General features: G+C 39.5%; 33 protein-coding genes (1 of these 33 running past the window's edge). 12 read left to right on the top strand and 21 right to left on the bottom strand.

Annotation, left to right across the window (positions count from 1 at the left end):
* The 3 genes from F565_RS0119445 to F565_RS22045 form a co-directional block, all read left to right on the top strand.
* Window positions 1-103, top strand: partial view of a DUF4290 domain-containing protein gene (locus tag F565_RS0119445; RefSeq protein WP_020214920.1) — the 3' portion only. It extends 599 nt beyond the left edge of the window; only the last 103 of its 702 coding nucleotides appear in the window; the start codon falls outside the window, past its left edge; its stop codon occupies window positions 101-103.
* Window positions 104-121: 18 nt separating this feature from the next.
* The gene (gene murA, locus F565_RS0119440) at window positions 122-1,432 is read left to right on the top strand and encodes a UDP-N-acetylglucosamine 1-carboxyvinyltransferase (protein ID WP_020214919.1); all 1,311 of its coding nucleotides are present in this window, start codon (window positions 122-124) and stop codon (window positions 1,430-1,432) included.
* Between the two features lie 113 nt (window positions 1,433-1,545).
* Window positions 1,546-1,944, top strand: a complete 399-nt coding sequence (locus F565_RS22045; RefSeq protein ID WP_020214918.1) for a cytochrome c oxidase assembly factor Coa1 family protein — start codon at window positions 1,546-1,548, stop codon at window positions 1,942-1,944.
* Between the two features lie 37 nt (window positions 1,945-1,981).
* Here the strand turns inward: F565_RS22045 and F565_RS0119430 are convergent, their stop codons facing one another.
* The 8 genes from F565_RS0119430 to F565_RS0119390 all read right to left on the bottom strand — a co-directional run bounded on the left by F565_RS0119430 (window position 1,982) and on the right by F565_RS0119390 (window position 35,159).
* Complete coding sequence (locus tag F565_RS0119430) at window positions 1,982-3,811, bottom strand: glycoside hydrolase family 2 (RefSeq protein WP_020214917.1); 1,830 nt, start codon at window positions 3,809-3,811, stop codon at window positions 1,982-1,984.
* Between the two features lie 127 nt (window positions 3,812-3,938).
* Window positions 3,939-8,096 carry a T9SS sorting signal type C domain-containing protein gene (locus F565_RS0119425; RefSeq protein ID WP_154652680.1) on the bottom strand — a complete coding sequence of 1,386 codons (4,158 nt, stop codon included), beginning with the start codon at window positions 8,094-8,096 and terminating at the stop codon, window positions 3,939-3,941.
* Window positions 8,097-8,468: 372 nt separating this feature from the next.
* A complete protein-coding gene (locus F565_RS0119420) occupies window positions 8,469-10,235 on the bottom strand; it encodes a T9SS sorting signal type C domain-containing protein (protein WP_020214915.1) in 1,767 nt (588 codons plus the stop codon).
* Between the two features lie 385 nt (window positions 10,236-10,620).
* Window positions 10,621-13,929 (bottom strand): T9SS sorting signal type C domain-containing protein, encoded by a 3,309-nt coding sequence (locus F565_RS0119415; RefSeq protein ID WP_154652679.1) that lies wholly within the window; start codon window positions 13,927-13,929, stop codon window positions 10,621-10,623.
* A gap of 174 nt (window positions 13,930-14,103) precedes the next feature.
* A complete protein-coding gene (locus F565_RS0119410) occupies window positions 14,104-20,253 on the bottom strand; it encodes a YDG domain-containing protein (protein WP_081621369.1) in 6,150 nt (2,049 codons plus the stop codon).
* Window positions 20,254-20,654: 401 nt separating this feature from the next.
* Window positions 20,655-26,672, bottom strand: a complete 6,018-nt coding sequence (locus F565_RS0119400) for a GEVED domain-containing protein (RefSeq protein WP_020214911.1) — start codon at window positions 26,670-26,672, stop codon at window positions 20,655-20,657.
* A gap of 381 nt (window positions 26,673-27,053) precedes the next feature.
* Entirely contained in the window at window positions 27,054-32,300 is a 5,247-nt protein-coding gene (locus tag F565_RS0119395) for a GEVED domain-containing protein (protein ID WP_020214910.1), read from the bottom strand.
* Between the two features lie 513 nt (window positions 32,301-32,813).
* On the bottom strand, window positions 32,814-35,159 hold the full coding sequence (locus tag F565_RS0119390; protein ID WP_020214909.1) for a glycoside hydrolase family 127 protein: 2,346 nt from the start codon (window positions 35,157-35,159) through the stop codon (window positions 32,814-32,816).
* A gap of 170 nt (window positions 35,160-35,329) precedes the next feature.
* Between F565_RS0119390 and F565_RS0119385 the strand changes: the two genes are divergently transcribed.
* Window positions 35,330-36,484, top strand: a complete 1,155-nt coding sequence (locus tag F565_RS0119385; RefSeq protein WP_020214908.1) for a peptidoglycan DD-metalloendopeptidase family protein — start codon at window positions 35,330-35,332, stop codon at window positions 36,482-36,484.
* Window positions 36,485-36,489: 5 nt separating this feature from the next.
* Here F565_RS0119385 and F565_RS0119380 read toward each other — a convergent pair whose 3' ends face one another.
* The 3 genes from F565_RS0119380 to F565_RS0119370 are packed head-to-tail and all read right to left on the bottom strand — an operon-like array spanning window position 36,490 to window position 37,640.
* Entirely contained in the window at window positions 36,490-37,029 is a 540-nt protein-coding gene (locus F565_RS0119380; RefSeq protein WP_020214907.1) for a DUF1877 family protein, read from the bottom strand.
* A 58-nt stretch (window positions 37,030-37,087) separates the two neighbouring features.
* Window positions 37,088-37,384, bottom strand: a complete 297-nt coding sequence (locus F565_RS0119375; RefSeq protein WP_020214906.1) for a type II toxin-antitoxin system RelE/ParE family toxin — start codon at window positions 37,382-37,384, stop codon at window positions 37,088-37,090.
* Window positions 37,377-37,640 (bottom strand): hypothetical protein, encoded by a 264-nt coding sequence (locus tag F565_RS0119370; protein WP_020214905.1) that lies wholly within the window; start codon window positions 37,638-37,640, stop codon window positions 37,377-37,379. The genes F565_RS0119375 and F565_RS0119370 overlap by 8 nt, the downstream gene beginning before the upstream one ends.
* Window positions 37,641-37,791: 151 nt before the next feature.
* On the opposite strand from F565_RS0119370, the gene F565_RS0119365 reads away from it, so the two are divergent.
* Genes F565_RS0119365 through F565_RS0119345 form a run of 5 tightly spaced genes read left to right on the top strand, consistent with a single transcriptional unit; the run spans window position 37,792 to window position 40,838 of the window.
* Window positions 37,792-38,415: a hypothetical protein gene (locus tag F565_RS0119365; protein ID WP_020214904.1), complete on the top strand. Its 624-nt coding sequence runs from the start codon at window positions 37,792-37,794 to the stop codon at window positions 38,413-38,415.
* A gap of 37 nt (window positions 38,416-38,452) precedes the next feature.
* Entirely contained in the window at window positions 38,453-39,796 is a 1,344-nt protein-coding gene (locus F565_RS0119360) for a 2TM domain-containing protein (RefSeq protein ID WP_020214903.1), read from the top strand.
* Between the two features lie 59 nt (window positions 39,797-39,855).
* Complete coding sequence (locus F565_RS0119355; RefSeq protein ID WP_020214902.1) at window positions 39,856-40,155, top strand: 2TM domain-containing protein; 300 nt, start codon at window positions 39,856-39,858, stop codon at window positions 40,153-40,155.
* Between the two features lie 55 nt (window positions 40,156-40,210).
* Window positions 40,211-40,507, top strand: coding sequence for a 2TM domain-containing protein (locus F565_RS0119350; RefSeq protein WP_020214901.1), 297 nt, complete (start codon window positions 40,211-40,213; stop codon window positions 40,505-40,507).
* A gap of 13 nt (window positions 40,508-40,520) precedes the next feature.
* Complete coding sequence (locus F565_RS0119345; protein WP_020214900.1) at window positions 40,521-40,838, top strand: 2TM domain-containing protein; 318 nt, start codon at window positions 40,521-40,523, stop codon at window positions 40,836-40,838.
* Between the two features lie 24 nt (window positions 40,839-40,862).
* Here the strand turns inward: F565_RS0119345 and F565_RS0119340 are convergent, their stop codons facing one another.
* Window positions 40,863-42,386, bottom strand: coding sequence for a tetratricopeptide repeat protein (locus tag F565_RS0119340; protein ID WP_020214899.1), 1,524 nt, complete (start codon window positions 42,384-42,386; stop codon window positions 40,863-40,865).
* A 410-nt stretch (window positions 42,387-42,796) separates the two neighbouring features.
* On the opposite strand from F565_RS0119340, the gene F565_RS0119330 reads away from it, so the two are divergent.
* On the top strand, window positions 42,797-43,867 hold the full coding sequence (locus tag F565_RS0119330) for a T9SS type A sorting domain-containing protein (protein WP_020214897.1): 1,071 nt from the start codon (window positions 42,797-42,799) through the stop codon (window positions 43,865-43,867).
* 139 nt (window positions 43,868-44,006) lie between these two features.
* Here F565_RS0119330 and lysA read toward each other — a convergent pair whose 3' ends face one another.
* Complete coding sequence (gene lysA, locus F565_RS0119325) at window positions 44,007-45,236, bottom strand: diaminopimelate decarboxylase (RefSeq protein WP_020214896.1); 1,230 nt, start codon at window positions 45,234-45,236, stop codon at window positions 44,007-44,009.
* Between the two features lie 586 nt (window positions 45,237-45,822).
* Between lysA and sucC the strand changes: the two genes are divergently transcribed.
* Window positions 45,823-47,016 (top strand): ADP-forming succinate--CoA ligase subunit beta, encoded by a 1,194-nt coding sequence (gene sucC / locus F565_RS0119315; RefSeq protein ID WP_020214894.1) that lies wholly within the window; start codon window positions 45,823-45,825, stop codon window positions 47,014-47,016.
* 630 nt (window positions 47,017-47,646) lie between these two features.
* Here sucC and F565_RS0119310 read toward each other — a convergent pair.
* The 8 genes from F565_RS0119310 to F565_RS22540 all read right to left on the bottom strand — a co-directional run bounded on the left by F565_RS0119310 (window position 47,647) and on the right by F565_RS22540 (window position 57,292).
* Window positions 47,647-48,468: an alpha/beta hydrolase gene (locus F565_RS0119310; protein ID WP_020214893.1), complete on the bottom strand. Its 822-nt coding sequence runs from the start codon at window positions 48,466-48,468 to the stop codon at window positions 47,647-47,649.
* Between the two features lie 120 nt (window positions 48,469-48,588).
* A complete protein-coding gene (locus F565_RS0119305) occupies window positions 48,589-50,775 on the bottom strand; it encodes a bifunctional alpha,alpha-trehalose-phosphate synthase (UDP-forming)/trehalose-phosphatase (protein WP_035643142.1) in 2,187 nt (728 codons plus the stop codon).
* 276 nt (window positions 50,776-51,051) lie between these two features.
* On the bottom strand, window positions 51,052-52,299 hold the full coding sequence (locus tag F565_RS0119300) for a T9SS type A sorting domain-containing protein (protein ID WP_020214891.1): 1,248 nt from the start codon (window positions 52,297-52,299) through the stop codon (window positions 51,052-51,054).
* Between the two features lie 322 nt (window positions 52,300-52,621).
* The gene (locus tag F565_RS0119295) at window positions 52,622-53,140 is read right to left on the bottom strand and encodes a DUF4269 domain-containing protein (protein WP_020214890.1); all 519 of its coding nucleotides are present in this window, start codon (window positions 53,138-53,140) and stop codon (window positions 52,622-52,624) included.
* Window position 53,141: 1 nt separating this feature from the next.
* Window positions 53,142-53,867, bottom strand: coding sequence for a phytanoyl-CoA dioxygenase family protein (locus F565_RS0119290; RefSeq protein ID WP_020214889.1), 726 nt, complete (start codon window positions 53,865-53,867; stop codon window positions 53,142-53,144).
* A 1-nt stretch (window position 53,868) separates the two neighbouring features.
* On the bottom strand, window positions 53,869-54,414 hold the full coding sequence (locus tag F565_RS22980; RefSeq protein ID WP_154652678.1) for a hypothetical protein: 546 nt from the start codon (window positions 54,412-54,414) through the stop codon (window positions 53,869-53,871).
* A gap of 100 nt (window positions 54,415-54,514) precedes the next feature.
* Entirely contained in the window at window positions 54,515-54,952 is a 438-nt protein-coding gene (locus F565_RS0119280; protein ID WP_020214887.1) for a DUF1456 family protein, read from the bottom strand.
* Between the two features lie 99 nt (window positions 54,953-55,051).
* On the bottom strand, window positions 55,052-57,292 hold the full coding sequence (locus F565_RS22540) for a carboxypeptidase-like regulatory domain-containing protein (protein WP_154652677.1): 2,241 nt from the start codon (window positions 57,290-57,292) through the stop codon (window positions 55,052-55,054).
* Window positions 57,293-57,489: 197 nt separating this feature from the next.
* Between F565_RS22540 and F565_RS23135 the strand changes: the two genes are divergently transcribed.
* Window positions 57,490-57,671: transposase (locus F565_RS23135; protein WP_020214885.1), on the top strand; the 182-nt coding region annotated here is incomplete at its 3' end.

Genomic DNA, 57,671 nt, shown 5'->3' with positions numbered 1-57,671 from the left:
ACTGAGCAATAAAACACAGTTTACAATTAACCCAAGGCAAAAAATGCAACGTATGGGCAATAACATACGATCTAATAATCAAAATAATAACAACCGCAAATAATAACATTTTTACCGCTGCATGGGAACATTTAAAATTGAAGGAGGTGCCCCTCTTAAGGGCGAAATAAAGCCGCAAGGCGCTAAAAACGAAGCTTTACAGGTGCTTAACACTGTATTGCTTACCCCCGAAAAAGTAACCATTACAAACATACCCGATATTATTGATGTTAACAAGCTTATTGCCTTACTGGGCAACCTGGGAGTTAAAATTCAAAAACTGGAGCACGGGTCGTACACTTTTCAGGCAGATGAGGTAAACCTGTCTTATCTTGAAAGTGAAGCGTTTAAAAAAGAAGGTTCGTCGCTAAGGGGTTCTATAATGATCGTAGGCCCACTTTTAGCCCGTTTTGGCAAAGGTTATATCCCTAAGCCGGGTGGCGACAAAATAGGCAGAAGAAGGTTAGATACCCACTTTGAAGGCTTTATAAACCTTGGTGCTAAATTTCGCTATAACGAAGAAGACCATTTTTATGGTGTAGAGGCAGAGAGGCTTCAGGGTACTTACATGCTGCTTGATGAAGCATCTGTAACCGGCACAGCAAATATTGTTATGGCTGCCGTATTAGCACAGGGCAAAACCACTATATACAATGCCGCCTGCGAACCTTACCTGCAACAGCTTTGCAAAATGCTAAACAGCATGGGTGCAAAAATTACAGGTATAGGGTCTAACCTTTTAGAAATAGAAGGTGTAGATACTTTAGGTGGATGCGAACACCGCATATTGCCCGATATGATAGAGATAGGCAGTTGGATAGGCCTTGCTGCAATGACACAGAGCGAAATTACCATTAAAGATGTTAGCTGGGATAACCTGGGTGTAATACCTAACGTTTTCCGTAAGCTGGGCATAACCTTAGAGCGCAGGGGAGACGATATTTATATTCCTGCTCATACTGATGGTTATGAAATTCAGAACTATATAGACGGCTCTATCCTTACCGTGTCAGACGCGCCATGGCCGGGCTTTACGCCGGATCTTTTAAGTATTGTATTAACCGTTGCCACGCAGGCAAGGGGAGAGGTGCTTATACACCAAAAAATGTTTGAAAGCCGCTTGTTCTTTGTAGACAGGCTTATAGATATGGGTGCTAAGATCATTCTTTGCGACCCGCACAGGGCTACCGTTATAGGGCTTGATTTTAAATCGAAACTAAAAGGTATCCTTATGTCATCGCCAGATATCAGAGCGGGTATATCATTACTTATCGCTGCATTGTCTGCTAAGGGTGTAAGTACTATACAAAACAGCGACCAGATAGACCGCGGTTATGAGCGTATAGACGAAAGGCTAATAGCTCTTGGTGCAAAAATTACAAGGATAGATTAAGTTTTTAATCCTACTGCATATTGAAAGAGCCACGTTTTGCGTGGCTCTTTTTGTAATAATAACAAGCTATTGTTTAGTTTACTCATCTAATATTTATAACAAACACCAACAAAATGAACAATGTCCCAGACTTTAAAAATGATCCTGCTGCTTACTTTAAAGCACAGAAAGAGCAGCAAAAGAAAAAATCACGTAAAATAATAGCCATTGTTATTCCTTCAATTATAGTAATTGGAGCAGCATTAATGTTTCTTGGAGGCAGCCTGATGAAAAAAAGCGATGCTTATAAAACGGCTGTCGAGTCTATAAAGCAGGATGCCAACGTACAAAAACAAACCGGGGGTATAAAAGACTTTGGTTATTTTGTTACAGGTCAGATAAAAACAGTTAACGATGCAGGAGAAGCTAACTTATCTATTAAAGTTGAGGGGCAAAAAAAAGACATTACTGTATTTGTATACCTTATAAAAGACAACGCAGGATGGCATACGCAGGAAATGAATATTGAATAAAAACAAATTGGCAGGCATCAAAGCCTGCCAATTTGTTTTACTGTTTTGCCTTAGCATCATAAAAAGCTTTAAGTATATAAAAAGCCTTTTTCTTTTCGCCTTTATCACTGTATAATCCTTTTCGGTTCCAGCCGTCCTGTAATCCGGGCAACTGCCTGCGCGGCGAACGGAAATCTTTTAATATCCACGGCGACAAGCCCTGTAACTGTTCAATTTTGCTCAGCATTTTAAGGGTTTGCACATACAGGTCTTCCTGATATTCTTCGCTAAAGCGGGTAAGTTTATCAGCATGGTAACCGGCTTTTGCATCGGCACCAAACTCAGATATTACTACCGGTTTATCCTGTGTTATTTTCCACGTTACCTCGTTGCATTTTTCTGGCAGGCCATCATACCAGCCTATGTATTGGTTAAAGCTAAGTACATCTACCACATCAGCAAAAGGATCGTCGATAGTTTTTACAAGTGGGTTGCCTTCATAATTGCTTTGTTCCATGGCGGCACTTATAAGCCGGGTAGGGTCCATACTACGGGAATGCTTAGCTAATTTTCCTAAAAAAGTATTACGTTCGGGTAGCGATGGTGTTTCATTTGCCATAGACCATATAATAACCGATGCCCTGTTCCTGTCGCGTGTTATAACCTCTGTTAACTGATTTTCGGCATTGGCATACGTGTCTGCATTTTTCCAGTCTATAGTCCAGTACACAGGGATCTCTTCCCAAACAAGAATACCCATTTCATCGGCCAGGCGTAACATGTGTTCATTATGCGGGTAATGAGCAAGCCTTACATAGTTACAGCCAAGATCTTTAGCCCATGTAAGCAACGTGCGTGCATCCTCTATAGTGCTTACCCTCTTGCCATTATTGGGGCTTTCTTCATGAATACAAATTCCCCTTAAAAATACATTTTTGCCGTTAAGCACAATGTTATGCCCTTTTGTTGTAATAGTCCTGAAACCAATTTTATCACTCAAAACATCATCTCCGGCAGTAATCAATACATTATAAAGATGTGGATTTTCGGGCGACCAGTATTTTACATTTTTAACGTCAATAGTTACCTGGGCGGTACCATCGCCATCGGTGGTAATTTGTTTTTTTATTTTAAGTTCAGGAATAGTTACCGTAATTTTTTTATTGGCGGCAGCCTGCCCATCAAGTTTAATAAACCCGGTAAGTTGCTTATTATTTTTAGGGTTTAGCTGAATTTCATACTCTCGTATAAACGTGGCGGCAACCTCTACCAACTGCACATCGCGGGTAATGCCACCATAGTTAAACCAGTCGGTATTAAGTGTAGGTACACATTCTTTACAGCGTTTATTATCTACCTTAACGACAACAAAATTATCTTTGTCTTTAAGTTTGCCGGTAACCTCAAAATTAAAAGGGGTAAAGCCACCGGTATGTGTGCCCAGTTTTTTGCCATTAAGATACACATCGGCATGGTAATTTACGGCACCAAAATATAAAAATGCCCTGTTGCCTTCCTTTTTGCTTACGTAATCAAAAGACTTTTTATACCATAAAGTGCCCTCATAAAAAAAGAGGCTGTCGGTTTGGGTATTCCAGTCGCCCGGTACATTTAGCGTAGGCGATTTGTCAAAATTGTATTCTAAAAGTTCTGTTTTGTCTTCCTGTTTGGCATTCATAAAAAAAGCACTTTTAGATGGTTTTTCCTGTTTGTCAAACGGCTCGTAGCGGTAGTTATAATAGCCGTTTTCATAAGGGTCTACAATATAATTCCATTTGCCGTTAAGGCTTTGTACTGGCCGGCTGTATACATTAACCAGCAAATTTTGCTGGGCAAATAATGCAATGGACTGCAACAGCAGGTAAGTGAGGATAAATTTTTTGTACATAATTTTAGATTGGATTTTTTTGGAAATGGAAATAAAAGTAGCAATAAATTTTTAAATGAATTTGGCAGTAAACAAAAATCCCCGCTGTAGTGGTACAGCGGGGATAAATAATAATAACTATCAAAAATTAAAAAACGATCTTTTTACTTACTTTTCCTTTTACGGTATTAATTTCTACAATTAAAACTTCCTGTGCAGCCTGCAAACCACTAATTACAGTTTGTGCAGCTTTTACGTTGTCTTTGTTAAGCAGTTTCCTGCCCCTTACATCATATATTGTTACATCTGTAATTTCTGTAGTACCTGCAGATATATTAATAACAGATCCTTCTTTATAAACAATAACCTCTTTGCTTGTAATTACAGGTGTATTAACCCCTAAAGCATCGTTTGTATATAGTAATTCGAACCTGCTGTTAAACGTACCTGCTTCAGATGTAAATGCATACGCTCCGTCGGTAATATTTTGTACAGTATTAGTAGTGTTATCCTTAAGGTAAATTTCCTGTCCTGTAGTAAATACACCTTCCGTATGGTCAAGGCTCAGGGCATATTCTCCGGTTACATTTGCTATATAACCTACAGTTACTACATCATTTGGAGTAAATACCGGCCTTGCCTGTATAGCAAGATTACTGTCATCTGCAATTGTATACAATGCTATTTCATCGTCTCCTGCAAGCTGTTCGCCATCATAACCATAGTCAAGGCCTGTTGTTGCGCCATCCATGTAAGCTATGGCAGCCTGGCTAAAAGCGGTTTCGCTACCGGTAAGGTTTAGCCAAAGGCGTGATGTTGTAGATTGACCTTCCCTGAAAAAAGCCTGCCTTCCTGTTGTAGGTACAGCTCTTCTCATGCTATTGTTAAAGGTAATGTTTGTTACAGATGGATTTCTTTGTGCTTTTACAATAAAGCCCTGTCCCTGTGCTATTAACCAGTCACTGTTATCTCCTGTGTAAAAAGAAGCCTGTTCTGTACCGCCAGATCCTGCCCTGTTAGCCGTATAAGAAGCCATTGTTATAGTTACATAAGACGACATCCTGTAATTGTTCCTTTTTCTCCAGAAGTATAATGCAGAGTTACCATCTATTACGCCTGAGTTTTGTGTGTAAAAATCTACAAGGCTAATAGGTGAAGGGTAAGGGTTACCTACTGCTGTAAAACGTTTGCCGTTTAAAGAGGCTGCCCTGTTTACAGTTCCATTATTAGGTATACCTGTAAAAGTACCCGGTAGTATTATAGATGCTGCTCCGTTATTATATCCTGTTGCATCGTCAATATCCGGCATACGTATAAGATATCCTTTTCCTGTTTCAAAAGATGTATTTGCAGGGTCTACAGTAGTGTAATATTCGTTATACCTTTGTAAAGAAGTATCAAAAATACATTTGTATTCGTAAAAACGTGTAGATACAGTTTGTGGTGAAAAATTTTGCAGGTTTTGTTCCCTTACCGGCGAAGACCACATAGTATAGTCAAGCCTGTATAATGGATTGCTGTTTTTAAGAACATCAATTTTGCCGCTATTTGCTATATCATTAACCTGTATAAGGGCTCCATTATCTTCAACTATCATGTTAGCTCCATTAGCAACGGTAACAGCGTTTGCAACTTTTAACGATCCGCCTGTAAGAACGGTCAGGTTTGCACCATTTTCTATTGTAAGGCTTTTTGCAAGGCCTACTATGCCCGAAACGGTAGGCTGGCGTGTAGCATTAGCCGGTATAGATACAGCATCGTTTAAGGTAGGCAGTACACCACAAGCCCAGTTTTCTGCCGTGTTCCAGGCGGTGCTTACATATCCTGTCCAGATTAAAATGTTGTTTACCGTAATGGTTATAGTAGCAGATGTTGCACTACTGCAAGTGCCACTGGTTGCTAAAGCCCTGTAGTACGTTGTAGCAGTAAGGGCAGGTGTAGTGTATACTGCACTTGTAGCGCCATTGCCACCACTTACGTTAACCCATATAGTAGCATCTGCAGATTGTTGCCACTGTATGCTTCCTGTATATTGTGCAATGTTTATGCTTGTTGCTGTGTTAGGGCAAAGAGCCTGGTTAGCAGATGTTCTGCCGGCTACAGATAGCGGAGATATGTTTACAGTTATAGTACCCGATGTTGCACTGCTGCATGTACCGCTTGTAACCACTGCTTTATAGTATGTAGTAGCTGTAATTGCATTAGATGTATAGCTTGCAGATGTTGCCCCATCAATGTTAGTCCATGTACTGTTGTTAGCAGATTGCTGCCATTGTATAGTACCGGTATAACCTGTAATGCTTACTGTAGCGGTTGTGCCACTGCATATTGTTTGGTTTGCCGATGGTGTGCCTGCAACAGAAACCGGTGTAATGCTAATTGTTGATGTGCCCGATGTTGTACTGCTGCAAGTTCCGCTTGTTACTACAGCCCTGTAATATCGTATTGCTGTAAGTGCAGCTGTAGTATAAGTTGCTGTAGTACCACCTGTACCTGTTGTTACGGCAGCCCAGTTACTATTGTCTGATGATTCCTGCCATTGTATAGAGCCTGTGTAACCTGTAAGGCTTACTGTTGCTGTTGTACCGCTGCATATTGCCTGGTTGCCGGATATTGTTCCTGCTGCTGATGTTGCCGATACGGTTACCGAAACGATATTTGACGTAACCCTTGCACATGCTGTGTTATTGTTGTTAACAATACAGTAATAGTAGGTAATACCTGATGCATTTACGGCAGGAGTATAGCTCGATGTTGTAGCATTCGCAATTAGTGTGCTGCCTGTAGTAGTGTTAGCAGTGTTAGAGTACCACTGGTAGGTTAAGCTTGCTCCGTTTACTGCTATGCTAAGTGTAGTAGGCGATGCCTGGCATGTTGTTGCAGATGCAGGCTGCGCTGAAATAAGAGTGTTAAGGTAAGCTATCTGGCTTGCTACCGATCCTGATTCGTTGCTAACAACAACACTGTAAGCCGCTACGTTTGCTGCTGTACTTTCTACAGTATAAGATGATGACGTTGCGTTGGCAATATCAACACCATTTTTTTTCCATTGGTAAGAAAGGCCTGTGCCTGTGGCTGTAAGGCTAAATGTAGCACTGCCTGTACCCGTACATACTACCTGAGATGTTGGCTGTACAGTAATAACCGGCGCAGGGATTATAAAAGAGGCAGCGTTATATGCTGTAAAGGCTGTATCGCTATCGCCACCCGGTATGCATTTAAATTGTGTTATGCCGGTAGCTGTGGCAGAGGTAATACCAAAATCTGTTAGTTTAAAGGCAATCATCCTGATTTCCCTGGTGCCGTTATTTTCAAACGAGGCAGATGGTGTAACAGTAGAGTAAGCAGAGTTTGTTGCAAGTGTAAAAAGATCCAGCCTGTAAGTACCTACTGCACCAATGCTGCTTAAGTTTGCAGATATTGGGTTACCTACAATATTTCCGGCTGCATCTGTAAAATAATAAAGGTCGGCATTGCTGCTTGGCGAAGCTATCTGGGTAATAAGGATATCCGGTTCGGCATCAATTATTTTTTCAGGAACTATACTGTTTACGTTAAAAGACAGTACTGCGCTGGCACTTAAGTTTGTTACACCTGTACCTAAATCAAGGCCTTTAATACCATCAATTAAAACATCTTTAACACGCAGTCCGGCAACACCGGGTGCTGTATATGTAGCTGTGCTAACGCTTCCGTCTATAAGGCTTCCCATAGCAAGGTAGCTTGATGGGCCTGTGCTGCCACTAATGCTGTTTACAGGTAACGCCCTAAAATCAGAGTGTGCATACATGTTACTACCGCCCAGCCTTGTAGTAAGTGTGGCATCATCTACCCCGGTAGAGTAGGTTGTACCATTATTAACGGTAAAACCGGTAAGGTTATGGTGGGTATTAGGCTGTCTTGCTGTTTCAGACGATGTTGTAGTAGATGACCAATAGCCTCCCCAGTCTGTCATAACGCGCGTTACCGCATTAGTGGCTGCTGTAGCTGCAGGAGCTACATAAGTTATACTGGCAGTTGATGATGCAGTACCTGTTGGGTTAGTAACACTAACAACACCAGATGTACCCGATGCTACAATTGCAGTAATGCTTGTAGCAGTTGCAGTAAAAGATGTGGCGGCAGTACCGCCAAATTTTACGGCTGTAACGTTACCAAGGTTTGTACCGGTAATGGTAACAACCGATTTTTGTGTAACTACCGTAGGCGAAAAAGATGTTACTGTAGGCGCCTGTGCATACATGCCGGCTGTTACAAAAAACATCAATAGCATAGCAAGTTTAGTAATCTTGTAATGACATTCCATGGTTATTTATTTTTTAGATAATTTTAGTAATTAATTATTGGGTGATATTCGGGTAAATAAATGCTTTAATCTTAATGACACTACAAAGGAAGTGCGCCATTTGGATTAACTTTTAACTATTCGACGAGTTGTATAATTTTTCGATAAAGCATGTTGTTTTCTTCGACGAATATATTTATTTGTCGACGAGTGGTAGTTTAATCCTCAATGTTTATTGGTGTAGATGATTAAGCAAAGTATTTAACACATCTTTAAGATTTACTTTCGAGTATCTGTAATTAATTAAATAATAAATATTTAATCAAAAAAAATCCCCACTGCTACTACTACAGTGGGGAGAAAGTCAATATATAAAAATTGACTTGGAGGAAATTAGAATAGTATTTTTTTACTTACTTTACCTTTAACAGTATTTATTTCAACGATCAGCATTTCCTGGGCAACCTGCAATCCGTTGATTACGGTTTGAGAAGCATTAACGCTACTGCTGCCATACAGTTTTCTGCCACTTATATCGTATACCGCCACATCTGTAATCTGGTTAGTACCTGCAGATATGTTAATTGCAGCATTTTGTTTGTAAACAATAACATCATTATTTGTAATTGCGGGAGTGTTGTTCCCTAAAACTTCTGTAGTATATACTACAGTAAACCTGTCGTTAAATGTACCTGCCGCAGTAGTAAAAGAGTAATCGTCGTTATTAAGATTGTGTATAGCTCCTGTTACGTTATCTTTTATGTATATATTTTGTCCTTCTGTAAATATACCATCTTTACGGTGCATGCTTACGGTATAGTTACCGGCTGTGTTTGCCATGTAACCCATTACTACAACATCATTGTTTTGAAAAGCCGGGCGTGCCTGGATTGTTAGGTCAGTAGCATCTGCAATAGAGTAAAATGCAACAGTACCGCTTGTTATTAGTTTTCCGTCCCTGCCATAGTCTAAACCTGTAGTGGCCGTATTACTATATACTATTGCAGTCTGGCTAAAAGCATCATTACCGGTTAAATTAAGCCATACACGCGATTTTTGATCATCTTCCGCAGTCCTGAAAAACTGGTTGTTGTGTACATCCCCCCTTCGCATGGCGTTGTTAAATACAAGTTGCGGGTTAGCAACTCCTTCGGCAGTTTTAACTAAAAATCCCTGGCCAGGGTTTATTACCCAGTTTTGAGAAGACGCTTCATTAAATAATTCGTCCCACTGCTCGCCGCCAAATTGCTCCTGACCGTTAGCATGGTTGTAAACATAAGCATCTCTTGTAAGTGTAGCATAGCTGCCTGCATTGGTGTCATTTTTCTTTCTCCAAAAGTATAAACCGGCAGCAGGATCTAAAACTTCGCTGTTTGCAGCAAAAAAATCCTGAACGTTGATTGCAGAGGCATAAGGGTTTCCCACAGCAGTATACCTGTTTCCCAGTGTAGCAAGTGTTTTTGTAACAGTGCCATTTGTTGGTACGCCTGTAAAGCTGCCCTGAAATGTTAATGCTGTTGTACCATTATTATAGCCTGATGCATTATCTGCATTTGGCATACGTATAAGATAAGATTTTCCTGTTTCAAAATTAGCAGCAGCATTAACACTACTATACATTTCAGATACGTTACCGCTATTGTCTGTGCTGTAAGTGTAATTGTAAAAACGATTTGATGAGGTAGCCGGAGAAAAAGATTGTAGTTGCTGGCCGCTTACAGGAGAAGACCATAGTGTATAATCTAACCTGTAAAGTGAAGAGCTGTTTCTTAAAACAGTAATAGTACCATTGTTAACAGCACTATCGTTTATTTGTACAAGGTTGGCATTGTTTTGTATTACAAGTAAAGAATTACTGTTTACTGATATTTCATTATTTACTGTAAGGGTTGTTCCTGCCGATATGGTAACGTGTGCACCGTTGTTTACTGTTAAGTTACAAGCAAAAATATTTGCTGATGATGTAAAGTTACCTGTTATAACTGCTCTTACTCCTGTATTAGGTTCTCCATTACTCCATGCAGTACCGTTCCATGTAGTAGTAACGCTACATCCGCCGGTTGTATTGTTTTGTGCATTTGCGGCTAAAGTGCCACAAAGCATAAATACCATTGCTAAGCAAAGAAACTTAAGGTTAAGAGGTGTAGTAAAAATTTTCATCAGTAGTAATTTTGTTGGGGTGCTATTACCAGGTTGCCTTGGTAATTCTTATACAAATAAACAACGATGTCCCACATTATTCCTTCATATTTCGACGAATGGCTTTTTTGTGCAGGCGGGCAGCGTTATTTGCTTGTTTGGTGCAAGTTATGCAAAATTTAACTATAGACGAACTGTATTATGAATAAATTAAATATTATTAGTTATATAAGAAATATCCTGTTAGATTTTTAATAATTTAAATTTGATAAACACAGTAGTGAACTGTCTTTATAGTATCCGTTTTTTTTCAAAATGCTTTTATAACAGGTGCTGCATTAAAAGACGAAATCCCCGCTACAATAAATGCAACGGGGACTTCAAACATGGAGGGGTTCGAATATTTTTAGTAAACTACTTTTTTGCTTACTGTTCCTTTGTCTGTATTAATTTCTACAATAAGTACTTCCTGTGCAGCCTGCAGGCCTGTAACAGTAGCGGTAGTTGCATTTGTGCCGTTTTGGCTGTAAAGCTTCCTGCCTCTTATGTCATAAACAGTTACATTACTTATTTGTGCAGTACCTGCATTAATGTTTAAAGAAGATCCTTCTTTAAATACAATTACTGTATTAGCGTTAAGCGCAGGGGTTTCTGTACCCAGTGCATCAGTTGTATATAAAAGTTCAAACCTGTCGTTAAACCTTCCGGCATCGGTGGTAAATACATAGTTACCATTAGTAATGTTAGTAATAGTGCCAAGCAGGTTATCCCTTAAAAATATATCCTGTCCGTCTGCAAAAACACCATCTTTGCTATCAAGGCTAAATGTAAATTCTCCTGCCTCTATAGCGTTATAGCCTAAGCCAACAATATCAGTATCAGTAAATGCCGGCCTTGCTTCAATTGTTAGCCTGTTGTCATCTACCATAGTATATAATGATATGTTACCACCGTTGTTAAACAGCATACCATCGCTGCCATAATCAAGGCCAAGAGTTGCATCGCTTGTGTATGCAATAGATATCTGGCTGTAAGCATCAATATTTGTACCGGCAAGGTTTATCCACATACGTGACATCTGGTCAGGTTCTACGGTCCTGAAAAACTGCGTGTTATGTATATTTCCTCTCCTCATAGCATTATTAAACGTAACTACAGGGCTGGTTAAATTTGCAGCTGTTTTTACAAAAAAGCCCTGTCCCGGATTAATTACCCAATCTGCAGTAGCCGTTGTTTGAAAAAAGCTTGTCCATTGAGAACCTCCGTATGCATTCTCTCCCGGTAGGCCTCCGCTTGCCTGGTTAGCCGCATAACTTACTTTTGTTAAAGTAGCATAGCTTGTGGCATTGGTATTGTTTTTCTTTCTCCAAAAATACAATGCTGTTCCTGATTGAAGCACACCAACGTTAGCATCAAAGAAAGCAGTTACACCTATAGGAGACGGATAAGGGTTTCCGATAGCATTCCAACGGTTCACTGATGTTGATAATGGCCTTGTTATAGTGCCATTGTGAGGGTTTCCGGTAAATATACCTGTAAATACGGTAGTAGTTAGAATGTTATAATATGATGGTACTCCAATATCATTTGGCATACGTATTAAATATCCTTTACCGGCTTCAAAATTAGTTTGCGGATTTACCGGTAGGTAATACTCTGCATTATTTGATATTCCGTATTCATAAAAACGCTCATTTAATGTATTTTGAGAAAAGTCATGTAGTTGCTGCCCGTCTACCGGCGATGACCATAACGTATAATCGTACCTGAATAATGTAGAGCTATTTCTTTTTTGCGTAATGTTACCAGTGTTAACTGCATTCGTTTGCTGTATTAGGTGTGCATTGTGCTCAAGAGTGAAGCTACTGCCTGTTGCAACATTTACAAACTTGTTTAATGTTACCGTCTTGTCTGAAGCTATTGTTACTACAGCACCATTGTTTACTGTAAGGCTGCATCCGTCTAAGTTTGTGGTGCCATTATAGTTACCAGATATAATGATCGATGTTGTCATATCCGGCACACCGTTACTCCAGGCTGTACCGTTCCATGTTGTAGATTTTACTGTAAACGTGGCAGTACTACTGTATACATCTGCATAGCCGCTATTTCCAACCACAGCCCTTATATATTTTGTAGCGTTTAAAGCGCCTATCTCTGCACCTGTTAACTGTGCTGTAGTATTGGTGTAATTTTGAATAGTACCTGCGGCAAATGTGGGCGATGTAGATCCTTCCCAACGCACAATAACACCTGTATAGTTTATTAATGTTAGGTTAGGAGCAAGGTCTCCGCTGCATATTCCCTGGCCATTGCCTATAGAACCACCAACCGGAGGAGGCAATACTTTAATAGTAACCTGATTTGTTTTTTTGGTGCCAAATGCATCTGTTACAGTAACAGTATATACTGTATCGCCAGCGGCATTTGTAGGGGCTGGTATTGTAGCAGTAGTAGCTCCTGTAGACCATAAGTAGGTATAAGGGCCTGTGTTAGAACAGCCTGTAGTGCTGGCTGTTAAAGATACCGTTTGATTTAACAATGCAGATGCTCCGCCGGTAATGGCTGTACCACCATTAATAGTTATTGCAGTACCAAAATCTCCCTTTACAACTTCATATAAGTCAAGGTTTTGTGTAAGACCTACACCTGCAAGGCTGGCATATCTTACGGTAATCCTGTCTGCGGCTACTCCCGGGGCTATTTGTATTCCCACAGGCCTTTGAGCTAAAAGATCGGTGCCAATGTACAAATGAAGGAGCGCCTGCTCATCGAGTGTTGTGCTATAAACCTGCGAACCGCCTTTATAAGCAATGATGGTTACCGCCTGGCGTAATAAGTTTATGTTTAAACTTAATAATGATGGGTCTAATTTAAGCTTAATATTATATTTATCTGAAGTTGAAGAAGGACCATCAAAGTATACACTCTGCTCTACATAAGTACCTACTGCAAGAGTACCAAGAGATATCCTTGAAAATGTAGAAGCATCTCCATCAATTGCCCTGCGAATGTTTGTTACACCAGATCCGAGTAAAGATACAAGTCCTGCTGTTGCGTCATAAGATGTATAAGTGCCCGTTTGGCAAGTAGGGGCACCGGTAACATAAAATGCACCGTATACATCCAGATCCTTTTGTGAAAGCAGACCTGCGTTTACTGTATTATGTATTCTTATCCTATCGTATGTAGCACCGGGAGATACCTTTATATAATAGTTTGGTGTTGCAGCATTGTCTGTCACAATTCTTAGCCTTGGCTGTCCAAAGTTACTGCTGGAAGCAAAAGCTACGGTTGCACCATTTTTAGCCTCAACAGTAATTCCCTGCTGGCCTGCAACTACTCCTACAACATTATTCACTAAATTACCTAAATTACCTCCTATTAATCCTGTTAGCAGGGAGTTGTCCGTCATACCAATTTTTATGTAAGTGGTAACATCTGCAGATATAGGTGCAGGATACTGTAATTCAATAAAAGATTCAGTATACGATGCCTGTATTATTGGCGGGATTGCCAAAACCACATTAGATCTTAATTTTGCAGAGGTTGCAAGATCAGTGTCATTTGCTCCGGCTGTAGAGCCTACCACATACGCCGATGTAACATAAGTGGTCGCAAATTGTTTTGTTTGTGCAAAAGACTGGCTCGCAGTCAATAAGAGCACAATTGTTAAAAATGCACTAAGTGCATTCGTGAGTCGATTTGTTGTCATAATTTCTCCATTTTTATAAAACAAAGAAACTGAGACTACAGATGCTCCTTAAAACAATAAAATTTTTTATCGTTGAATATGAGACATTTATCGGCGAAGTGCACTCCTTTAACAAAAACAAAAATCCCCGGTAAAAATTAATTTACCGGGGACTTTTATAATAAAACTACGGGTTTAGTAAACTATCTTTTTGCTTACTTTACCATGATCTGTAGTAACTTCTATAATTAATACCTGCTGTGCAACATCAAGGCCTGTAAGCACTGTTTGTGCAGCATTTACGCCTGTTTTGCTTTGTAGTTGCCTGCCGCGAATATCAAATACCGTAACACCGTTAATAATGCTGTTACCGGCATTAATGTTTAGCGAGTTACCATCTTTGTATATAATTACGCTGTTAGCATTTAGTACAGGGTTAGTAGTACCTAAAGCATCTGCAGTGTACACTACATCAAACCTTTCGTTAAATGTACCGGCCTCTGTAGCAAAAGTATAAGCACCTTCTGTAACATTATGTATCAGGCCTAACACGTTATCTCTTAAATAAACGTCCTGGCCATTGCTAAATACACCATCGGTATGGTCAAGAGCAATAGTAAGCTGTCCTGCAACATCGGCAACATAGCCCATTGGCACAACATCCGAGTTTTCAAATAAAGGCCTTGCCTGTATAGAAAGTTTAGTATCCTCGGCTAAAGAGTATAAAGATATTCCGTTAGCATCAGAGAACTGCCTACCGTCATAACCATAATCAAGGCCTGTTGTAGTACCGTCAATATAAGCAATTGCCGACTGGCTGTACTCGTCATTAGCATTAGTTATGTTTAACCATAAACGCGATGTTGTAGACTGTGCCGTCCTAAAGAAAGCCTGTGTGCCACTTGTAGGCGCAGCCCTTCTCATACCATTGTTAAATGTAATTTGAGGCGTACCCGATAAATTTTCTTTAGTCCTTACAAAGAAGCCCTGGCCCTGAGAAATTAACCAGCCATCCTGATTGCCTGTAAAGAACTGTGCCTGGTCTGCAGAGTTATTTCCTGGTGCAGGATTTGCGTGGTAGCCTGCATTAGTGTAACCCGCAAGAGTAAGTGTAGCATAAGACGATGTGTTGGCACCATTCTTTTTCCTCCAGAAATAGATACCTGAACCTGCATTTATTACCTCGCTGTTTGTAGTAAAGAAATCTACAACACTAATAGGCGATGGGTAAGGGTTACCCACAGCAGTATAGCGGCTTGCAGCAGTGTTAGCGGCAATAGCAATGTTTCCGTTATTTGGTGTTCCTTCAAAATTACCTACAAATGTAAATGGTGTTTCTATGGTATAATATCCAGGAATCTGAGGTTCTACATCGGGCATGCGTATTAAATAACCTTTAGCCCGTGTAAATGTTACATCGCCATTAGGTATGTTTAAGTAGTAACCTGTATTATTAACAACACCATAATCGTAAAAACGTGTTGACACTGTAGAAGGAGAAAACTGATTAAGTTTTTGCGAACCAAATACAGGAGAAGACCATAATGTATAATCATACCTGTATAAATGGTTGCCGTTTTTTAGTACATCAATTTCGCCGCTATTAACCACGTCATTTGTTTGTAATAGTGCACCGTTGTTTTCTATAAGAACAGTATTGCCGTTAGTAACAAACTGGTTTTTAACTTTAAGGGTGTACCCTGTGTTTATAGTAAGGGCTGCAGTAGTACCCTCTAATTTAACATCGTTTCTTGCATATATAAGGTAAGCACCAAGCGTTGTGATACCAGAATTTTTTACAGTTAAGTTACCGTAACCTTCTGTGCCTTCGCCAGTAGTAGTGTTAAAAGCAGTAATAGTTTGTGCAGCAGTACCTGTGTATTCTACCGTACTTGTTTCGCCAAGCGTTATAGCAGGAGTTCCTGTAGTAGTAACAGCAGTAGCAGTACCACCATTAAAACCTGTTGCCTGAGCTACTTTAAATTTAGAACCGTTAGTAACCTCAAACGCGCCACCTGTAGTAAACTTAAGGCCACTTGTAGCTACATCTGTACCTACGTTAGTACCTGTAACAAGTACTTTACCATAAGTAGGCGTAGTGCGGATATCTGTAGCGTCTGATCCTGTAAATTCTACAGTAGATGCAGCACTTAAAGAATATACTCCTTCGGCATCCGGTTTAGTACCTGTACCGGCAGTTACATATTTACCATTAGCAGGTATTGTAAGAGTTGTAGTTGTACCGCCTAATTTAAAAGCACCTGCGCTTAATACACCTGTGTTAACATGTAGTTCTGCTATCGAACCAACGTTTTGAGAAGCACTAACAACATCGGTAGCGTTAGATTTCTCGATGTAGATATTTCTTGCAGAAGAGAAACCGTTACCAAATACTTGTGGTAAAGTAGTACTGCCTACAAAGTAGTAATTAGTATTAGCATGATAAGTAGTGGTAGCTACCTGCACGTTACCTGTTGAAGCAGCATTACCATTTACACCATTCTCAGATGTTACTTTTAATGTACTGTTTGTAGCAGTTTGAAATGCTGTATTAGTTGCACCTGTCACTGCTTTAACTACAAGAGGTGTTGTTAGGTTGAAACCAAAATCAATAGTACTTCCATTTTCAACTGTAACTTTAGAACCTGTTCCAAGTTCAAAATCACGGTTTAAAAGTTTAACATAAGAACCGCTTTTAGCGAAAAAGTTAATATTTTGATTTCTGTTAGTAGCAGTACTTGCAACATCTATAGTTTGTGTAGTAGCATCAGTTAACCCATTACCTGTACCATTAAGGTTTAGAGTTGCGGTTGCAGCAGTCGCATATATAACAGCACTTGCAGTTGCCGAAACATCGCCTTTTACATTAAGTGTTGATGTGCCCACAGAGTTTAAATCAAGCTTACCTTCGTCATTTAAAGTAATGTTTCCATCCACGTTAACTGCAACTGTACCGCTGCCGCTCGAAAGTCTAAATGTGTTTTTTGAATTATTAATTATATCGCCCTTAATGTTTAAGGTTACTGCACCAGAATTGTTTCCAGCTGTTAGATTTATAGTTCTTGCAGTAGTAGTTCCAGTAGATTGATTAATAAGTAAGTTGCCACCTACAGTCCAAACAACGCTTCCGTAAATAAAAGTACTATTTACGCTTGGTTTTATTTCAAGATTACCATGAGTCAAAGTTTTGTTATTGAAGTTATTTAAGGTTAACCTCACTTCAGATTCTATAATTAGATTTCCAAAATATGAAGTTACCCCATTATATAATTGTCCCGTGATTCTTGTATCTGCTATAGGTAGAAAATATTGATCCGCTCCAGTTTTGTGGCTTCTAATAATAAAATTTGAATTAGGACGAAAGTTTTCGACACCATTCCATATATTCAATCCTGCTCCTGGGTTTGCATCATAATCAAATATAAAATTTCCACCATCTTCAATATCAAAATTCGTTGATATTGTTAAAGCATTGTCCTGGAACGTAAATGTTCCGCCGGTATAGATATATACAGATTTAGCAGTAGAGTTATGTCTACTTATAAATGAACCTCCATTTAAAACTTTAATATTTACAGAATTTGCGAAAGAAGCAGATGTAGTTAATATATTGCCATTTGCTACGTAAATATTTGCAGCAGTATTAAATGGTGGAGAATTTGAAACAACCCATGAACTACCATTGTAACGTTCCCAAATGGCTGGCGTAGCATTACTTGCAACCCAGTTACCAGTACCTGTTGTTCTGTAATCGCCATCAACATAAGTTATTGTTGATACATTCACAGGAACAGTTATAGTTTTTCCAAGATAGTTAGCCGTTTCTGCCTGAGTAATAGTTAATGTGGCAGAGCCCACAGTTGTAGCACTTGTAGTTAAAGTGTTTTGGCTAAGAGTTACTGCGGATGAAGCGGTTAAACTATAGGTGTAAGCTGCATCTGAAATTGAAGTTATAGTTGTACCTGGTAAGTTATATGATACATTTAAACCTAAGTTTATTGCAGCACTTGCAAGATTGTTTATGCCTTTAGTAATATTAGCAACAACTGTAGGCTGTTGTGTAAGGATATAGTTACCTGCCTGTGCACCGGTTAAAGTAAAGCCGTTTACAGTAATATTATCGCCTACCGAAGCCTGTGTAAACTGTCCTGTAGTGCTTACAGTAACATCGTCTTGGCTAATGGCACCATTTACAGTACCGCTTACTACTGCAGTTTGTAATGCATCATAAGGTTTATTTTGAGCAGCAGCATTATCTATAGTTACCGGTTTAGCTGTAACACTACTTGTAAGGCCTGTAGGTTGTGTAAGGCTATAGTTAGCAGCATTAGTACCGCTAAGTGTAAAGCCTGAAGCGGTTACTGGTTTAGCGGTTCCTACATTAGCATTGTTACCAGTAAACACATATACTGGTGTACCACCTAAAGTAATAGCATCGCCATTTGCAGTCGCCGATAATACAGGAGTTCCTGTAACTACAGCAGTAGCTGTGCCGTCATACACTTTTGTGCCAATACTTGTTAAGCCAGAAATCGTAAGTGCTTTTTGGGCAACTGTACTATTCGTAATTGCTTTTGTTATTGTTGTACTACCGCTTGTTAATGTTACAACGTTACCGGTGCCACTGTATGTAGCAGCAGGTGCAGTAGCAGCAAGGCGAATATAAACAATTGTATTAGTCGTGTTTTGCGGTACTGTTACCGATGGAGTATAAGTACCCGCACCTCCTGCACTTAATGAAAATTCGTAACCTGCAGGTGCAGTAACTGCAATATCGTTTGTTAAGTTTAAGCTGCTTACTGTAAACTGTCCCGGTGTAGCCGTAGCTGTACCATAAGTTGTGCTTAAAGCAGCAATTGTACCACCTGTTGTTATAGTAGGAGAGGTGTTAGCTAATGTAGTACCATCTGTAGTTGTGCTGTAAGCAGTATCTGTACCTGCACCATTTTTAGCTTTTACGCTAAATGTATATGTTGTAGCATTGGCAAGGCCTGTTACGTTTACAGATGTTGATGTACTTGGTGTTGCAGGTTCAGACGCTCCTAAAGTACCATTTGATTGCACGTATTGAGTGGTGCCGCCATTAACTACTCTTATTACATAAGTAGTGTTTGCCGGGTTGCTATTTGGTGCAATTGTAACATTTAAAGATGTAAGTGTAGCATTACCTATCGTAGGCGCACCTGGTGCGTTTGCAAGTGTATAGAAATTTTGTTCACCACCGTTAGTAGTAGTAACCGGAGTTCCCTGTGTACCTACCGCCCTAAAAAAGTACTGGGTATTTACAGCAAGACTTGTGATTGGTAAAGATATTGAAGTAGCGGTTGTGCCATTAGCAATCGTTGGGGTAGTGGCATCTACTGCTGTACCATAAACACCTGTAGCTGTACCGTACTGAAATTTAGCATTTACAGCACCTGTATTATTAGGGTTTATAGTACCATTTAAAGTTGCACTTGTGGCAGTAAGGGCAGTTGCAGCAGTTGTTGTAACTGATGAGCCTAATATGTTTGAATATTCTATATCATCAATATATATAGTTCCGGGAGTAGAAGAGCTGTCCTGATGAAAATACATAAATGAATCAATGTTGCTATTAGCAGATTGAGAGCCTTTTGATAAGCCAGCTCCAACTCTTGTACCATTTACCCATAGATCCCATGTTGCATTCGCTAAAGTGAAAGATTCACTACCTCTTGCATATGTTGTTGTGGTAGAACTATTGGAGTTATTCATGTATATTTCCACATTATAAATCGTGGAAGTGTTCTGAGTAAATAAACTTGTAGCATTAGTAATACCTGTTGTTCCGTATGCTGAACCATTTATAACATTATATGTTATAGCGTTTGAACTTCCTAATGTCCATTTTATACCTGCGAAAATTTGTGTTGAAGAGGGAAATATTTGACTATTATCAGAATATGCACCACCATCACCCAGCACGAGTTGATACACTCCGTTAGTACCGCCAGCAAATGCAATTTTAAATTTCATATATCCAACTTTTGTTGGACTATAATCATAAATCGAAAATTTACTTGCCGAAGTCGAACTAACATTCGAACTGAATTGTAATTCACTGTCAGTACCTAACGAGGTTAGACCTGGATTTGCAAGTACAAAACTACCGGCGTTGCCAGAGTTAGTTCCCATCCTAATTCTCGATGTTCCTCCATTGGTTGGAGCCGCGGGTAAAAATGAAGTAGAAGCCGCAACAGTGGTGTAAGTGCCTTCGCCAGTTCCGAAATCATACCTCCAGACTTGTGCTGAAGAGTTTACTCCAAACAGTAATGCGACCAGCATCAGTAGTTTAGAAAATTGTTTTTGTAAATTTTTCTGCATAATTAAATTTGAGTTTTATAGGGGAATAAAATTGTGTACCGACAAAAGTATATATTTATCCGACAAACTGCATTTCTAAATAGTTAATTTTGAGGATAAATGTTATAAAACTATTAACAATGTCATAAATTTGTGTTAATAAAAAACCCTCCACTTTAATAAAAAGAGGAGGGAAGCCATAAAACCACACCTTACTTTAATTGAATGGCTTTTTGTTTATTTGCTTGGGGCAATGCATTTAAACTCATATACGTATGTTTTTTATTAATGGTTTTACATTTAGGTAACTTTTTTATCAAATTAATAAATCGGCATTTTGCAGCACATGCCATGCCAAAAATAAAAAAGCCCCACGCAATTGCGTGGGGCTTAGTATTTAGGCTTTAAAAATTATCAGCAGCTTAGAAAATTATTCTTTTGCTTACTTTACCTTTTGTGGTATTAATTTCTAATATAATTACCTGTTGCTGTATCTGCAGGTCGTTAATAACAACATTGTTGCTGTTAGCAGCCTGGTCGTACAGTTTTCTTCCGCGGGTATCATAAATAGTTACACCCGTTACCTGAGTAGTACCGCTTGTAACATTAATGGTGTTACCGTCTTTATAAACAATCACGCTGTTAGAAAGAAGTTCTGGCGATACAAGATCAAGTACTGAAAATGTTGCCCATTCACTGTAATCTCCTTCACCGCATACTGTGCGAACAAATAAGTATACAGATACCGCAGGGTTGTATGGTGCATCGCCCACAAAGAATGATGCGCTTGGTGTACCATTGCCTGCCGGTGGTGTAGACGATGTGCCAAAGGCATACTCATAGCCTAAAGGTGCGCCACCTAATAATGATGGGCTCCAGCTAAGGTTAGCAAAGCCGGGATCTGTAGGGGTTATGCTAAGGCCAAAAGGAGCTACGCATGATGGTGTAGCTTCTACAACCAAAGTGTAATCTTCAGCTTCGCCGCTTCCCTGCTCGCCACATGCCGGTACCGGAGAACCTGTATGTGCATTTCTTATCCTCATCCTGTAAGTTCCTACAGGTGTACCAACCGGTATAGTTACCGTGCCTATGTTTGCAGGGCTAAATAAGTAACCGGTATTGATTACCCTTTCGCCAAGATCGTCAAAATCAAAATCATTGTTCCAGTCTACCCAAACACTATACAGGTATTGGTCTGTAGTTGTTGGTGCTGTAACCTGAACATTAAATGATTCTCCTGCATAGTTAGAAACTGTTTGTGTAGCAGTATAATCTGTAAATGCACTAAATGCAGTACTTGTAGAAGCAATGTTAGTACTGCCACCAGTAGTAGTTACACCTGTAATGTAGTATGCAGTAGATACAGTGTTTGTAGGTACACAGTATCCGCTAAAGAACGGAATTGTAACCCATACACTAAATCCGTCTGTAGTACCACATGCAGAACGTACGTGCAGGTATTGAGCAACGTTAGGCGTTACAGTTACGTTTGTTACCGTAGTAGTAGCGTTAAATGTACCACTTGCCGGAGGTGTCTCCGATGATGTAATTGCATACTCATAACCTTCAGGGCTGCCTGTGTTAGGCACTGTCCAGCTAAGGTTTGCAGTTGTAAGCGATGTAAGCTGTACTGCAAGAGCCCTTGGTTTATCACATGTAACCGGTGGCACTAATGACCAGGCTAATGTAAATGTACCGCTGTTAGAACCGTAACCATCCTGTACCCAGTATAGTGTTTGAGAACTACCGGTAACGTTTTCCCACACAGTATTCACAATTTCTGTATCAGTACAATCTAAAGCTGTCTGAGATGCACAGCTACCGTAGAATACAGAGTGTACAGAGTCGTATCCGTTTGCAGTTAACCCTATAGTTACTGTGTAGCCATTAGGTACTGTTAAAGAGTAAAATAACTCAGGAGCATTGCTAAAGCTACAAGTAGGGGTATAATCATTACCTGCACCTACAGTTGTAGATGAGTAAGGAGAAGTTTGCCCATCAAGGCTTACAGCAGTAAGACACGTATCGCCTAAAAGGAACCTGAAGCGCGGAGATGTAATCCACTCGCTGAAGTCGCCTTCGCCACAATTTGTCCTTACGTGAAGGTAGTAGTACGTATTATCTACTATGCCTGTGTAACCTGTAACAGTTGTTGTTGCAGATGCTGTACCCGCTGTTGCAGGGGCAGCTGCAAAAGTATCTACTACATACTCATAACCTACAGGAGTACCGCCTAATGTTGGGGCAGTCCAGCTAAGGTTAGCTGTGTTAGATGCTGTAGCAGCACCAACAGCATTAGTAGGAGTAAAGCAAGATGGTGGAGTAGTTACGTTAATAGTATAATCTTCGTAGCTACCGTAAGTTCCGGTATAGCATGGAGTAACGTTAACACCATTTGTATCGCCAAAATCAAGACCACCTATCCTTAACCTGTGCGGGCCTAAAGCTGCCGTTGCAGGAACAGTAAATGTACCGGCTAATATAGTAGGGTTAGCGGCTAAAGAAGTGCCAAAGTAAACCTGCTCACCTGCATCGTCAAAATCAAGGTCATCATTCCAGTCTACCCATATTTTAGTGTCATAAGTGTAACCTGTGCTGTATGTAATTTCAAACGCTTGTGTAACACCCTGGCCTACGTTTACTATTTGAGAAGAGTAATCGCCATAACGGCCCGGTTCAGATCCTGTAGCGTTATTAATGCTGCCAATAGCTACGTTAGTAATACCTAAACCATCTACAGATGTAGGGGCAGGAATACATACGCCATTGTAGAATGAAGTAGTTACCCACTCGCTGTAATCGCCGTTACCACAGTTAGTCCTTACGTGAAGGTAACCTCTTACGTTAACAGGTGCAACTACGTTTGCAACAGATGTTTCGGTAGTAGCAGTTCCGCTTACGGTAGGAGCGCCTACCGTAGTGTCTACAACATACTCATATCCTGCAGGAGTACCGCCAAGAGTTGGCGCTGTCCAGCTTATGTTTACAAATCCTGCACTTGCATTAACTGCTGTAGGTGCTGTAGGTGTAAAACATACGGGAGGTGTAGTAACGTTAATAGTATAATCTTCGTAGCTGCCGTAAGATCCGGTGTAGCATGGAGTAACGTTTATACCATTTGTATCGCCAAAATCAAGTCCGCCTATCCTTAACCTGTGCTGACCTAAAGTTGCCGTTGCCGGAACTGTGAAGGTGCCAGATAATGTAGAAGGGTTTGGAGCTAAAGATGTGCCAAAGAAAATTTGTTCGCCTTCATCGTCAAAATCAAGGTCGTTATTCCAGTCTACCCATATTTTAGTGTCATACGTGTAGCCTGTGCTAAATGTAATGCTGAATGGTTGTGTAACACCCTGGCCCACATTTACAATCTGGTCAGAATAGTTACCATAGTTATTTGCTTCTGCAACGGTAGTGTTGTTTATACTGCCAATAGTTACGTTAGTAATACCAATACCATCTACAGATGTAGGTGCAGGTATACAGTAACCAGAGTAGAAACGGAAAGTTACCCATTCGCTAAATCCTGTTTCGCCACAAGCTGTGCGAACGTGCAGGTAAGAATAAATGTTTAAAGTTACCGGTATGCCTGTAATAGAAGTTTCTGTTGTAGCTGTACCCGTTGCCGGTGGTGTAGCATTGTTTGTTACTGCATACTCGTAACCGGCTGCTGTTCCTGTTATAGGGCCAGCCCAGCTAACAGTAGCCGTAGTGGTATTAGTTAATACAGCACTAACGGCAGTAGGCACGTTACATGCAGGTGGCGGAGTTAACGTCCATCCTAATGTAAATGTACCGGTTGCGCTACCGTAACCATCCTGTACCCAGTACACTGTTTGAGTGGCAGAAGTTGTGTTTTCCCAAACTAAAGTAGCTGCTGCTCCTTCAGAAGGCAACTCAGGATAATCAGCACATGTTAATACTGTACGGTTTTCGCAAGTTCCATAAAATGCAGAGTGTACAGTATCGTAGTTATTAGCCGTTTGGCCAATAGATAGTGTATATCCTACAGGAACAGTTATAGAGTATAGCAAATCTGCTGCATTACTAAAACTACATGTAGGTGCATAGTCATTACCCGCGCCTACTGTTGTAGATGATAATGGGCTTGTTAAAGCGTCAAGGCTTATAGCTGTAGCACAAGTATCTCCCGGAAGGTATCTAAATGCAGCAGATGTAATCCATTCGCTATAGTTACCGCCGCCACAATTAGTCCTTACGTGTAGATAGTAAAATGTACCATCTACTATTCCTGTATATCCTGTAACAGTTGTTGCTGTAACAGTGGTACCGGCCACAGTAGGGGCTGTAGCAACTGTATCTACAACATACTCATAACCTGTAGGTGTAGTTCCAAGAGTTGGAGCTGTCCAGCTAAGGTTAGCTAAGCCCGATGCTGTTGCTACACCTAACGCGTTAGCAGGTGTAAAACAAGCAGGAGGTAGCGTAACGTTTATAGTATAGTCTTCAAAAGTACCATAAGATCCTGTGTAACAAGGAGTAGTAGGTCCGTTATCCTGACCGCCTATCCTTATCCTGTGATTGCCTAAAATTGCATTTGCAGGAACTGTAAATGAGCCTGTTAACGTTACAGGGTTAGCATTTGAAGATTCTGTAGAGAAAACCTGCTCACCTTCATCGTTAAAATCAAGGTCATCATTCCAGTCTATCCACATTCTTGTGTCATAAGTATAGCCTGTGCCAAGAGTAATGCTAAATGGCTGGGTAACTCCCTGGCCCACATTTACAATTTGTGCAGTATAATCGCCATAACGGCCAGGTTCTGCAACAGTAGTGTTATTAATAGTACCTATTGTTACATTTATTATACCCTGGTTATCTACAGATGTAGGTGCCGGTGTACAATATCCTGCAAAAAATGCGTAGGTAACCCACGTACTAAACCCTGAGTCGCCACAAGCTGTGCGAACGTGTAGGTAATTAGTCTGGTTTGCTGTAACTGTTACACCTGCAACAGAAGTTGCTGTTGTAGCAGTGCCACTTTCTGGTGCTGTAGCTGTTGTTGTAACAGCATACTGATAACCTGTTGGTGTACCTGTTACAGGTACGCCCCAGCTTAAGTTAGCCTGTGTTGCAGATACTAACTGAGCAGTTACTGCGGTAGGTATATTACAAGCCGGTGGCGGAGTTAACGTCCATGCCAGTGTAAATGTTCCTCCGGCAGCATTGTAGCTATCCTGAACCCAGTATACAGTTTGTGTACTACCTGTTGTGTTTTCCCAAACTAATGTTGCCGCAGCGCCATCGGCCGGTAATTCAGGGTAATCATAACATACAAGTTGGGTATTGCTTTCGCAGGTACCGTAAAATGCAGAATGTACAGAGTCGTAGTTGTTTGCAGTCTGGCCTATTGATAATTTATACCCTGCAGGAACTACTATAGAGTAAAATAAATCGGGCGTTTGTGCACTGCTAAAGTTACAAGATGCTGTATAATCATTAGCTGCACCTGCAGTTGTAGAAGATAATGGGCTTGTAAGCGTGTCAAGGCTTATAGCATTAGCACAGGTATCTCCGCCAATATATCTAAATGCTGGAGAAGTAACCCAGTCGCTATAACTGCCTTCACCACAGTTTGTCCTAACGTGAAGGTAATAGTTAGTGTTATCTGCAAAACCCGTATAGCCTGTAACAGATGTTGTAGTTACTGCTGTACCACTTGCAGGCGCCGCTAAATTTGTATCTACAGCATATTCGTAACCTACAGGGGTTGTGCCTTGTGTAGGTGCTGCCCAGCTAAGGTTAGCATTATTTGCTGCCGTTACTACAGCGGCAGCATTTGCCGGTGTAAAACAGGCAGGTGGAACGGTAACATTTATAGTGTAATCTTCATAGCTTCCGTAAGTACCGGTGTAGCATGGTGTCACTCTTATACCGGCAGTGCCGCCATCATCCAGGCCACCTATCCTTACACGGTGGTTGCCTAATGATGCAGTTGCAGGAACGGTAAAACTACCCGATAGCGTTGTTGGGTTAGCATTGTTAGATGTGCCAAAATAAACCTGTTCACCTTCATCATCAAAATCAAAATCATTATTCCAGTCTACCCATATTTTTGTATCATACGTGTAGCCTGTTCCAAATGTAATACTAAACGGCTGGGTAACAGTCTGGCCTACATTTACAATTTGAGCAGAATAATCGCCATAACGGCCAGCCTCTGCAACAGTAGTGTTGTTAATGGAACCTATGGTAACATTAATAATACCCTGGTTATCTACAGATGTAGGTGCCGGGGTACAGTACGAAGTCTGTGCAAAACTTTGCGCAGTTGCAAACATAAAAAGCATTGCCGTGATAAGCAAAGAGCTTTTTTTGACAAAAACCGGAGGTGGGCTTCCTTCATCAGGATGCTCATTTCCACCTAACCGCCACAATAAGTTTTGTGGGTTCTTAGGTAACAAGTTGTAATTTTTTTTCATTTTAATACATAATATTTGTGTGCTTTAAAAATACAATTATTATATAATGTTAAGTTTATGTAAATGGTTAATTAAAGAATAATTAATAAAAACAGAATTTGTTAAATAAATACGCAAAACGAGTGTATTGAATAGTGTGTTTTGTGCTAAATATTTATTTTAATGCCTGTAACAATTGTTAATGTCATGATGAATATTTACTATTTTCAGTTATAAAAATCTAAGATTTATGCTGATTATTGTCAAAAAATAGTTTTTTGAGGTATTAATGTTTGTTTTCTTTATAATTGATCTCTATAAATAGATTATTACACGTATTTATATAAAAAAAGCCGGCCGGTACAATTGTACCGGCCGGCTAATATTATAAGGGTAAATAAATTAGAAAACTATTCGTTTACTTACTTTACCTCTTGGAGTATCAACTTCTACAATTACTACCTGCTGTTGTATTTGCAGGCCTGTAAGTGCAACTTCTGTATTGTTAATGTCGGCCTGGCTATAAAGCTTCCTGCCGCGGGTGTCATAAATTGTAACACCTTTCATTAATGTATTACCAGATGTAATGTTAATTGCACTGCCTTCTTTATAAACAACTATGCTGTTAGCAAGGAAGTCTTTCGATTCAGTACCAAGAATTTGTGCAGTAACCCATGTACTGTAGTCGCCACCGCCGCAGCTGCTGCGAACAAACAGGTATACAGATTGTAAAGGGTTGTACTCTACATCTCCAACAAAGAAAGATGCGCTTGGTGTACCATTACCTGTAGGAGGAGTAGAAGATGTGCTAAATACATACTCATATCCTGAAGGAGTACCACCTATTAATGGCGGAGACCAGCTAAGATTAGCATAACCAGGATCTGTAGTTGTTATTGTTGCGCCATAAGGAGGGAAACAGCTTGGAGCCGGTACTACCTCTAATGTGTAATCTTCTGCCTCGCCAGATCCCTGTTCTCCACATGCAGGTACCGGAGCACCAAAGTGAGCATTTCTAATCCTCATCCTGTATGTACCCGGAACAACTGTCATTGGTACAGTTATAGTGCCAAGTGTTGCCGGTGTAATTAAATAACCTGTGTTTATAACTCGCTCTCCCTCATCGGTAAAGTCAAAGTTATTATTCCAGTCTATCCATACGCTGTATATAAAGTTGTCAGCAGCTGTAGGCGTTGTAGCCTGTAGCGAGAATGAACCACCAGGGTATGTAGAAACTGAGTGCGTAGCCGTATTATCAGTAAATGCACTAAAGCCTGTACTTGTACTTGCAAAGTTAGTTTCTCCGCCTGTAGAAGTTACACCTGTAATGTAATAAGCAGTAGATGTTGTATTGCTTGGTACACAGTAACCGCTAAAGAACGGTATAGATACCCATATACTGTTGCCATCTGCTTCACTACAAACTGTGCGTACATGCAGGAAGCTGTTTACGTTAGGAGTTACTGTTATACCTGTGGCCGATGTTGCAGTAGTATAAGTACCACTTGCAGGAGGCGTAGCAGATGTTGTTACAGCATACTCATAACCTACAGGTGTTCCTGTATTAGGTACATCCCAGCTTGCATCTGTAGTAGTAAGCGATGTAAGGTTTACATCAAGTGCTCTTGGCCTGTCGCATGTAGGAGGAGGTGTTAGCGTCCATGTTAAGGTAAATGTACCCGTGCTTGTGCCATAACCATCCTGTACCCAATAAACAGTTTGAGTACTTCCTGTTGTATTTTCCCAAGTTGTTGTATCAGAGTCATTGTCAGTACATACAATCAGGTCGCTATCGTCGCAGCTACCTACAAATACAGTATGTACAGCATCATAACCTGTTGATAAACCTATTACAAAAGTATATCCGTTAGGAACAACCATAGAGTAATATAGGTCCGGTGCAGTACCCCATGTATTACAAGAGCTTGTAAAGTCGTTACCGGCTCCTACTGTGCTGTAGCTGTAAGGGCTTGTTTGTGTAGCAAGATCTATAGCGCTTGCACATGTATCTCCTGCAAGGTATCTAAACCTTGGCGAAATAGCCCACTGGCTGTAATCTCCGTCGCCACAGTTTGTCCTTACATGAAGGTAATACCATGTGTTGTCTATAATTCCTGTATATCCCGGAACAGATGTTCCTGTTATTGCAGTACCAGATTCCGGGCTTGTAGTAGATGTTGTAACAAAATACTCATATCCTACAGGATCGCTTCCAAGACCCTGAGATGCCCAGCTTAAGTTAGCAACACCAGATGAAACACCTACGCCGGTTACAGTTACGGGAACATAACATGTAGGAGGATCGCCAATGTTAATGGCATAATCCTGAGCTGTACCGTAATCATATTGTCCACAAGGGCTGCCTGTGTTCCATGTAGAACGGGAACGTAGCCTCATCCTGTAATTGCCCTGTGCTATAACACCAGGTATAGAAATTGTATTTGTAAAGTCGGCATTAACAAAATTCTGGTTTTCATGCGTCCTTATAAATTCGCCTTCATCATCAAAATCAAGGTCATTGTTCCAGTCAATCCAAATATCAACAGCAGTGTAAGAGTCTATAGTAACTGTGTAACCAAAACTTCCTCCCGGCTCCTGGCTAACCACCATAGTGTCAAAGTTGTTTGTGTAAGCTACTAATTGCTCTTCAGTATTAGATATGTTACTAAAACCTGTTGTAGTAGTAAATGCTACAATGTTATAGTATTCTGTATATAAGCTGTTAGGTATACAGTGGCCAGAGTAAAACTGGTAAGTAACCCACTCGCTGTATCCATCAGTACCACAATTTGTACGTACGTGTACATAGTTGTATGCATTTGCTACAGTAGCTACATCTGTAAAAGACATAGTTGTTGTTACTGTGCCTGCAGCTGGTGGAGTTTCAGATTGTGTTACAGCATATTCATAGCTTACAGGAGTACCTGTTACAGGAACTGTCCAGCTAATGTTAGCTGTTGTAAGTGTAACCATAGTACCGGTAACGTTTCTTGGTATATTACACGGTGGTGGCGGTGTTAACGTCCACGCTAATGTGTAAGTACCTGTGTTAGAAGACCAGCCATCCTGTACCCAATATACTGTTTGAGTGCTGCCTGTTGTGTTTTCCCATGTAGTATCTCCTGTTTCGGCGTCTGTACATAATATTTCAGTTTGTGTAGTACAGTCACCATAAAATAATACATGTTCAGAATCATAGCTGCTTGCTGTTAAGCCTGCAACTAATACATAACCGTTAGGTACTGTTATAGAGTAATAAATATCTGGTGCATTAGTAAAGCCACATGATGGAGTATAGTCATTACCGGCACCAACTGTTGTAGAAGATAACGGGCTTGTTAAAGCATCAAGGCTTATTGCTGTAGCACAAGTATCTCCCTGAAGGAACCTGAAGCGTGCAGATGTAACCCATTCGCTATAATCGCCTGTACCACAATTTGTACGTACATGAAGGTAGTAATATGTATTGTCTACAATGCCTGTGTAACCTGTAACAGATGTACCTGTAATAGCAGTACCACTTGCAGGAGATGCAAAGTTAGTATCTACAGCATACTCATAACCTACAGGAGCTCCGCCTAATGTTGGGGCAACCCAGCTAAGGTTAGCAACGCCAGATGCTGTTGCCACACCAAGAGGGGTAGCAGGTGTAAAGCATGTAGGAGGAAGAGTTACATTTATTGTGTAATCTTCATAACTACCCCATGAACCATTGTAGCATGGAGTTGTAGGTCCGTAGTCTGTACCACCAATCCTTAAACGGTGGTTGCCTAAAGCTGCTGTTACAGGAACGGTAAATGTACCTGACAGTGTTGCAGGGTTACCTGCAGGAGATGTGCCAAAGAAAATTTCTTCGCCTTCATCATCAAAATCAAGGTCGTCATTCCAGTCAACCCAAATTCTTGTTACATAATCTGCACCTGTGCCAAATGTAATGCTGAATGGCTGGGTAACACCCTGGCCTACGTTTACAATTTGAGAGGTAAAGTTACCATAGTTATTGGTTTCTGTACCGGTAGTGTTGTTTATACTGCCAATAGTTACATTGGTAATACCCTGACCATCTACAGATGTTGGAGCCGGTATACAAACGCCATTGTAAAATGGTATTGTTACCCACTCACTAAAGTCGCCACTGCCGCAGCTTGTCCTTACATGCAGGTAGCCAGTTACGTTTACAGTAACGGCAACGTTGTTAACGCTTGTACCAGTAACGGCAGTACCGCTTGCCGGAGATGCAACTGTAGTATCTACTACATACTCATATCCTGCCGGTGTTGTGCCAAGGGTTGGTGCTGTCCATGCAATGTTTATAACTCCTGCACTTACGTTAGTAGCTGTAGGAGCTACCGGTGTAAAACATGAAGGAGGTGTAGTTACATTTACGGTATAATCTTCATAAACGCCATAGTAAGCAGTGGTAGCACATGGTAACGGCTGACCGCTCCATGAAACCATTCCGCCTATCCTAAGCCTATGGTTTCCTAATGCTGCTGTAACAGGAACTGTAAAAGAGCCTGTTATTGTAGATGGATTGCCCGTTGGGGTCGCTCCACTAAATACTTCCTCACCATCATCAAAGGTTAGGTTGTCATTCCAGTCTACCCATAATTTTACATTATAAGAATCAAAAGTATTAAAGGTTACACTAAATTGTTGTGTAACACCTTGTCCTATATTTACTATCTGGCTCGAAAAATTGCCGTAGTTAGTAGCTTCCAGCCCGGTAGTATTATTTATGCTGCCTATGGCTACATTAGTAATACCTGTACCGTTAACATAAGGAGATGCAGGAATACAAATACCAGAGTAAAAAGAGAATGTTACCCACTCGCTGTAACCATCTGTAGTACCACAATTAGTGCGTACATGCAAATAGGTGTTTTGGTTTACAGTTATAGCAGCACCATAAACAGTTGTTGCTGTTGTAACAGTACCACTTGCAGGTGGTGTTGCAGAGTTTGTAAGGGCATACTCATAGTTAGTAGCCGTACCTGTTACCGGAGCGCCCCAGCTTAAATCTGCCGTAGTGGCAGACAGTACTGTTGCAAGAACAGATGTAGGTATATTACAAGTAGGTGGAGGTGTAACGCTCCATGTTAATGTAAAAGTACCTGTGTAGTTGTTATAGCCATCCTGGTACCAATATACGGTTTGGTCACTTCCTGTAGCATTCTCCCATTCAACAGGAGCTAATTGTCCGTTAAAGTCAGATGGGGTATCCGGGTCATCACGACAAACTATTAAAGTTTGCGCATCGCAGCTTCCATAATAAACGGAGTGAACCGAATCATAATTGTTTACAGTTTGTACAATGTTTAGTGTATACCCGTTAGGAACAGATACAGAGTAAACAAGATCGCCCGCAGAACTGAAAGTTTGGCAAGACGGTGTGTAGTCATTAGCAGCACCTACTGTAGTTCCGCTAAAGGGGCTGGTAAGTGTGCCAAGGTCTATTGCCGTTGCACATGTTTCGCCGGTTTGTGCAAAAATCTGCACGGTACTTAGCATGAAAAGGAATGCTGCTACCAGCAGATTTTTTCCTTTAAAATGATTAGAAAGCCAACACGCAAATGCTTTGCTGTTACTTTCTGGTGGGGGCAAAAAGTTGCCGGCACCTCGCGGTAAAGAATTGTAGTTTTTTTTCATTTGTAGTACATAAATATTTGTTTTCCTAAAATACAAATTAATGTTTATGTTAAATCTTTGTTATTATTATTTAGTGAATAATTATAAATCAGGGTGTTTTGTAATTATTAATTCAATCTAACTGAGTAAATTATTGTTTTTTTGAGGAATATTTACAAAAACTTAAGAATTAAAAAACACTTCAATGTATTTTTTAAGGTTAAAAATATGTAAATCTTGTGTTTTTTAAGGTTTCCTTATCAAAAACATATATTAATAGCTTTTTCAGCCATTTTTATTGAATTTATTTTACAACAAAAAGTCAATATTTGGTTATAATTATAACAAAATACAATGAGTAATAATTTATTAATGTCGATTTAGCAGATTATTACCTTAACACATATTATTACAGTTATGTATAGCTAAAAAACCGTAAAACTTTCATCATTATTCTAAATGAATATGGTACAAACTAAAAAAAGGACAATCTTTATGGATTGTCCTTAATATATAGGTGTAATTAATACAGAATTATTGTAGCAACCTTACATCATAAATATTGGCAGTTTGCGAGTTTGGTTTTGCAGTAAACTTTACATTAATAATGTTCGGGTTTTTTAATGTTGCGGGTAAAGTATATTCTATATCAAAAAAATCGCCTTGTTTTTTATCTTTCAGGTCAACGGTGGTTAGCAAGGTGTCATTTATAAAGATTTCAAAGTTTGTATTATTGCGCGCAACAGTATAAGTTACACGAAGTGTTTTTGCAGTGGCCGAGGAATTTTTTAAATCGTAGCTAAACCAGCCGCGAGCACTCCTAAAGTGGCGGTCTTTGTAAATACCTTTATCAGAATTTTCGAATTTATATCCATGGTCAGATTCCGGTTGCTGCTCTCCTGCCGTAACTTTATCTACAGTAATCTGGTCCAGCTTAAGTGCAGCTTCTTCTTTAGCTTTAACATCGGCCTGCATTTTAACCAAACCGTCTGGCGTGGTAAATGGCCAGTATATAACATAGCGTGTATTGTGCAGGGTATTAAAAGGTACAAGGTTTAAATTCTTGTATTTGTCCTGATACGTAACATCACTAATGTTGAATGACAGTTTGCTAAGGTCATTTGTTTTTACCAATGGTGCAAGGTCTTTATCTGCCGAAACTATAAGTGGTGCTTCGTTCATAGGGTACAGCGGTCCGTGGGCAATGTGTCCCATGCGGCTGTCATCGGCAAGCAGGCCTTCCATTTCTGACATTCCTGTTGCTGCGGCTAAAACTATTGGGCCATGCACAAAAGAAACGAATTGTGAATTATCTGGTAACTGCTCTGCCTTAGTTTCCATAGGCAGTACTACTTTAATAACATCGTCATTTCTCCAGTTAGCCTCCACAATAACATAGGAGTCTTTAATGGTAATAGATTTTCTTTGCCTGCCGTTAACCAGCACTTTCAGTTCGCCTGGTTTAACCCACGAGGGGTAACGTAAATGAACGGCAAACTTTGTAGGCTTCTTTAGCTTAAATTTAATTTCGGATGAATTTTTATAAGGGAAGTCGGTTTTTTGTTCTACAACTGCACCCATGTCATTCCAGTATAATGTAGATGGTATATATAGGTTTACATATAGGGCATTATCGCTATGCGCATATATCATTTCGCCATACTTGCCATGATTTTCCATTCCGGAGCCTACACAACACCACATGCCTTCCTGTGCCTGAGAATATACGCGGTAATGCCTTGGGCGTATAGGTGTAAAATATACAAAGCCGCCATCCGGGTTTTGAGAAGATAATATATGATTGTACAGCGTGCGCTCATAATAATCCATGTACGCTCCTTTTGGGTTAGCTAAAAATAACTGTTTGGTTAGCTTTAGCATATTATAGGAGTTACAGGTTTCCGGCCCTTCGCGGTCTTCTATCATCGTCTCAAAATTATCTGACGGATTAAAATGTTCCCTAACACTGTTACCGCCAAAGGAAACCGACCTGTTGTGTGTTACCGTATTCCAAAAGAAATCCGCAGCACCGGCCCATTCAGCATTTTGTTCGGCTTGGGCAATTTCCATAAATCCTATAACTTTAGGTATCTGGGTATTGGCATGCAACCCAGTAAGCGAATCTTTTTTATGTAGCAATGGATTTAGTATTGCCCTGTGCGAAAAACGTTTGGCTAAAACCATGTATTTTTTATCGCCGGTAATCTCAGCAACTTCGGCTAACGATTCATTCATGCCGCCGTGTTCATCGCGCAATATTATTTGCAATTGGTCGTCGCTTAGTTTGGCAGTAAGGTTATCCAGCCAGTCGGCATACTTAATAAGGAGTACTTTTGCTTTTGGTATGCCTGCAACCCTGTAAGCATCTATTAGGCCTGCATATACTTTATGTATGTTATAAAAAGGTACCCACTGGCCATTCATAGCTTCAACCTTGCCCTCACTAATATTTTTCCAAAAGACCTTGCCTCTGGGTACACCACCTATGTAGCCGTCGCCGTTGGCATTTTGGCATTCTTCAAGCGCATCAACCATATAATTAAGCCTGCGCAGCAATTCAGGATTGCCTGTAGCAGCATACATATCGGCCAGTGCAGATAGGTAGTGCCCGCCTATATGCCCGTTAAGCCCGCTGTTTTCCCAGTTGCCATAGCTTTCTTTTTTAGGGGTAAGCCCGGCCTCAGTATAATAAGGAGCAAGAAGTTTATCCATATCCATGTCTAATATATAGCCCATATCTGTCTGTTGGGCTTTTTTAAACTGGCTATCTGTTAGCCGAACGTCAGATAAGGCGAAACTTTTTAATTGAGATGTTTGTGCGATGCTTAAAGTGGTGGTAATTAGAGTAAGGCTTACAATGCCCCATATATTTTTAATCATGATTTATTGCTATTTGTAATAAATGTTAAAAGTACACTTTATAATTTAAATTTAAAAATTTTAAGTAAACGTTTGCGTTGTAGTGCAAAATTAAGCCTTAAACCGTAAAGCCGTTGTGAGGCACAATAATTATTAACAAAATATGGCACAGTATCTGCATAATAGCAGTTGTGAAAAAGAAAAATGTAGTTTACAGCATAGCAACAGCCATTGCGCTGGTGCTTATAATATCATGTTCGGGCTGCTCTGGTATTTCTACCGGATTTACTAAAGTAGCCGATGCCATAACAAACCCAACGGCGCGCGAGGTGTATGCCCGCGAATTTAAAGATAACAAGGAACAATTTATGGCATGGGAATCGGCATATAGTAATGCAATTGCCGATAGCCTGCAAGTAACACTGCCTTATGGTGAGAGGGGAGATTTTGTACCTTACAGTAACCGCACTTATGCTTATACTTTTCAGCTTGAAGAGGGCGAGGTGCTGGTTGCCAATGTAGTAAAAGACTCTGTAAGCCAGCGTGTTTTTATGAATGTATTTGAACAAAGAGCTTCCGGATGGGAACATGCCGAAAGCAATACAACAGGGGATAGTACTTTAGAATTTAAGGTTGCTGAAACCGGTATGTATAAAATTATCATTCAGCCTGAAGTATTGGCCAATACCGATTTTTTTATAAGCCTTAATAAGCGGCCATTGTATGCTTTTCCTGTAGCGGGTAAAGGCAATGCGGCTATAGGCAGTTTTTGGGGAATGGAGCGCGATGGTGGCAAACGCAATCATGAAGGGATTGATATTTTTGCCAAAAAAGGTACGCCTGTTGTAGCTGTTACAAACGGAACTATAAGTTTTACCGGCGAGCGCGGCCTGGGCGGCAGGCAGGTTTGGTTACGAGACGGATTATTTGGTAAGTCGCTATATTATGCACATCTCGACAGCATTGCTGTACAGGGCGGTATGAATGTGAAAACGGGGGACACGCTGGGTTTTGTGGGCAATACGGGCAATGCCAAAACTACGCCACCGCACCTGCATTTCGGGATTTACCAGAGTGGTGCGATTAATCCGTTGCCGTTTGTGTACCAAACAAATCCTGTTACCGAAGCAAAATTCAGCCGCAGCTTTAAAACCACCCAGCTTAAAGTAAAGGGTACTGCTAATTTGCGCCAGGCGCCGGATACAAAGTCGAACACACTTGGCGCTCTAACAGCTAACGATACTGTGGCTCTGTTAGGACAAAATAATGACTGGCTGCACATACAAACCCCGGCAGGTAAAAAAGCATTTATACATAAAAGCCTGGTAAGAGAAATTAAAGGATAAGCTGTCTAATACCCTACAGATACCAGCACATAATCATCTGCGGTGGCTGCGGCTTTAAAAAAATGAACCAGGCTCTCAAGGCTTTCTTTCAAGTGTGCTTTGTTAAAGGCCTTGCTTTCGCTTTCGTCGTCATGCCATACTTCTGGATATACACCGTTATTGTTAAATTCAGCCGAGTTATAAGCGTTTAAAACAATAGATATGTTTAAAGAATTGAGCAACACATTAATGCGTGCTATCTGTATAGGGTCGAGGTAGTAAATAGCGCTTTCTTCAAACTTCTCAATATCATCTACCGTGTGCGATTCATAAAGATCGTCGTCAAGGCCCTCGCCAATAAACTCTGTAGGTTCAAAAATTTCTTTTATGAGGGTAAGGTCTTCGCCTTTAAAGAATTTTTCGAGTAAAAAGCTTACTCCTTCATGGGTTTGTTCAAAGGTTTCATCACCATAAGATAAAGCTTGTATTTTACTTTTATCAGGGTTGTCTTCAAGCAATTCAAATCGTTCATTGCTTATTAAATACAGGGTTGCGCTTTGGCTCATAATTAGCTTAATTATCGTCTTCCCAAATTTAGCCTAATTATAGTTTAGAAAGTATTTATTAGAATTTTAATTTATCAGGGTTTTGACGTACATCGTATATTCTAAGAATAACTATTTCTGAATAGTGATTTTCATAATACAAAGTGTTGTGTTTTGTAATAACACATTTCCTAATGTTAAGCGATTTATTAAAAACGGGAAATAGGTCAGGTGTAAAAGATACCTGAGAAATATTTTTGCCTAAAATATCAAGAAAAGAATTGGTTACCTTAGTATTCCAATTAAGGTTAAGGTAGTCTAAAATTTTTATTAAGTCATTTTCAGCTGCCGAAGACCAGATAATTTCCTTACTCATACTTCTTCCGCATTGCTTTCATAACATCGTCATGTTTCTTGCCACCGTTTAACTTTACATCTTCAATAGCATCTAATAATCCCTGTTGTTGATTTGCAGACAAATTATTCCATTCGGCAAGAGCTTCCGGTTCATTTATGGTAGTGTAACTAACTTCATCGGGTACATACTCTACAGTCATGCCAATTTTTATGGCAAGATCTGCTATAAGCCTCATGTCTTCTTTAGATTTTCCTTTTAGCAACAGCATTTCCATAGCAATATAATTACGTGATTACACAAAGTTACTTAATTATTTACAACTCATCCCTTAAAATCTACAACTGGGTAAGAAGCTTTTTTATTAAGTGCAAATAGTGTGCACCTTTGTTCTATCAAAAAACAACAACCAATTAAAATTTAAAGTTATGATACGAGCAATTACCCTTTTTATCTTTTTTATGTGTAATGTAGTTAATGCACAATCGCAATATGAAACAGGTATGAAACAAGCATTCGGCCTGTGGGAAGAGGATAAAGCTACCGAGGCATCGGCACTTTTTGAAAGGATAGCCGCAGCCGAAAAAACCAACTGGCTGCCATTATATTATGTTGCCCTTGTAAACACTACCGAGGCTTTTAAGACTAAAGATAAACAAACTATCAGCGCGCTGCTTGCCAAAGCACAATCTGCACAGGATACTGCAGATGCGCTTTCGCCTGATAATGCCGAACTGCTTGTAATGCAGGCTATGATAAACACAGCCTGGATCGTGGCAGACCCGATGACTAACGGAATGAAACTTTCGGCACCTACTAACGAACTGTATGCCAAAGCAATTGTTATTGCGCCAAATAACCCAAGGGTAGTGTTTAATAAGGCGCAATTTGCAATAGGGTCGGCTAAGTTTTTTGGGAATGACACCAAACCAATGTGTGCCGAGATTGAACGCTCTATTAGTCTTTTTGCTAACTTTAAACCGGAAACGCCGTTTAGCCCAAAATGGGGTAAAGAAAGGGCAGAAGCCGCTCTTGCAGAGTGCGGTAAATAAAGATAAAATTGGCTACAGCCAATAAATAATACCTGTAATGAAAATAGTATCAAAAGAATTTCTTCGTGCGCTGGGCCTTGGTGTCATTATATTTATAGTGCTGTACCTTATCGCGGTGGCAGGGGGCAGGCCACTTGGTTGGAATGACGATATACCGCGCCAGTTCCTGTTTATAATGTTATACACCATATTGTTGCACCTGGGTAATGCCGTTGTGTTTATGGTAATGGACAGGGTGTTTAACAATGCAGTGCTATCGGTTAAAAGGCTGTTAGTGGGCTTTGTAAGTTCTTTTATAGTATCTATAATTATTGTGTTTTTTTTACGGGTGTTTGAAGATGTTGTTATAGAGGGTAAAACGTTTGTGTATTTTGTACTGGAAGAGCGTCTTAGCAATTACTATATTGCTATGATCATTACCATAGTAATTACATTCTCACTGCACCTGTTCCATTTTTATAAAAAGTTTCAGGAGAACAGGGTAAAGCAGCAAAAGATAATTGCAGGTACGGCTTCGGCAAAGTTTGAGACATTAAAAAACCAGATAGACCCTCACTTTTTGTTTAACAGCCTTAATGTGCTTAGCTCGCTTATTGAAGAAAACCCCGACAGTGCACAAAAATTTACTACATCACTGTCTAAAGTATACCGTTACGTATTAGAGCAGAAAGATAAAGAATTAGTGAGTATAGATGAGGAGCTGGCTTTTGCCAAAACCTATATGAACCTGCTTAAAATGAGGTTTGAAAATAGTGTTTTTTATGAGTTGCCCCTCACTATTTCGAGCCCGGATGCAAGGGTAGTGCCACTGTCTTTACAGCTGTTGTTAGAAAACACAGTTAAGCATAATGTAGTAAGCCAGGAAAGGCCACTACACATTAGAATTTATGAAGAAGGTGGTTACCTTGTAGTGCAAAACGATTTCCAGAAAAAGGAAGTATTGCAGGATCGCAAGGGTGTGGGGCTGCAAAACATTATAAGCCGTTATGCCATTATTACTGCCCGGCAGGTGCAGATAGAACAAACCGAAAAACATTTTACAGTAAAACTCCCCGTATTAACTAAACAGGTAAATATCATGGAACCAGTATATAACGAAAAAGATACAAGCTATTATAAAGCGCAGAAAAAAGTAGAAGAGATAAAAGGGTTTTATGGCAACCTCTTTTCTTATGTGGTAATTATTACCGGCCTTACTATAGTAAACCTTGCCACAAGCGCAGAACATCTTTGGTTTTTATATCCGGCATTGGGGTGGGGTATAGGGGTGGCAATACATGGCATGAGCGTTTTTAATTACATGCCGTTTTTAGGATCGGGGTGGGAAGAGCGTAAAGTAAAAGAACTGCTGGAAAAAGAAAGAAACAGCAAGTGGAGGTAAATTTAATAAACAATCGCGGTAATCAGTGTTCAATCATCAATCAAATCAAAATCAATAAAATGGAAACAAAAAATAACGATGCTTTAGTACTTAATAAAGTAAAAAAGCAGGTTAAGGAAATGAAGATTTTTTACATGCACCTTATGGCTTATGTTGTAGTAATGGGTGTACTTATGACAATTAATTTAATTACCTATCCTTTTTACTTATGGTTTTTGTGGCCCGTATTGGGCTGGGGTATACCTATTGCCTTTCATGGTTTAAGCGTTTTTAACATGACGCCTTTTTTAGGTAAAGACTGGGAAGAGCGCAAAATAGAAGAGCTTATAGAAAAAGAAAAAGATAGTAAGTGGCAGTAATAGTTTTTAGTCACAGTCGCAGTTTTCAATACCAATAATTAATAATGAAAACATTATGGAAAATATAGATAGCATAGCCTATAAAAAGGCAAAAAGTAAAGTGCGCGAAATAAGGGGTTTTTATTATAACCTTATGTGTTACTGTATTGTAATACCCATCCTGGTTTATGTAAACCTAACTACAATGCCGGAGTTTCACTGGTTTTGGTTCTCGCTTTCCGGTTGGGGTACGGCGTTGGTTTTTCATGGCATAGGCGCTTTTGGGTACATACCTTTTGTAGGCAAAGACTGGGAAGATCGTAAACTTAAGGAACTGATGGAGAAAGACAGAAACAACGGCCACAACGGCTAACAAATTATAAGAAATGGAAAATTTAGAAGATCAAAGAAGAGTAGAGAGGGCACTTAAAAAAGTAAAGTCTATTAAGGGGTTTTATAAGCACCTTGCGGTATATATTATAATTAATATTTTGCTGATAGCTATGCACTGGCGCGACCTTGAACCGGGAGAAGAATTTTTAAGCTTCGAAACTTTTTCTACGGCAATCTTTTGGGGGCTTGGCCTTGCCATTCATGCTTTTGGCGTTTTTGGCACCGATGTGTTTTTCGGATCCAACTGGGAAGACCGCAAAATTAGGGAGATAATGGATAAGGATGGTGGGAGTAAAGAGAAGTGGGAATAGCTGTAGTTATTAGATTATATTTAGCTACGAAAGCTTCAATATATAATTATGTAATTCTTCGGCTTCTACTTCCATTTTTTTGGCAATACGCTGTTTCCTCTTCTTGCCGGCCTCTACGGTAATACTAAATATATTACTTATTTCCTTTAGGTCGAGGTTCATATACAGATAACATATAAACCGTATATCGGCAGGGTTTAGCTGCGGGTGTTTTGTTTTTAACGTGCTTAAAAATGCAGGATTAACCTTTTCGAAATAGGTAATAAAATCATCCCACTCAGCATCGGTTTTAAGGTACTCTTTAAGCGATTTAATATAGTTTGCTACTTCCTGGTTTTGGGAAACTTCTTTTATTTGGGATACAGAATTAATAACCTCTTCTATGAGTTCGTTACGGCCCGAAAGGTATAATGCCTTTGCACTTAGCTTACGGTTTTTCTCAGCAATGTTATTTTTTAAATGGTCAAGTTCCAGCTCTATTATCTTCTGTTGGTTCTCGGTAATGATCTTTTCCTGCTTTTGTTTTAACAGCCTGTTCTTTAAAACCCTGTAAATAAAAAAGAACAGTATAATGCTAAAGATTATTACAAGAATAAATAAGGTGCGTTCATTACCCTGTTTCTCCCTATTGATTTTTAACTCATTTTGGTAGCGCTGAATTTTAAGTTTAATACGATTGGTTTCAAACAGTTCTTTATTAACTAAAGAGGCTATAGAATCTTTAGTAGCAATAACCGAATCTTTATATTTTGATGCAGCGGCGTAGTCTTTTTGCCCGAAGTATAATCCCGATAGCCTATCATAAAGGTCTATCCTTGCCTTCATTTTAAAGCTGTGCTGCAATCCTTCTTTGGCATAAAAAATTGCCTTGGCAGGATTGTTCTTTTTAGTGTATATTTTACTAAGCAGCTCTGTAGAGTATACATAACTATCGGTGTCTTTTTCATTAGCGCTGTCGCTCAGTAAATCCAACATCATCTTTTCTGCCTCGTTGTAGTTGCCCTCTATATAAAAAGTTTCGGCATAGTTTAACCGCCAGAACTGTGCTACTTTACCCGATTTTTTAAACTCACCCACTTTGTCTAAATAATTGCGGGCCTGCTTATAATCGCCAAGCTTGTTGTAATTATCAGATATGTTTATGGCAAGAAATGTACTGGCATTTTCAGAGTTGTTAGCCTTGGGGTTGTTATAAGCATCTGTAAAATACTTTATGGCATTGCGATAGTCATTTTCATAGCTATAAGTGTTGGCAATATTATTGAGAACCATAACAAGATTGTCTTTAGGATCTTTGCTGGCAATTTGTAGTGCCTGTTCATAATACCCGCGTGCCTCGCCATAGTTAGAAAGGCTTGCATATACTACACCAATATTATTCTTTATGTCAAAAAGTTCCTGTTGCCATTGTTCGTTTTCGGCGAGTATTTCTGCTTCAGAGTAATATTCTAATGCCTTTGTGTAATCTCCCGTTTTTTTTGCCCTGTTGCCTTTATCTATTAAGTTCTGGCAAAGCTGCAAAGGTGTCTTTGTGATTTCCTGAGCCATAGCCAAATTGATATTAGCTAAGCAGAATGTTAACAATAATATTTTGATATAGGTAGAGGTGCGCATACGGCTAAAATAATATTTTTTAAAATTAATATGATAATGTAAAGTTGAAATTGGCATAAAATATATTTGGGTATTTCGATCTAATATTGATAATGAATTACAACTGCCTGTAATTTTACTGAGGATGGATGTAATTTTATTTTTGATATTACACTTCTAATAATTGGCATTTTTGTTAAAAATGCATAATTTATACTGTTGTCCCCATTTTTCCGTAGCGATGTCCCTCCAATTCGTCGTTTTTTTTATTGATATTGCCTTAAAAACTTCACATTTGTTTTCTATAACACACAAACGAAATCGAAGTAAAATTTCGGGATCAATCATTAATTAACAAAATTGCTATGAAAAAAATTACCAGCTTACAAAACCTGTTTAAACTTTGCTTAGTATCAGCAATGATGCTTTGTGGTAAAAACATAAATGCACAAACGCCTATTTATTCTGAAGATTTTAGTTCTATAACTGTTGGCGATAATACTACCCTGACAGGGTCGGATACACCGTGGACAGCAAATTCTAATTTCGCTATTGCGTGGAGAACATTTCAGGCTGGTGGCGCGCTGCGATTAGGAAACGGTAACGATTCGGCAAACTTAGGATATGTAATAACTCCTTACATGGATTTAAGTGTAAACGGAGGCATGTTTACATTATCTTTTGATGTTAAAGGATGGACAACTGTAGAAAATCAGGTTAAAGTAATTGTTACCGGTCAGGAAATGCAGTTTATTACGTATACAGCTACGATAGACCAGGATTGGGAAAGGGTAACTTTAAACTTTACAAGTGGGCAGGATAATTCAAGAATTATTATTGAAACTACCGAAAAAAGGGCATTTATTGATAATATAAGTATAACCCCAACAAGTGATGAGCAAATTTTATCGCCTACTGTGACTACTGCACCTACAGACATTACATCTACAAGCTTTAAAGCAAACTGGGGTGGTGTTGCCGGTGCAACGGGGTTTCTTTTAGACGTTAGTACATCTTTAGAGTTTGATACTTTTGTAGAGGGATATCAAAACCTGGCTGTTGATGGCGTTTCTCAGGCGGTTGAGGGTTTAACGGCTAATACACAATATTTTTACAGGGTTCGTGCTACTAATGCAACGGCCACTTCTATAACATCAAACGTTATGGGTGCGGTTACTGCTGTTTTAGGTCTTGATTCATTTAATAAAATAGGCTTAAAATATTATCCTAACCCAACTAACGGCGTTGTAAATTTAGTTGCACAACAAAATTTATCTTCAGCAAGCGTATATAACGTTATGGGACAGAATGTTTTAAATAAAGAGCTTAATACTGCTAATGCTCAAATAGATATGACAGGCCTTAATGCAGGTCACTATTTTGTTAAAGTAACATCTGGCAATGAGACTGCAACACTAAAAGTAGTGAAACAATAAGTGAATATGTGTTTTTTTCTGAGGGGATGGCCTGATCATTAATTTGTTCAGGCCTCTTTCATTTTTGAAATTCAGCAAAGTGCAAAAAAGCCGCACTTTACAGCACGGCTTTTCAGTAAAAAACTATATATAAATTTATTTAAACACTCGCTGCCGTAACAGGCTCAAAGTCCAGTATAACCTGGTTGCGGGTAATATCCTCAAATGTTTCCCTTTCACGAATCAAATGCCCTTTACCTTCATACCATAATACCTCTGCCGGGCGCACTCTCGAATTGTAATTGCTCGACATAGAAAAGCAGTAAGCCCCAGCATTGCGGAAACAAAGCAAATCGCCCTCATTAATTTCGGCAATACGGCGATTGTTTGCAAAGGTATCAGTTTCGCAAATGTAACCTACCACACTATAAAAACGCTCCTTACCTTTAGGGTTGCTTATATTTTCTATATGATGGTGCGAACCATAAAGCATGGGGCGGATAAGGTGGTTAAAACCACTGTCTATACCTGCAAAAACGGTAGATGTTGTTTGCTTTACCACATTAACTTTAGCTAAAAAGAAACCTGCCTCGCTAACCAGGAATTTACCGGGTTCGAAAGTAAGGGTTAGGTCACGGCCATATTCGGTACAAAAAGCATTAAAGCGTTTGCTTAATTTTTTGCCCAGTTCTTCAATATCGGTTTGTATGTCGTCTTTTTTATAAGGCACTTTAAAGCCACTTCCAAAATCAAGGAATTCAAGCTCTTTAAAGTGTACCGCAGTATCAAATAATATCTCGGCAGCATAAAGAAATACTTCGATATCAAGAATGTCAGATCCTGTATGCATGTGTATACCGTTAATATGCATACCGGTGTTTTGCACAATACGCAACAGGTGTGGCATTTGATGTATAGAGATACCAAATTTACTGTCTATATGGCCTACCGATATGTTGCTGTTACCGCCAGCCATAACATGCGGGTTTATACGGATGCATACCGGCGTAGAAGGATGTTTGGCGCCAAATTGCTCCAATATAGAAAGATTGTCTATGTTAATTTGCACACCCAGAGCAGCAACTTCTTCTATCTCTTCCATCGATACCCCGTTTGGCGTATAGATGATCATATCGGGCGAAAAGCCTGCAAGCAAGCCCAGTTGTACCTCTTGTATAGAAACTGTATCAAGCCCGGAACCCATTTGCTTAAGCAGCTTTAAAACCGATATATTGCTTAATGCCTTCATGGCATAGTTGATGCGCAGGTGCTTTACCTTAGCAAATGCTTTTTCTAACCGGTGGTATTGCGATTGTATTTTTGCCGCGTCGTAAACATACAGCGGACTCCCAAATTGTTCGGCTAATCCTAAAAGCTCTTTCGATTCCATAATACGTTAATTCTGAGTTACAAAATTAGGAATCAAATACTTCTCAAACAAGTGAACAAAAGAAGATTAACAAAATATAACAAAATGTTGTAAATATAACTTTTAATTGATTATTTGTTTTTATTACAATGCTTTTTCAGGCTGTTTGGTTTCGTCCCAAATATAAGTGTAATCTGTATCATCGTTTTTACGTACAAAAATAAGAACAATAATGGCTAATGGCAGTAGTAGTAAATCTTTCATACTTCTTGTTTTAGTGTGGTACACGTTGTGCTTTCAGTTGGTGGTGAGTATAAAAGCAAGGTGGTTTTGTATATTTTGTAAGCAGTAACAGGTTAAACTATAAATACCCTAATTAATAAATTTCATAGATGTAATATTAAATAATACACTATGATGGTTAAAGTTTTTCACGCCCAGTTCTTATAGTTAGATGTAACGTTAGTAAAAAGGTTGCGTAATATGTTACTATTTATTTAAAAAAGAAAGATACGATTTTTAAACAGATAAATCTTAAAAATACTTTCTGCCATTGGATGTAATTTATTATTTTTGTTCCACTTTTAATAAGATAAACGCATTTAATATGAATTTACACGAATATCAGGGAAAAGAAATACTGGCAAGCCATGGCGTGCGCGTACAGCGCGGTATAGTTGCCAATAGCCCTGCAGAGGCTCTTGCTGCTGCTAAAGAACTTACTGCCCAGACAGGTACAAGTTGGTATGTTGTTAAAGCACAGGTACATGCCGGTGGACGCGGTAAAGGCGGAGGCGTAAAGCTGGCTAAAAGCTTACAGCAGGTAGAAGAAATTGCCGGACAAATTATTGGTATGGATCTTATAACTCCACAAACTCCTCCTACAGGTAAAAGAGTACACAAAGTACTTATTGCAGAGGATGTTTACTATCCGGGAGAAAGTGAAACTTCAGAATTTTATGTTTCTGTTTTATTAAACAGGGGTAAAGGCCGTAACATGATCATGTATTCTACCGAAGGTGGTATGGATATTGAAGAAGTTGCAGAGCACACTCCACACCTTATTTTTACAGAAGAAATAGACCCGGCTGTAGGCCTGCAGGGTTTCCAGGCACGCAGGATTGCTTTTAACCTTGGCCTTAGCGGCAACGCGTTTAAAGAAATGACTGCATTTATTGCTTCTCTTTACAATGCATATATTGATAGTGATGCTTCTATGTTCGAGATCAATCCGGTGCTTAAAACATCTGATAATAAAATACTTGCAGTAGATGCTAAAGTTGTTCTTGATGACAACGCATTATACCGCCAGAAAAAATATGCCGAAATGCGCGATGTACTTGAAGAGAACCCTATTGAAGTTGAAGCTAAAGAAGTTGGCCTTAACTATGTAGATCTTGATGGTACTGTAGGTTGTATGGTAAACGGCGCAGGCCTTGCTATGGCAACTATGGACCTTATTAAATATGCAGGTTTTGAGCCGGCTAACTTCCTTGACGTAGGTGGTACTGCAGATGCTAAACGTGTGGAGACTGCTTTCCGTATTATCCTTAAAGATCCTAACGTAAAAGCAATCCTTATCAACATCTTTGGTGGTATTGTACGTTGCGACCGTGTAGCACAAGGTGTTGTAGATGCTTACAAAAACATGGGCGATACTATTAAAGTGCCTATTATTGTACGTTTACAGGGTACCAATGCAGAGCTTGCTAAAGAAATCATTGATAACTCAGGTATGCCAATCCTTTCTGCTACACAGTTCCAGGAAGCGGCTGACCAGGTTAAAGCTGCATTAGCATAATAATTAAATAAATACGGTTGTTCCATTTCGACGAAAGGAGAAATCTCAACCTTACATATAGAAAATCCTGAACGAAAGTTCAGGATTTTTTTGTTTTGTAGAGACGCATTGCTATACGTCTCTCACAATAGTTTAGATATAAGGAATTGGTCATTACAAAACAAGGAGCAATCTCATGATCTTACTAAGTAATACCAATTATTAATATACATTAGTTTTATTACATAATTCAACCTTGTTTCTTTACCACAAAGAACACCAAGTATTTCACGAAGGGCACGAAGTTGCATGAATAAAGGGATACATATTCCGCCGTAGGCGGGAGGGCACGAAGCTGGTAGCAAAGCTTTGTGTTCTTCAATCCTGGCAGTCAGGATTGTCATCTTTGTGCAATGTGTCCTGTTTAGCTTTGTGTACCCCCGTGAAATACTTGGTGTTCTTTGTGTTAAAACTTCATACAGTCTAACTATATTAATCAACCAAGAATTATGAGATCACTTCGTGCCTTGCGATTGCTTTACGAGAAGAAAAACACAGTTAATAATCCGTAGCATTTCACTTGCAGTAGTTTACTATATTAAATTTGTGTAAGAAAAGCCTGTTGCCAGTTGCCCATTTCCAATTGAGAATTTATTTTTTCATATCCAGAACCCTTTTTACCTCAATAAGTAACAAAGGATAAGCAGGATCGGCCATGTTGTGCCCGTAGCCGTCAAGTTCAAAAAGGCGGATGTCTTTCTGCCCGTTAAGTTTCATCATGCGTTCCATATAAGCATTTTCGTCATAGCGGCCCAGTAATTCCATTTCACGGTTACCGGTAATAAGCAGTATTGGCGGAGCATCGCCACGAACCCAGTACAGCGGTGCATACTGGTCTATTACAGGTTGCTTCTCGGGTATGCCATTTTCTTTACGAACCGTAAAATGTGTAATGCATTGCGGACTAAAAGGTATCAGCCCCGCAATCCTGTTGGCATCAATATTATATTTAGCCAGCCATTTTTTATCAAGCCCTACCATCAGGTCAAGGTATCCGCCGGCAGAATGCCCTGAGAGAAATATTTTATCAGGGTCGCCACCGTATTTAGCAATATTATTAAATGCCCAGGCCACCGCGGCAGCACTGTCTTCTATATAAGCCGGTGCCTTTACATTAGGGCTAAGGCGGTAACCCACACCTATAATGCAGTAGCCTTTATCTTTTAATGCCTGTGGAATTTCTTTGCTTCCCTGTGTAATGCCCCCGCCATGAAACCATAAAATCGTAGCAAAGCCTTTGGTATTTTTAGGATAATAAATATCTAAAATGCAGCGTTCGGCTTTGTAAGCATCATTTTTATACTGAGTATCATCATAATACCGAATATTGGTTTTCGTATCATATTCTGTTTTTTGCGCGAAGGCAAGGCTGCCCGAAAGCATCAGGAAAAGGATAAGTAAATGGTTGTTCATTTTAGATAGTGTTTTGTGGAATGATAAAGATACTGAATTTGAAAAGCTCTTAGATATTATCAAATAAAAAAGGGCTGCAGACTCATAGCGCACAGCCCAATACATTATGTAAGAGTGAAGTTACTTTAAGACTACGGGGCTGTCTTCCAGCTCGTGTAAAAATTCCAGTACCTTCTCTACAGAAGGTAACCTGAAGTTAGCTGCCGTATTGCCGGGGCCTACTTTTATAGAAAACTGGTTATTACCTGTAAGCTGTTCAAAAAGGTCTTCATCGGTTTTATCATCGCCAAATGCCAACACGAAGTCATGGTCGCCACATAAAATATTATCACGGCAGGTAGTGCCTTTATGCGCCATAAAGTGTTTTACCTCTATTACCTTATTACCGTCTATAATTTGGGTTGGGGTATTGTACAGGTGGTTTTTAAGCAATGTAAGTAACTCGCGCGATGTAAGAAATCCCTGCTTCTCGTCTACCTTGCGGTAATGCCATGCCACGCCAAATTCTTTAACCTCAATAAAGCTTTCGTTATTGCGGTCTACATATTCCTGCATTACATCTATAACACGGTCTTTCCACTCGGGTACTCCCTGAATTATAGAGTGCCAGCCATCGCGTTTTATGTAACCGCCATGCTCTGCCACAAGCCCAATAGGCAAATGCCCCAGCCACTTTTCTAAGAAATTTTTATCGCGGCCACTTACAATCCATACCTCGTTGCGTGGGTCGGCCGCCAGTTTTGCGAGTAAATTTAAAAGGTTTTCATCAGGCACAGCCATTTCCGGCCTTGGCTGCAGGTTTACAAGGGTACCATCAAAATCAATTAACAACAGGCGTTTGGTAGCATGTTCATATGTAGTAAGCAGCAATTTTTTTTGCTCAATGTCTAATGGTACAGCATTGGTGTCCTGCTTATGTGCAGCTTCTGTTTCGCTAAGAAAATGGGTAGCCCATTTAAACACATCGTGCTTTTTAAGATATTTTTGCATGCGTTCCATACGGCGTTCCTGCTCCTCTTCGCTCATATTTAGGGCAAGGGCAATTTTATCGCCGGTAAGTTCTGTATCAAACGGGTTAATGGTAATAGCCTCCTGTAACTCTTTTGCCGCTCCTGCCATGCTACTAAGTATCAATACACCACGTTTATCCTGTCGCGATGCCACATACTCTTTTGCAACAAGGTTCATACCATCGCGAACGGGCGATATCAATGCAACATGCGCGCTGGTGTAAAGGGCGATTAGCCTGTCAAAATCTACCGCCTGGTACTGGTACACTACAGGTGTCCATTTATAATTACCCATAGCACCATTTATACGGCCCACGTTAAGCTCTATGATCTTTTTACGTTCACCATACTTACCTATTTCTTCCCGCGACGGTACGATTACAAGCAGGAACACCACTTTTTCTTTCCATTCCGGATATTTTTCTAAAAAACGTTCAAAAGCATAAAGGCGGTTGTTTATACCCTTAGTATAATCCAGCCTGTCTACCGAGAAAATTATCTTTTTGTCTTGGTATAGTCCGTTAATTTCATCTCTCAATGCCACAACATTATCGCGGTTATAGGCATCGTAAAATTTATCAAAGTCGATGCTGATAGGGAAGGAGCCCACCTTAGTGTGGTGTGAATCCTGGCTGAATAAAAAGCTGCGCTGTGGCAGGCCAAGTATTTTTTCTACACACTCTGTAAAATGGATGGCGTTGTCCCAGGTATGAAAGCCGGCAAGGTTAGCACCTAAAATGCCTTCAAGTATATATCGTTTGGCCTTATTGGGCAGTATCCTGAAAATTTCAAAGTTAGGGAAGGGGATGTGCAGGAAGAATCCGATTTTTGCATCAGGGTGGTATTCCCGCACTAATTTGGCAAGGCCAAGGAAATGGTAATCATGGATCCAGACAATATCGCCGGGCTCATAAATTTCATTTATTTTTTGGGCAACAATGGCATTGGCTGCTACATAAGCCTCAAAAGCTTCATCATTATACTCTACAAACGATGGGAAATAGTGAAATAAAGCCCAAAGTACAGAGTTACTGAATATGTTATAGAAGTTTTTATTGAGTTTTTTATCAAGGAAAACGGGTTCAACGTCAAATGTTTTTGGGAAGCTGTCTTTATTTTTCTCCCATGTATTTTCCTCGAAATCTGCCACACCCACCCATGTAAGGTCGGCTTCACTTTTTTCTGAATAAGATAGTATTGCTGTGGCCAGTCCTCCGGCACTTTGAGTTATGGTTGTTTTTCGGTTTTGCGTTTTTATAGACAGGGGCAACCTGTAAGAAACGGTAATAATTTTCATGAAATTTGTTTTCGTCATGGGAGTAAGGCCCTTAACTATTTTCATAAAATTACAAAACACCTGCTGCGCAGGTAGTTTACAAAACGTTAGTTAACATTATTTTATACCTGTTTTACGATATTGCCAGTACAAATGTTATAAATACTACAATATGCCACACCGTTTTTAACACTTCTCTGCCACTTGCTTAATTAGCAAAGTTGCATATATTAAAAAATCGCTTTCAGGATGAAATATGAAAGCGATTTAATTAACTAAACTAACTCAACACAAAAACTATTTCTTTATTATTCTACATGTACTTGCAGATGATGCGGTATTTATTTTTAATACATACATTCCCGTTGCTAAATTACCTATGTTTAAATTGTGGCTGATTGTATTTACCGCAGTAGCTCGCATTACTGTTTCGCCAAGTAGGTTTACTACTTCAATATTAAAGTTTTCGGCTGTGCCTTTATCTGCACTAATTGTAACAATATTCTCAGCAGGATTCGGGAAAACACTATACTTATTTTTAACAGCCGATTTAACGCCCGATATAGCCTGGGCAGTAACTGTAGTAAACACGCCATCATAACCGGTAACAATTTGTTTGCCCGGAGCAGCAGTAATTTGCCCATTTGTTACATAATCGTTTACAATTTCAGAAAAGTCAGTGCCGGTTCTTTTTATAATCAGGCTACCACCATCTATCATTATTTTGCCGTTAGCATTAATATTTAGTCCAGGCTCTGCAAGGTCATTCTGATTAACGTTAAGTACTCCGGAATTTATATTAATGCTGCCTACAATACTTCCCAGAGTACCCGGATTAGCTGTGTCATCAAGATACAGATCTCCTACAATAAGTAATTGACCGGTGTTTACGGTACCTCCGTTTACATTTATAGTACCGCTGGGGCCTATAGCGGTAACCCAGTAAGCCTCTGCAGTACCGCCTGTGCTTACGTTAAGTGCGCCCGTTGGGTAAAAATCTCTCGTGCCAACCTCTAACTGGTAACCACCACTAAGAAATCCGCCATCGTTAACGTTTACAGTGCCATTTCCGCCTTGTTTTGCCCCAATAAAAATACTCTGGAAGTTAGTTTCATGCAAACATCTCACTATTCCATTAATGTTTAAGACGCCGGTGCCCTCGCGTCCTACACGAAATATATTGCGGCATGTAAAATTTGCGCCACTGTTTACTGTAACTGTGCCGTTTAGTTTATCATTAAAATAAATATTAAAGTCGGCGTTAATGGTAAGATTACCCGCCGTAGTATCGAATATACCGGGTTGCCACGCTACTGTTGAGTTAATTACAGGAGAAGTGCCACTATCGTTAGTACGAACGGTTTTAAAGGACGAATCATCAAACACCACAGCGCCCTGAGTACTTGTCCAGTTAGATTCAAGGTAAAAGTTGCTGCTTCCTCCGTTCCAGTTATAAGTTTGCGCATAGGCACTGGTGGGTGCTGCAAATAACAATGCCGAAAATGGGATCATAAAAAACGTACTTTTAAGTAATTTTCTTTTCATCAGAATAAATTTTGGTTAGATTTATAAATGTAAATTTTACACTTGTCAAATTTATATAAATTTTAAATTAATTTTAAAAATTTGCAATTTAATTTGAGGTATGTTTAAATTTTTACGTTTTATCTAATTAAAAATAAAAATCAACTTTTCTTAGTATCATGAAATTAGAAATTTATGATTATAATTCAATCGTTGTAGTAAAAAGTGTCTGGTTATTGCGAAGAGTGCAAAATGTAGTCGTTAGGTAATTACTTGTAAGAATTTAAATAATTCAGCTTGAAGTTGGTTGCCTCTCAAAGAAGAGATAAAGGTGGCCGATGAACTAATATTGCAAGATCGCAATGTAAGGATCCCCTTTTAAATTTAGTAGTTTTGCAAAAGCGGGTTCTGTTTTGTATCCCGCTCTTTTTAAGGCAATGACTTGCTTCCTGAAATCTTCGCCCTCTTGTTGCAGGATTTTATATTCTGCAATCATGTGCAAATACCCCATTTGCTCTTTAACCGGAATGTTTTGCCCAAAAACCTCAACCTCAAAACCATTATACCAAAAATTTGCCAAAACCGTCTTTTGATTATTTATGATAACCTGCTGTAATGTAAAACCATCATAGTCTTTAAAATTATCCCGAATCGTTTTCACAAAATCAGCTTCATCCTCCCAATAACACAAAATATCAAGGTCGCTGCCCTCAATATCTATATTTAACGGGATCGTTCCGGCAAGAATGGGGGTAAAGTCCTGCAGCTTTTCCATAATAGTATTAGCTGTTAATACAGTATAGGCCTGTTGCTGTAGTAATGTACCCAGCTGCAGATAGTTTATAGTATTAAACAACTGCATGCTAATTTAAATTGAGGGCCGATTTTTCTGCCCACTGCAATGGTTCCGGCAGTTGTGCCGAACTAAACTCTATGTGTATAACCCTGCGCCTGCCGTTGTTTATGGTGCGGCCTGAGCTGTGTAATAATAACGGTTTCATTATCATGATGCCCCCTTTGTTCACATTGCAAACGGTCTCGGTTTCAATTTCCCAATTAATGGTTTCCGGCCTGTAAATTTGTTTAGAATGCGATTGCGGAACCACTTTAAGCGCGCCATTATCCTTGTTAGTTTCGTCGAGATGGATGCGTATGGTATAAATATTTTCAAGTATTTGCAGTGGCGGCTGTACGGCAAACTGATTTTGCTTTACCGTCCACGGCCCAAAATTTTGAATGTCAGCTTTTTGATCTACAGATATGGTTAGATCCTGATGATAAGCCACAAACCAATTTGATGCTGCGGGTTTATCAAAATAAATTGACTTTACGACAAAATAATCACTTCCAAAAATGGTACTTATAACATCTTTAAGCCTGCTGTTTAAAAGCAGGGGAAGCACATCCGGAATTTCTTTTAAAAACTGGCGAATAGCAAAAAGGTCGGCAGATTTCCTAAAGGTTTCGCCACGGGCTTCCGTTTTTTCTATTACCGATATTATATCTCCAATTTCATGATCAGTATAAATGGTGTCAATAACAGCAAAGCCATTAGCTTCAACTTCAGTTTTATAGTGGTTCCATGTCATATTATTTCCTGGTAAACTCTAATGTGATATAATTAAGAGGTATATTATATAATGCATGTGCAACTTGTGGGTCTATGGTGCTTGTAGTGTAACTGAAATAATCTATTTTCCTTAAAATACTGTGTTCTATATTGCGCTTAGTGATTTTATGTTTTTTGCCCTCAAAAATCACGTACATATAAAGCTTTTTTTTCGCCAGAAGCTTATTCTTTTTTTTAAGATATTCAGTGCTATAAAAAGAGATGCCGTTAGCTACATTCACTAAGCTGTCATTATATAATTTAAACATTTGTCCGTAAACATTCCCGTTATTAATCGCATTCCGGCTTCCTATGGTAATTGTGTTGCTTTGAATGTTTAGTGTGTCGTTTTTAAGACTATAAGTTAGCCATTCACAACTTCCTGTGTGCCCGGTTATCTTCGTGTATTTTAAAGTAGCTTTATGCTCTAATTGTAAAGTTTCATTAATTCCGTTTGTATAAACGAGGTTGTTCGTTTTGCAGGAACAAACACATATAACAAAAATAATCAAGATTAGGTATTTCAATTTACATAGATTAAAACAAAGCTAAAGTACAAAATTTAGTACTTGTAAAACAAAAAAGCTGCCCCTAAGAACAGCTTGCAGTATAATATATTAAAAAAGGTTATCCTTTTTTATTCTTGCCGTTGTTAAATTTTACGTTCTCTACAATGGGAGCAGGTTTTTTAGCCTTATCATATTTCTTATTCTGGCTTGGGCCTTTTTTTGCTCCACTGTTAGATTTAGGCCTTGGTGCAGCCGGTTTGCCGGCAGGCTTTTCGGCACGTGGCTGTTTTAAGGCTTCAGCATTTTTAGCAATAACGTCGGCGGCATTGGTAGGGTTTTCTTTAGTACCACGCAGGTGTATAATAAGGCCATTTAAAAAATTGCGCAATACCTGGTCGCCGCACTCCATGTAATTAGGATGGTCTTCGGCACGAAAGAACGCGCCTAACTCTGCCTTGGCGATCCTGAAATCTACAAGATTTAATATCTCTATTATCTGGTCGTCGCGAAGCTGCAGCGCTACACGTAATTTTTTAAATACGTCGTTATTATTCATCTAATGTTATTTTGTGCAAAGATAGAATATAATATCACATTGTCAGATTTTTAGCTGACAGGATTTTTAACCGCGTTGTCCGTTTAAAACCCTGCCAAATTACAACGTCTTAATTATTTTCCCCATAAGTGATGTATCACCAACATCTACTTTTAAATAATAAACCGCATTAGGCAATCCTGAAAGGTCCAGTTTGTACTGCTTAGCTTTTGTATCCCTGTACAACACTAATTTACCAGTGGTGTCAAACAGATAAAGTGCTGTGGCCTGATGGTCTGTATCTACAGTTATTAAGCCACTTGTGGGGTTAGGGTAGTAGCTCCATTTAACCTCATCGGTAGTGGTTAGCTGCTCTTCAATTTTAGCGTTGGTGGCAAGCTGGCTATCCTTACAATCATTAACGGCAGTAAATTGTACTATTACCCGCAATATAAGGTCATTGAGCATTTCTACTTTATAACTATCTGTAGATGGGGCAATATGATCGTTGCCTATGCCACTGTGGTTGGTAATAAACAGGTAGGTTCCGTTAGTTTGCAGTGCCATAGCGCGCATTAAATATTCGGTGCTTTTATCTATGCCGCTTGCTGCAATAGGTATTATCCGTATCCCTTTTTCAGATGCTTTTATGGCAAGGTTTTGTAGTCGTGTTACGTTCTTTGCACTATAATGCGGCGGCGCATCAAGTACCACGAACAGTAATTTTGCACGTGCATCATCATCCCACGACATATTATCTATAGCCGCTTCGTATGCCTCAATAACTGCTTCCGGATAATCGCCCCCGCCATTGGCCCCCTGCTTTTGTATAAAAGAAATTACATCCGGTACTCTATCGGTCAGGTCAAAGGCTTTTATAAGGTAGTCATCTTCAAAATCTCTGTAAAAAACACTGCCCATAGTTAGGTCTACCTTTGGCAATGCCTCTTTGGTTCGGTTTATTACATCGTTAAGTTCGGCCTGCAGGTAAGCAATTTCATCGCCCATAGATCCTGTGGCGTCTACCATAAAGGCAATGTTTACCTTTTGCAAATCACTGCATTTTTCTTTGTAAGTAAAGGTATTAAGCCCTTTATGAAATTCCTTCGGATCCTTTACAATTACGGTGTCCTTATCGTCGATAATTTGCAGGTTAGGCTCATCTTTATTTAAAGAAAGGTCTGTAGGTTCATACCACAACTCTGCGCGGCCGGTATTATCAGTACGTGATGTCCATAGCTTTGTTTTGGCAGCATCTGTAAGGTGTACGGTTTTGTTTACAATAGGGTACCCTTCGGTATTTGTAAGCACTATAGAATATCTGTAGGCAGGCAGCATTACCCAGAGTTTAGACCATTCTGCAAGCTCTGCCTTAGTGAGCCCTTCCCAGTATTCCCATTTACTAAAATCGTTAACCTCACCTGCAGTAAGCTGTCCGGCTTTTTGAGATTTTATGTTGCTTTTTACGCTACTTGCAGGTTCTTTATGTACTGCATAATCTGCCGACATTTCTACTGCAATTCCGGGAACGGTGCTTTTTAAAGTTTCAGCAACAGTTGCGCCTGGCCTGCCCTCAATAGTTTTGCTGGTAACTGTAGTTACAGCAGCACTACTGTATGCTTTTGGAGTGCTCCTGTAAGCATTTACCACAACCTCATCTAAAGTTACATTAGATGGCATTTCAACGTTTATTATCCGCTCGGTTACGGTAGCCTCTACACTGTCATACCCGATAAAGCTAAAAATTAGAACATTGCCCATTTTAGCATCAATGCCATAATTACCATCAAAATCTGTTTGTACTTCTGTTGTTGTTCCCTTAATTTTTATCACAGTGCCGGGTAGTGGCATACCATAATCGTCTAATACCTGACCATAAACAGCCTTGTTGTAAACATTACCATGATTTTTATGGTCTGTTTTTGCCTGTAGTATTTGCCTGTTTTTTTCTCTTTCAAGGCGCCTTTTTTCTTCCCTCTTGTTAAACCGTGCATTATCCCTATCCAGCTTTTCCTGTTTCTTTCTGGCAGTTTCGGCTATTTTTTTAGCATCGTCAAAATATACTTTCAGGTTTTTAGATACTGGTGCAGTAACCTCTTTGGTTATTTTTGACGGATATGTAAAACGCAGCAAATTTCCCTTTTTGCCAATAACAGCAAAGTGCCCATCAATATCAGATACTGTTACAAAACCACTGGTTACATTAAATACTTCTACATTAGCTATAGGTTTTTTAAATTCATCATAAATAACGCCTTCAATTTTTTCTTTTACAGATTGTCCTACTATAGTAAACGGATATAGCAATATGGCTATAAACACTAAAGGCAATAGCTTTTTTAAGTAAGGAGTTGCTTTCATTTTGTATCTTTTTATATATAGAGCACTTGTAGCGATAACAGGTTGGGAAGGTATTAAAATATTTTTTACATTGCCGGTAATAAGGTGGTACAAAACAACGAAGCCGTCTCAAAACTGAGGCGGTTTTTTTATGCATTTTTTTGGCAGAAAGTTTATTTTTTATTATATTCAAGTATTGATTATCAATATTTTAAGCGATGAAATTTAAGCCCTACAACCAGAACCAGTCGACTCTTTTCCCTCATTCGTTTGATGAATTAATACCTGCGCATCATCCGGTCCGGGTTATTAACTCCGTTGTAGAGAAAATAAATATCCAGCCGTTACTTGAAGCCTATAGTAAAGAAGGAAATCCTGGGTACCATCCCAAAATGCTTTT

It is taken from the genome of Flavobacterium rivuli WB 3.3-2 = DSM 21788 (assembly GCF_000378485.1).
Classification (GTDB): domain Bacteria; phylum Bacteroidota; class Bacteroidia; order Flavobacteriales; family Flavobacteriaceae; genus Flavobacterium; species Flavobacterium rivuli.
Note: the sequence above shows the minus strand (reverse complement) of the source record. Positions and strands in the feature narration are given on the sequence as shown.

Coding starts and splice junctions, on each gene's coding strand:
- F565_RS0119305 (WP_035643142.1), bottom strand. CDS start 50,775: ATGAAAATTATTACCGTTTCTTACAGGTTGCCCCTGTCTATAAAAACG.
- F565_RS0119350 (WP_020214901.1), top strand. CDS start 40,211: ATGGAAAATATAGATAGCATAGCCTATAAAAAGGCAAAAAGTAAAGTG.
- F565_RS0119280 (WP_020214887.1), bottom strand. CDS start 54,952: ATGAATAATAACGACGTATTTAAAAAATTACGTGTAGCGCTGCAGCTT.
- F565_RS0119330 (WP_020214897.1), top strand. CDS start 42,797: ATGAAAAAAATTACCAGCTTACAAAACCTGTTTAAACTTTGCTTAGTA.
- F565_RS0119410 (WP_081621369.1), bottom strand. CDS start 20,253: ATGCAGAAAAATTTACAAAAACAATTTTCTAAACTACTGATGCTGGTC.
- F565_RS0119430 (WP_020214917.1), bottom strand. CDS start 3,811: ATGTACAAAAAATTTATCCTCACTTACCTGCTGTTGCAGTCCATTGCA.
- F565_RS0119400 (WP_020214911.1), bottom strand. CDS start 26,672: ATGAAAAAAAATTACAACTTGTTACCTAAGAACCCACAAAACTTATTG.
- F565_RS0119295 (WP_020214890.1), bottom strand. CDS start 53,140: ATGCAGTTGTTTAATACTATAAACTATCTGCAGCTGGGTACATTACTA.
- F565_RS0119355 (WP_020214902.1), top strand. CDS start 39,856: ATGGAAACAAAAAATAACGATGCTTTAGTACTTAATAAAGTAAAAAAG.
- F565_RS0119360 (WP_020214903.1), top strand. CDS start 38,453: ATGAAAATAGTATCAAAAGAATTTCTTCGTGCGCTGGGCCTTGGTGTC.
- F565_RS0119425 (WP_154652680.1), bottom strand. CDS start 8,096: ATGGAATGTCATTACAAGATTACTAAACTTGCTATGCTATTGATGTTT.
- F565_RS0119415 (WP_154652679.1), bottom strand. CDS start 13,929: ATGACAACAAATCGACTCACGAATGCACTTAGTGCATTTTTAACAATT.
- F565_RS0119300 (WP_020214891.1), bottom strand. CDS start 52,299: ATGAAAAGAAAATTACTTAAAAGTACGTTTTTTATGATCCCATTTTCG.
- F565_RS0119395 (WP_020214910.1), bottom strand. CDS start 32,300: ATGAAAAAAAACTACAATTCTTTACCGCGAGGTGCCGGCAACTTTTTG.
- F565_RS0119420 (WP_020214915.1), bottom strand. CDS start 10,235: ATGAAAATTTTTACTACACCTCTTAACCTTAAGTTTCTTTGCTTAGCA.
- F565_RS0119310 (WP_020214893.1), bottom strand. CDS start 48,468: ATGAACAACCATTTACTTATCCTTTTCCTGATGCTTTCGGGCAGCCTT.
- F565_RS0119365 (WP_020214904.1), top strand. CDS start 37,792: ATGATACGAGCAATTACCCTTTTTATCTTTTTTATGTGTAATGTAGTT.
- F565_RS0119340 (WP_020214899.1), bottom strand. CDS start 42,386: ATGGCTCAGGAAATCACAAAGACACCTTTGCAGCTTTGCCAGAACTTA.
- F565_RS0119345 (WP_020214900.1), top strand. CDS start 40,521: ATGGAAAATTTAGAAGATCAAAGAAGAGTAGAGAGGGCACTTAAAAAA.
- F565_RS0119370 (WP_020214905.1), bottom strand. CDS start 37,640: ATGGAAATGCTGTTGCTAAAAGGAAAATCTAAAGAAGACATGAGGCTT.
- murA (WP_020214919.1), top strand. CDS start 122: ATGGGAACATTTAAAATTGAAGGAGGTGCCCCTCTTAAGGGCGAAATA.
- F565_RS0119380 (WP_020214907.1), bottom strand. CDS start 37,029: ATGAGCCAAAGCGCAACCCTGTATTTAATAAGCAATGAACGATTTGAA.
- F565_RS0119290 (WP_020214889.1), bottom strand. CDS start 53,867: ATGACATGGAACCACTATAAAACTGAAGTTGAAGCTAATGGCTTTGCT.
- F565_RS0119375 (WP_020214906.1), bottom strand. CDS start 37,384: ATGAGTAAGGAAATTATCTGGTCTTCGGCAGCTGAAAATGACTTAATA.
- F565_RS22045 (WP_020214918.1), top strand. CDS start 1,546: ATGAACAATGTCCCAGACTTTAAAAATGATCCTGCTGCTTACTTTAAA.
- lysA (WP_020214896.1), bottom strand. CDS start 45,236: ATGGAATCGAAAGAGCTTTTAGGATTAGCCGAACAATTTGGGAGTCCG.
- F565_RS22540 (WP_154652677.1), bottom strand. CDS start 57,292: ATGAAAGCAACTCCTTACTTAAAAAAGCTATTGCCTTTAGTGTTTATA.
- sucC (WP_020214894.1), top strand. CDS start 45,823: ATGAATTTACACGAATATCAGGGAAAAGAAATACTGGCAAGCCATGGC.
- F565_RS0119390 (WP_020214909.1), bottom strand. CDS start 35,159: ATGATTAAAAATATATGGGGCATTGTAAGCCTTACTCTAATTACCACC.